General features: G+C 39.4%; 66 protein-coding genes and 1 pseudogene (1 of these 67 running past the window's edge). 59 read left to right on the top strand and 8 right to left on the bottom strand.

Going from position 1 to position 57,671, the window contains the following annotated elements:
* Window positions 1–27: 27 nt before the first annotated feature.
* Both P364_RS0132960 and P364_RS0132965 read right to left on the bottom strand, forming a co-directional pair.
* The gene (locus P364_RS0132960) at window positions 28–576 is read right to left on the bottom strand and encodes a membrane lipoprotein lipid attachment site-containing protein (RefSeq protein WP_024634231.1); all 549 of its coding nucleotides are present in this window, start codon (window positions 574–576) and stop codon (window positions 28–30) included.
* A 93-nt stretch (window positions 577–669) separates the two neighbouring features.
* Entirely contained in the window at window positions 670–1,242 is a 573-nt protein-coding gene (locus tag P364_RS0132965; RefSeq protein WP_024634232.1) for an N-acetylmuramoyl-L-alanine amidase, read from the bottom strand.
* Between the two features lie 410 nt (window positions 1,243–1,652).
* Here P364_RS0132965 and P364_RS0132970 point away from each other — a divergent pair, with 410 nt between their 5' ends.
* The 6 genes from P364_RS0132970 (at window position 1,653) to P364_RS0133000 (ending at window position 5,854) form a co-directional block, all read left to right on the top strand.
* Complete coding sequence (locus P364_RS0132970) at window positions 1,653–2,021, top strand: hypothetical protein (RefSeq protein WP_024634233.1); 369 nt, start codon at window positions 1,653–1,655, stop codon at window positions 2,019–2,021.
* A 482-nt stretch (window positions 2,022–2,503) separates the two neighbouring features.
* Window positions 2,504–4,030, top strand: a complete 1,527-nt coding sequence (locus tag P364_RS0132975) for a hypothetical protein (protein WP_024634234.1) — start codon at window positions 2,504–2,506, stop codon at window positions 4,028–4,030.
* The gene (locus P364_RS37695) at window positions 3,996–4,148 is read left to right on the top strand and encodes an LPD1 domain-containing protein (protein ID WP_161634270.1); all 153 of its coding nucleotides are present in this window, start codon (window positions 3,996–3,998) and stop codon (window positions 4,146–4,148) included. The genes P364_RS0132975 and P364_RS37695 overlap by 35 nt, the downstream gene beginning before the upstream one ends.
* A 108-nt stretch (window positions 4,149–4,256) precedes the next feature.
* Window positions 4,257–4,424 (top strand): aspartyl-phosphate phosphatase Spo0E family protein, encoded by a 168-nt coding sequence (locus P364_RS37120; protein ID WP_143812702.1) that lies wholly within the window; start codon window positions 4,257–4,259, stop codon window positions 4,422–4,424.
* A gap of 541 nt (window positions 4,425–4,965) precedes the next feature.
* On the top strand, window positions 4,966–5,322 hold the full coding sequence (locus tag P364_RS0132990) for a helix-turn-helix domain-containing protein (RefSeq protein ID WP_024634235.1): 357 nt from the start codon (window positions 4,966–4,968) through the stop codon (window positions 5,320–5,322).
* A gap of 193 nt (window positions 5,323–5,515) precedes the next feature.
* Window positions 5,516–5,854: a hypothetical protein gene (locus tag P364_RS0133000; protein WP_143812701.1), complete on the top strand. Its 339-nt coding sequence runs from the start codon at window positions 5,516–5,518 to the stop codon at window positions 5,852–5,854.
* Window positions 5,855–6,288: 434 nt separating this feature from the next.
* Here the strand turns inward: P364_RS0133000 and P364_RS0133010 are convergent, their stop codons facing one another.
* Complete coding sequence (locus tag P364_RS0133010; RefSeq protein ID WP_024634238.1) at window positions 6,289–7,272, bottom strand: helix-turn-helix domain-containing protein; 984 nt, start codon at window positions 7,270–7,272, stop codon at window positions 6,289–6,291.
* An 873-nt stretch (window positions 7,273–8,145) separates the two neighbouring features.
* On the opposite strand from P364_RS0133010, the gene P364_RS0133015 reads away from it, so the two are divergent.
* The 36 genes and pseudogenes from P364_RS0133015 to P364_RS0133185 all read left to right on the top strand — a co-directional run bounded on the left by P364_RS0133015 (window position 8,146) and on the right by P364_RS0133185 (window position 37,310).
* Window positions 8,146–9,402: a DUF3854 domain-containing protein gene (locus P364_RS0133015; protein ID WP_024634239.1), complete on the top strand. Its 1,257-nt coding sequence runs from the start codon at window positions 8,146–8,148 to the stop codon at window positions 9,400–9,402.
* A gap of 28 nt (window positions 9,403–9,430) precedes the next feature.
* Entirely contained in the window at window positions 9,431–9,907 is a 477-nt protein-coding gene (gene ssb / locus P364_RS0133020; RefSeq protein ID WP_024634240.1) for a single-stranded DNA-binding protein, read from the top strand.
* Window positions 9,908–10,050: 143 nt separating this feature from the next.
* The gene (locus P364_RS0133025; protein ID WP_024634241.1) at window positions 10,051–10,509 is read left to right on the top strand and encodes a hypothetical protein; all 459 of its coding nucleotides are present in this window, start codon (window positions 10,051–10,053) and stop codon (window positions 10,507–10,509) included.
* A 462-nt stretch (window positions 10,510–10,971) separates the two neighbouring features.
* Window positions 10,972–11,187, top strand: coding sequence for a hypothetical protein (locus P364_RS0133035; protein ID WP_024634243.1), 216 nt, complete (start codon window positions 10,972–10,974; stop codon window positions 11,185–11,187).
* A 70-nt stretch (window positions 11,188–11,257) separates the two neighbouring features.
* A complete protein-coding gene (locus P364_RS36470; protein ID WP_024634244.1) occupies window positions 11,258–12,400 on the top strand; it encodes a nucleoside 2-deoxyribosyltransferase domain-containing protein in 1,143 nt (380 codons plus the stop codon).
* 431 nt (window positions 12,401–12,831) lie between these two features.
* Entirely contained in the window at window positions 12,832–14,004 is a 1,173-nt protein-coding gene (dnaN, locus tag P364_RS0133045) for a DNA polymerase III subunit beta (RefSeq protein WP_024634245.1), read from the top strand.
* Between the two features lie 67 nt (window positions 14,005–14,071).
* Window positions 14,072–15,118 carry a DUF6094 domain-containing protein gene (locus tag P364_RS0133050; RefSeq protein WP_024634246.1) on the top strand — a complete coding sequence of 349 codons (1,047 nt, stop codon included), beginning with the start codon at window positions 14,072–14,074 and terminating at the stop codon, window positions 15,116–15,118.
* A 17-nt stretch (window positions 15,119–15,135) separates the two neighbouring features.
* Window positions 15,136–15,780 (top strand): hypothetical protein, encoded by a 645-nt coding sequence (locus P364_RS0133055; RefSeq protein WP_024634247.1) that lies wholly within the window; start codon window positions 15,136–15,138, stop codon window positions 15,778–15,780.
* The gene (locus P364_RS0133060) at window positions 15,780–18,572 is read left to right on the top strand and encodes a helicase-related protein (RefSeq protein WP_024634248.1); all 2,793 of its coding nucleotides are present in this window, start codon (window positions 15,780–15,782) and stop codon (window positions 18,570–18,572) included. The genes P364_RS0133055 and P364_RS0133060 overlap by 1 nt, the downstream gene beginning before the upstream one ends.
* Before the next feature lie 161 nt (window positions 18,573–18,733).
* Window positions 18,734–19,360: a YecA family protein gene (locus tag P364_RS0133065; RefSeq protein WP_024634249.1), complete on the top strand. Its 627-nt coding sequence runs from the start codon at window positions 18,734–18,736 to the stop codon at window positions 19,358–19,360.
* Window positions 19,361–19,530: 170 nt separating this feature from the next.
* On the top strand, window positions 19,531–19,875 hold the full coding sequence (locus P364_RS0133070; RefSeq protein ID WP_024634250.1) for a hypothetical protein: 345 nt from the start codon (window positions 19,531–19,533) through the stop codon (window positions 19,873–19,875).
* Between the two features lie 12 nt (window positions 19,876–19,887).
* Complete coding sequence (locus tag P364_RS0133075) at window positions 19,888–20,499, top strand: phospholipase D-like domain-containing protein (RefSeq protein WP_024634251.1); 612 nt, start codon at window positions 19,888–19,890, stop codon at window positions 20,497–20,499.
* A 36-nt stretch (window positions 20,500–20,535) separates the two neighbouring features.
* A complete protein-coding gene (locus P364_RS0133080) occupies window positions 20,536–20,934 on the top strand; it encodes a hypothetical protein (RefSeq protein WP_024634252.1) in 399 nt (132 codons plus the stop codon).
* An 893-nt stretch (window positions 20,935–21,827) separates the two neighbouring features.
* Entirely contained in the window at window positions 21,828–23,084 is a 1,257-nt protein-coding gene (locus tag P364_RS0133085; RefSeq protein ID WP_024634253.1) for a replication initiation protein, read from the top strand.
* 188 nt (window positions 23,085–23,272) lie between these two features.
* Window positions 23,273–23,365, top strand: a pseudogene (locus P364_RS37125) (IS200/IS605 family transposase); the annotation flags it as partial.
* A 127-nt stretch (window positions 23,366–23,492) separates the two neighbouring features.
* On the top strand, window positions 23,493–23,681 hold the full coding sequence (locus tag P364_RS0133090) for a hypothetical protein (RefSeq protein WP_024634254.1): 189 nt from the start codon (window positions 23,493–23,495) through the stop codon (window positions 23,679–23,681).
* A gap of 77 nt (window positions 23,682–23,758) precedes the next feature.
* Window positions 23,759–24,157, top strand: a complete 399-nt coding sequence (locus P364_RS0133095) for a hypothetical protein (RefSeq protein ID WP_024634255.1) — start codon at window positions 23,759–23,761, stop codon at window positions 24,155–24,157.
* The gene (locus P364_RS0133100) at window positions 24,154–24,468 is read left to right on the top strand and encodes a hypothetical protein (protein ID WP_024634256.1); all 315 of its coding nucleotides are present in this window, start codon (window positions 24,154–24,156) and stop codon (window positions 24,466–24,468) included. The genes P364_RS0133095 and P364_RS0133100 overlap by 4 nt, the downstream gene beginning before the upstream one ends.
* Window positions 24,469–25,114: 646 nt before the next feature.
* A complete protein-coding gene (locus tag P364_RS0133105; RefSeq protein WP_024634257.1) occupies window positions 25,115–25,672 on the top strand; it encodes an ATP-binding protein in 558 nt (185 codons plus the stop codon).
* Between the two features lie 33 nt (window positions 25,673–25,705).
* Window positions 25,706–26,224: a hypothetical protein gene (locus P364_RS0133110; protein WP_024634258.1), complete on the top strand. Its 519-nt coding sequence runs from the start codon at window positions 25,706–25,708 to the stop codon at window positions 26,222–26,224.
* A 20-nt stretch (window positions 26,225–26,244) separates the two neighbouring features.
* A complete protein-coding gene (locus P364_RS0133115; protein ID WP_024634259.1) occupies window positions 26,245–26,625 on the top strand; it encodes a PadR family transcriptional regulator in 381 nt (126 codons plus the stop codon).
* Window positions 26,626–26,639: 14 nt separating this feature from the next.
* Window positions 26,640–27,284, top strand: coding sequence for a hypothetical protein (locus tag P364_RS0133120; RefSeq protein ID WP_024634260.1), 645 nt, complete (start codon window positions 26,640–26,642; stop codon window positions 27,282–27,284).
* An 82-nt stretch (window positions 27,285–27,366) separates the two neighbouring features.
* Entirely contained in the window at window positions 27,367–29,322 is a 1,956-nt protein-coding gene (locus P364_RS0133125; RefSeq protein ID WP_024634261.1) for an ATP-dependent DNA helicase, read from the top strand.
* Between the two features lie 13 nt (window positions 29,323–29,335).
* Window positions 29,336–30,058, top strand: coding sequence for a metal-dependent hydrolase (locus P364_RS0133130; RefSeq protein WP_024634262.1), 723 nt, complete (start codon window positions 29,336–29,338; stop codon window positions 30,056–30,058).
* A 524-nt stretch (window positions 30,059–30,582) separates the two neighbouring features.
* The gene (locus P364_RS37930) at window positions 30,583–30,762 is read left to right on the top strand and encodes a hypothetical protein (RefSeq protein WP_024634264.1); all 180 of its coding nucleotides are present in this window, start codon (window positions 30,583–30,585) and stop codon (window positions 30,760–30,762) included.
* 20 nt (window positions 30,763–30,782) lie between these two features.
* A complete protein-coding gene (locus P364_RS38390; RefSeq protein ID WP_236642274.1) occupies window positions 30,783–30,965 on the top strand; it encodes a hypothetical protein in 183 nt (60 codons plus the stop codon).
* Window positions 30,966–31,017: 52 nt separating this feature from the next.
* Window positions 31,018–31,737: a hypothetical protein gene (locus P364_RS37135; protein WP_024634265.1), complete on the top strand. Its 720-nt coding sequence runs from the start codon at window positions 31,018–31,020 to the stop codon at window positions 31,735–31,737.
* Window positions 31,738–31,756: 19 nt separating this feature from the next.
* On the top strand, window positions 31,757–32,494 hold the full coding sequence (locus P364_RS36485; RefSeq protein WP_024634266.1) for a hypothetical protein: 738 nt from the start codon (window positions 31,757–31,759) through the stop codon (window positions 32,492–32,494).
* Window positions 32,495–32,550: 56 nt separating this feature from the next.
* Window positions 32,551–32,871: a hypothetical protein gene (locus P364_RS0133155; RefSeq protein WP_024634267.1), complete on the top strand. Its 321-nt coding sequence runs from the start codon at window positions 32,551–32,553 to the stop codon at window positions 32,869–32,871.
* Between the two features lie 84 nt (window positions 32,872–32,955).
* Window positions 32,956–33,432 carry a hypothetical protein gene (locus tag P364_RS0133160; protein ID WP_143812682.1) on the top strand — a complete coding sequence of 159 codons (477 nt, stop codon included), beginning with the start codon at window positions 32,956–32,958 and terminating at the stop codon, window positions 33,430–33,432.
* Window positions 33,433–33,654: 222 nt separating this feature from the next.
* The gene (locus P364_RS0133165; RefSeq protein WP_024634269.1) at window positions 33,655–33,996 is read left to right on the top strand and encodes a hypothetical protein; all 342 of its coding nucleotides are present in this window, start codon (window positions 33,655–33,657) and stop codon (window positions 33,994–33,996) included.
* A 113-nt stretch (window positions 33,997–34,109) separates the two neighbouring features.
* The gene (locus P364_RS0133170; RefSeq protein ID WP_024634270.1) at window positions 34,110–35,093 is read left to right on the top strand and encodes a hypothetical protein; all 984 of its coding nucleotides are present in this window, start codon (window positions 34,110–34,112) and stop codon (window positions 35,091–35,093) included.
* 51 nt (window positions 35,094–35,144) lie between these two features.
* Window positions 35,145–35,384 carry a hypothetical protein gene (locus P364_RS0133175; protein WP_024634271.1) on the top strand — a complete coding sequence of 80 codons (240 nt, stop codon included), beginning with the start codon at window positions 35,145–35,147 and terminating at the stop codon, window positions 35,382–35,384.
* A 127-nt stretch (window positions 35,385–35,511) separates the two neighbouring features.
* The gene (locus P364_RS0133180) at window positions 35,512–35,805 is read left to right on the top strand and encodes a hypothetical protein (RefSeq protein ID WP_024634272.1); all 294 of its coding nucleotides are present in this window, start codon (window positions 35,512–35,514) and stop codon (window positions 35,803–35,805) included.
* Window positions 35,806–36,120: 315 nt separating this feature from the next.
* Window positions 36,121–36,273, top strand: a complete 153-nt coding sequence (locus P364_RS38830) for a helix-turn-helix domain-containing protein (RefSeq protein WP_373456368.1) — start codon at window positions 36,121–36,123, stop codon at window positions 36,271–36,273.
* A 443-nt stretch (window positions 36,274–36,716) separates the two neighbouring features.
* Window positions 36,717–37,310: a hypothetical protein gene (locus tag P364_RS0133185; RefSeq protein ID WP_024634273.1), complete on the top strand. Its 594-nt coding sequence runs from the start codon at window positions 36,717–36,719 to the stop codon at window positions 37,308–37,310.
* Window positions 37,311–37,502: 192 nt separating this feature from the next.
* On the opposite strand, the gene P364_RS0133190 is transcribed toward P364_RS0133185, so the two are convergent.
* Window positions 37,503–37,955 (bottom strand): hypothetical protein, encoded by a 453-nt coding sequence (locus tag P364_RS0133190; protein WP_024634274.1) that lies wholly within the window; start codon window positions 37,953–37,955, stop codon window positions 37,503–37,505.
* Between the two features lie 379 nt (window positions 37,956–38,334).
* Here P364_RS0133190 and P364_RS0133195 point away from each other — a divergent pair, with 379 nt between their 5' ends.
* The 3 genes from P364_RS0133195 to P364_RS0133205 all read left to right on the top strand — a co-directional run bounded on the left by P364_RS0133195 (window position 38,335) and on the right by P364_RS0133205 (window position 40,660).
* The gene (locus P364_RS0133195) at window positions 38,335–38,895 is read left to right on the top strand and encodes a hypothetical protein (RefSeq protein ID WP_024634275.1); all 561 of its coding nucleotides are present in this window, start codon (window positions 38,335–38,337) and stop codon (window positions 38,893–38,895) included.
* Window positions 38,896–39,024: 129 nt separating this feature from the next.
* Window positions 39,025–39,912, top strand: coding sequence for an ATP-dependent DNA ligase (locus tag P364_RS0133200; RefSeq protein ID WP_024634276.1), 888 nt, complete (start codon window positions 39,025–39,027; stop codon window positions 39,910–39,912).
* A 79-nt stretch (window positions 39,913–39,991) separates the two neighbouring features.
* Window positions 39,992–40,660 carry an SOS response-associated peptidase gene (locus P364_RS0133205; protein WP_024634277.1) on the top strand — a complete coding sequence of 223 codons (669 nt, stop codon included), beginning with the start codon at window positions 39,992–39,994 and terminating at the stop codon, window positions 40,658–40,660.
* Window positions 40,661–41,311: 651 nt separating this feature from the next.
* Here P364_RS0133205 and P364_RS0133210 read toward each other — a convergent pair.
* Both P364_RS0133210 and P364_RS0133215 read right to left on the bottom strand, forming a co-directional pair.
* A complete protein-coding gene (locus P364_RS0133210; RefSeq protein WP_024634278.1) occupies window positions 41,312–41,845 on the bottom strand; it encodes a hypothetical protein in 534 nt (177 codons plus the stop codon).
* A 126-nt stretch (window positions 41,846–41,971) separates the two neighbouring features.
* Window positions 41,972–42,670, bottom strand: a complete 699-nt coding sequence (locus P364_RS0133215; RefSeq protein ID WP_024634279.1) for a phosphodiester glycosidase family protein — start codon at window positions 42,668–42,670, stop codon at window positions 41,972–41,974.
* Between the two features lie 238 nt (window positions 42,671–42,908).
* Between P364_RS0133215 and P364_RS0133220 the strand changes: the two genes are divergently transcribed.
* The 8 genes from P364_RS0133220 to P364_RS0133255 all read left to right on the top strand — a co-directional run bounded on the left by P364_RS0133220 (window position 42,909) and on the right by P364_RS0133255 (window position 49,556).
* On the top strand, window positions 42,909–43,121 hold the full coding sequence (locus P364_RS0133220) for a hypothetical protein (RefSeq protein WP_024634280.1): 213 nt from the start codon (window positions 42,909–42,911) through the stop codon (window positions 43,119–43,121).
* 763 nt (window positions 43,122–43,884) lie between these two features.
* A complete protein-coding gene (locus P364_RS0133225) occupies window positions 43,885–44,514 on the top strand; it encodes a PTS glucose transporter subunit IIA (protein WP_024634281.1) in 630 nt (209 codons plus the stop codon).
* 309 nt (window positions 44,515–44,823) lie between these two features.
* On the top strand, window positions 44,824–45,789 hold the full coding sequence (locus P364_RS0133230) for a zinc-binding dehydrogenase (RefSeq protein ID WP_024634282.1): 966 nt from the start codon (window positions 44,824–44,826) through the stop codon (window positions 45,787–45,789).
* 158 nt (window positions 45,790–45,947) lie between these two features.
* Window positions 45,948–46,544 carry a glycosyltransferase gene (locus P364_RS37145; protein WP_256984844.1) on the top strand — a complete coding sequence of 199 codons (597 nt, stop codon included), beginning with the start codon at window positions 45,948–45,950 and terminating at the stop codon, window positions 46,542–46,544.
* Between the two features lie 145 nt (window positions 46,545–46,689).
* Window positions 46,690–47,007 carry a thioredoxin gene (gene trxA, locus P364_RS0133240; protein WP_024634284.1) on the top strand — a complete coding sequence of 106 codons (318 nt, stop codon included), beginning with the start codon at window positions 46,690–46,692 and terminating at the stop codon, window positions 47,005–47,007.
* 196 nt (window positions 47,008–47,203) lie between these two features.
* Window positions 47,204–47,899, top strand: a complete 696-nt coding sequence (locus P364_RS0133245; protein ID WP_024634285.1) for an ArsR/SmtB family transcription factor — start codon at window positions 47,204–47,206, stop codon at window positions 47,897–47,899.
* A 117-nt stretch (window positions 47,900–48,016) separates the two neighbouring features.
* The gene (locus P364_RS35850; protein WP_024634286.1) at window positions 48,017–48,406 is read left to right on the top strand and encodes a rhodanese-like domain-containing protein; all 390 of its coding nucleotides are present in this window, start codon (window positions 48,017–48,019) and stop codon (window positions 48,404–48,406) included.
* Window positions 48,407–48,458: 52 nt separating this feature from the next.
* Window positions 48,459–49,556, top strand: coding sequence for a flavin monoamine oxidase family protein (locus P364_RS0133255; protein ID WP_024634287.1), 1,098 nt, complete (start codon window positions 48,459–48,461; stop codon window positions 49,554–49,556).
* 66 nt (window positions 49,557–49,622) lie between these two features.
* Here the strand turns inward: P364_RS0133255 and P364_RS0133260 are convergent, their stop codons facing one another.
* A complete protein-coding gene (locus tag P364_RS0133260; protein WP_024634288.1) occupies window positions 49,623–50,591 on the bottom strand; it encodes a LacI family DNA-binding transcriptional regulator in 969 nt (322 codons plus the stop codon).
* A 163-nt stretch (window positions 50,592–50,754) separates the two neighbouring features.
* On the opposite strand from P364_RS0133260, the gene P364_RS0133265 reads away from it, so the two are divergent.
* Window positions 50,755–52,077, top strand: coding sequence for a 6-phospho-beta-glucosidase (locus tag P364_RS0133265; RefSeq protein WP_024634289.1), 1,323 nt, complete (start codon window positions 50,755–50,757; stop codon window positions 52,075–52,077).
* 101 nt (window positions 52,078–52,178) lie between these two features.
* On the opposite strand, the gene P364_RS0133270 is transcribed toward P364_RS0133265, so the two are convergent.
* Complete coding sequence (locus tag P364_RS0133270; protein WP_024634290.1) at window positions 52,179–52,847, bottom strand: ArsR/SmtB family transcription factor; 669 nt, start codon at window positions 52,845–52,847, stop codon at window positions 52,179–52,181.
* Window positions 52,848–53,095: 248 nt separating this feature from the next.
* Between P364_RS0133270 and P364_RS0133275 the strand changes: the two genes are divergently transcribed.
* From P364_RS0133275 to P364_RS35855, 5 genes are all read left to right on the top strand, one after another.
* The gene (locus P364_RS0133275; protein WP_024634291.1) at window positions 53,096–53,383 is read left to right on the top strand and encodes a hypothetical protein; all 288 of its coding nucleotides are present in this window, start codon (window positions 53,096–53,098) and stop codon (window positions 53,381–53,383) included.
* A 158-nt stretch (window positions 53,384–53,541) separates the two neighbouring features.
* Complete coding sequence (locus P364_RS0133280) at window positions 53,542–53,985, top strand: OsmC family protein (protein WP_024634292.1); 444 nt, start codon at window positions 53,542–53,544, stop codon at window positions 53,983–53,985.
* Between the two features lie 116 nt (window positions 53,986–54,101).
* The gene (locus P364_RS0133285; RefSeq protein ID WP_024634293.1) at window positions 54,102–55,397 is read left to right on the top strand and encodes an MFS transporter; all 1,296 of its coding nucleotides are present in this window, start codon (window positions 54,102–54,104) and stop codon (window positions 55,395–55,397) included.
* 355 nt (window positions 55,398–55,752) lie between these two features.
* A complete protein-coding gene (locus tag P364_RS0133295) occupies window positions 55,753–56,412 on the top strand; it encodes a hypothetical protein (protein WP_139237064.1) in 660 nt (219 codons plus the stop codon).
* A protein-coding gene (locus P364_RS35855; RefSeq protein ID WP_052016877.1) for a hypothetical protein crosses the window boundary here: on the top strand, window positions 56,405–57,671 show its 5' portion. Its footprint extends 275 nt past the window's final position; only the first 1,267 of its 1,542 coding nucleotides appear in the window; it begins with the start codon at window positions 56,405–56,407; the stop codon falls past the right edge of the window. The genes P364_RS0133295 and P364_RS35855 overlap by 8 nt, the downstream gene beginning before the upstream one ends.

Here is a 57,671-nt window from a genome sequence, read left to right on the forward strand (position 1 = left end):
TTTATGTTCTTCTTTTTATTTTGCGAATTAATTTGTTGTAAAACCATTAAAGAGCCAACCATCAGTATCCGAGCGAACAAAGTCAAAATTCAACTCAATGTTACCTTCGGAACCTTTAGTCGTGATGACTTTAGCTAATGCTAGCATAAAGTGATCTTTATCTTTTTGGTTGTATCCTCTAAATTCAAGTTCTTCCAAACTTATTTCGTTAAGAAAAGCAACTTCTGAGGGAGATTCTGCGTTCTTTAAAAGAATGGAATTGTTTTGTTGTGATACTTCAACGTCTGAGGAAGATACGGATTCAATATACGCGTAGTCCTTAGTTTCCATAGCAGAAATTATTTTAAAAGTAAGATTGAGTGTCTCCCTTAAACTATTGATGAGATCTGCCTCATCCGTCGAACCTTTGCTGTTTTCTAATTGTTCTTTAAGTGAATTGTTCTCATTCTGAAGTTCCTCAATTTTAGAAGCATCTGTATTTCCTGGTTCCTGGGTTGATGAGTTTGCGGAATTTTCTCCGTTACTGCAGGCTGATAATACCACCACTAAAAATAACATAAAAAGAATTTTTTTCATTATATACCTCCTTTTTCTAAAAATATAATAACACACTTAAACAAAAAAGGGATTAAGAACTTGTAAGTTCTTAATCCCTTTTTTTGTTTTTAATTAAATAGGAGGGAGAGTCATGGCAAAGCTGTTAATACCGTTAGCGATCGCTCGGGCGCACGTTTGTTTATTGGCAACCAACGTATTGCGGTCCGATGCGGTATCGATAAACAGCATTTCAGGGAGAATGGCCCATGCTTTAGTATTTTTAGGATCAATGACGTGGATATTCGTCCCGCCGCGTTGACTCGGTGCTTTCTTCACCCCGCGATTGGTCTTGCCCAGTGCAGCAACCAGTGAGTTGTTGACAGCGTTAGCCAATGAAGTGGTATAGCTGCTTGCATTATCGTGGATCCATGTTTCGATACCTGTACCCCCGCCAGCATTAATGTGGAGACTCACATAAATATCGGCCCCAAAATTATTGGACGCTATAGAGCGATCCGGGTTTTCTGGATAGGTATCGGTAGAACGGCTCATCTGAACCGTAGCTCCCAATTTTTCCAGTTCGGTCTTCAGAAATTTACCAATGTCCAGTACAATTGCTGCCTCTGTGTACCCGCCACCTACAGCCCCTGGGTCTTTACCACCATGTCCGGGGTCAACAAAAACCTTGTAACCATTAAGTGCCATAAATAATACATCCTCTCTGTTGATCATTATTTTGAAGTGGATTATTTCCTCTTCACTATGTAGGAAAAAATAAGGAAATCTATACAACCCTAATTTAAAAATTTACTGTCCATACAATGACCTAGTAAAAAGGAAAGATTGCTAGATTGACGACAAAATCATTAAGTCATTAAAACAAGTATTTCATTGAAGCAATAAAAATATAAATTACTGATTCTAAAAGATTAGAAGATTTATTGTCATCAATTTAAATTCTAAATCGCTCAGCTAAAAAAACATTTTCGATTTTTGACAACACATGTAAAATATTTAATTTAATGTGATAGATATCATGTGAAAATAAGTAATTATATGGTAATATAATTATGGAGTAAGAATTAATTTTTACATACTATTAAGGAGGATATTTAATGATGAAAAAAAGTTGGTTTTCTTTTCTGATGGTATTTGTTCTGATGGGCGCATTTGCAAGTCAGGTGTTAGCTGCGAATGAAGGTACGGGGAATGTTGTTACAGGTGGTAGTAAAGTGAGCAGTCCCATCATGGGTCAGCATCAATACGGGGAACTGGAAGCTCATCTTGGTAGCGGGAACTATAATGTGAATGTAACAATACAGGAATATAAATCAGGCAGTTGGGTAAGTATGTATACATTAGTTGCAACTCCTTCAAACCCTACTGTTAAAACACACTATTATTTAGAGGGTGGTAAGCAGTATAGATTACTAATCGAGACTTTAAGTAGCGGTTGGGGTCACCTCTATAATTATATACCTTAATTAACTTTAGTCCGGGCAGTCGAGTAATTTCTCGACTGCCTTTTTAAGTGCCTCTACGAAATTACGTTTGATCTGCATCCTAATTAACGTTATCTAGAGTTGGATCAGCATTCAATGACTCACACTTAATCAACTAAAGTTTCTTTCTATAATTTTACAACTGACTTATCCTACTGTATACTATATCTATTAAAAGCTTCATTAATTTTCTTTGTCATATTAAATGAGACAAAGAGGGAGTATGCTAAGTTACTAGCCTATAAATTAAGGACTTGTATTAGGAGACTTAACACGGAACGCACGTGTATTTAAGTCTCCTTTTTTGCGTCCAAAAACAGGAGGATTGTCTTTGCAACATGCAATCACGATCAAAAGAAATTAGGTTTCATTTGTAACCTAGGTAAGAACCACATGCAATCCCAGCCGGCTGGCGGAGTAAAAAAACCTCCCGCCTACCGCGGGAGAGTATGGAGGTTATAAATATGAATCAACTTTCACTTTTTGACTATTTTCCAAATCAAAATGCAGTCTTATCTGCAAATGCTCTTGTACCTGCGGAAACAAAGGGTAGGGCTCATAGGAATTCGAAGAATTCCTATGTTTATGATGTCGGGGAAGAATTACATGGTGCAAAAAAACACTTGAGTCAACAATCCGGAGTTGATTGGTCCAAGATTGAAGAGAACCCTTCGGTGGCATACCAAATGGTCTGCAAGAATGAATTACTAAAGGATTTTGATCTGAGAAGTCTCCAGGCTGAAGGATTTACTTCGGAAGCAGCCTTCGCGATTAAATTGATATGGGCACGAGTGTGCCAGCATCCGGAGGATACACCACAAAAGCGGGCCGACTATATTCAGGGCATAGGAGCACTACAGTCCATCTTATCCGGAGCCAAAGATGAGGATCGCATAAAGAAAGCTTTTCAGATGCTTAAAGAAGCTTTGTATCAGGCTCGACTTTCAACCTATTCCCATAGAATTGATGAGCAACCTGAATTGGCTCGTTCTCAATTTTGGCTCGCACTGGGAGATCGATTTCAATCACTGTTCTATGGTACCCGGCGCGGCCGTCCTGGCTTGTATAACTTGATTCAGAAAGCATTCTATTCTGAACAGGGTAAGGACTGGAATTGGCTGAACACAAGTGGAATGAAAAAGACATCCATTAAAGAGAATAAAGAAAAATGGGAACGCCTCGTTCCTGAAGAGGTAGTCCGAAAATCCAATGAAGCATCGGGAGTTAATACACCGGATGACCTAATCGATATCTTTGGGATTAGAGGAGTTCAGTTTGGTAATTGGGTTCAGGATGTCGCCGGACGGTATCATGTTTTAAGTTGTGGCCACGCTCTAAACGATCTGGTGGGCCTGTTAGACATTCCAAACATGGCAGCATCTTTCTATGGCTTGTTAGGATTAGCCTTTGGTGCAAGAGGATCTGGGTCAGCCTCAGCTCATTACGAGCCGGGCAGCAATATCATGAACATTACTAAACTCAGAGGTGGGGGATCCCTTTGCGATGAGTGGGCACATGCATTGGACTTTAATTTATACTCGTTCTCTCATCAATTCTCCAATGGCAAACATCTCTCACTGACTGGACATAAGCCTGGGAACTATTTACCCCGTAATGTGGGTATCGCCTTTACTGAACTCATGAAAATTATAAAGGAGGGAGATGGTGTGAAGCGCGTGATCGTTCCGGATCCGCTACCATCTGAGGAGTACCAATATCGGGCTCGTGTTGTTGATCTACTCGAAATGAATAATTATGACATCGATGCTGCAATGCTGGTTCTTAAAAACGGTAATTTTAATGTAAAACCGCGAATGTGGAATGATATCGGGTTACTCTACTGTAACATTCTACAGCGTAAAGGATTAGAGGTTCCGGCTTCATTCGGTGTTCCCACGGATGAAAGTAACTTCCTACTTGATGCCAGATCTCGCGGACCATACTGGAAAAGAGACCATGAACTATTTGCAAGAGCACGAGTCATGGATTGAAGATGAACTTCATACAGCGCAGCTGGACAATTCATATTTAGTCACCGGCACCAAATTGGGTGGGCCCTATCCATTACATGAAGAACGTGAAGACATTAACGATGCTTTCCGCAATTGATGGCAGACATTAAACGATTCAGGCATTCTTCATGATGACCAAAATTGGAATAGATAAATGCTGAGACTGGGAAAACCACTATCACATATTCTATCTGGAGGTTATACAATGGATAAACCAACCGATATCTGCGAGGAAATAGAACTTAAGCGATTAGAGATGCATGAAGCTGGAACACTTCACGGGTTAATGTCGCCAGAGGTATTAAGAGTATCTCAGGAGTTAGATTTGCTCCTTAATGATTTTAATAAAAGATTAAACAGAGAATGCGGCTAATCAGCCGCGTTCTTTTTTTATGATGAAAACTATTCTTCAGTTCTAATTCTTTTTAGAGCTTATTTCTAAGGATTAAAGATTGTTATTATTTATTCTCAATATTTGAGAGGGGGTCCATCAATATCTGAGATAGGATATCTCGAATTCTGAGATACCTTCTCTCAAATTTTAAAGGGGGGACTATCAAATATTGAGAAGCTAAACCGATTGTACAATTTTGAGATGCAGCATCTCAAATTCTGAGAAGCAAAAATATCGGTAAACTTTCGCTTCTCAAATTCTGAGATACATCGCTTCTCAAATTTTGAGATGCAGACTTTCAACCATTGATACACAGCTTCTCAAAATTATATAGACTGCCTCTCAATTTTTGAGAGGCGTAATTTGAGGATCGAGTTCACCAATATCAGCGAGAAAAAGTTAGTTTATGGTGCTACTCAATTAACCAACTTAATACTCCTTCAGAACTTAAAAACTTGAGTAATTACTCAAGTTTTGTTATTATTTAAGTATGGTATAATCAGGTTTTGTGGGGGTTATTATGTTTGAAGAATTCATTAAACAAGCTCGTAATAAACTTCGGATGACCCAAGAAGAAGTTGCAGATAAAGCTAATGTAAAAGCTACATATCTGAGCAAGATGGAAAGAGGTCAGCTTAGAACGCCTCCATCCGAGCAAGTACTTATCAGATTAGCATTAGCGCTTCAACTTGAACCACATGAAGTAGTAATTAAAGCGGGGCGTATACCTATAGAATTCCAAACATTGATTCTTAAGGATGAAAGTGTAGTGAGATATCTAAAAGGTAAATTAGAGGAGAATTTGGAGCAGGAGGAGAGATTAACGGAGGATGCTAAATATGATTCTTCTGATCACTTCCGCGATAAAATCAATTGAACAATCTAAACTAACTAGGAGAGTGAATGTCACACATGATGGATCAAAACAATGATTATCAATACTGGGTTGTTCAATTAGGGCAGCTTTATTACGCAGGTGGGCTTGGCAGGACGAGCCAGATAAGTAGATACATTTAGCTATGAGTTTGTAAGTCATGAATCACTGGTTTCTGGAAATTGGGGGTAGAATTGTGAGAACGATGACATGGTTTGCAGACAATCAAATTTATCTACTAGCTGCAGCGGGTATATTAATTTGTTTGCTAGCTCTTCCGCTTATTGTTAATTATCTAATAGATTCCTATGATGCTGTAAAAGCAAGAAACAATAAAGAGATCGGATATATATACCCTGATAAAGAGAATCATTTTCTGGTATACACCGAAAAACGGTTAGAATACTCCTCAACTGATATCTTACAAATTGAAATTTGGAATGGACTTGACTATATAAGTACTTCTAAAGATGAAATTATCGTTCCTGAAATGTCTGGAACTCGTGCAAGAATTAAGGTGAATAGAACCAGTTAAAACTTTGGCTGAGAGTCAAGTGAACTTTACTTAACCACTTAGAATTGGAGGGGTTTGTTGTGCTAAATAAACTAACATTTGATAACTCTATAGTAGAAGAAACGTTCATAACCACATTAAAAACAATAATAAACGGGATACACCCAGGTTTTTATGTTGTGTTTTTGATAATGGCCATACTAGCATGGGGGACTTATTACCTCGAACATAAGCAATTTAGAAAAACATTTGCTTTTTTACCAAGATACCTCTGGCCCACTAAACAATATTGGCGAGATAATAAACAAAAATTCATGAAATATTGAATTACATAAATCTTTGGTCCGATTTTATATTTTTGATAATGACGAACTCAACTAAAAGCAAGCTATAAAAAAAACCGCAGTACTCACTTAGCTTGAGGACTGCGGTTTTTTTTATAGTTTCTTCATGAATTACTGGTATAAATAATCATACTTAAGATCCTCTATACTTTGATCAACCTGCAGCAATGCCTCACGTATCAAAATATCCATTCGGGCACTTAACCATTCTGAAGCGAATTGAGTAGGTGAATAGACAGTCACAATGCGATCACGTTTAATACAGAATGAATCTTTAAGCCAGGTATCAAAAGACGGCTTCGTCATTTTTGCTTGTAGAATGTTGAGAGTATCAATCCATAAGTTTCTGTCCTGGTCCGATCGTTCCATTTCGAGTGACTTAACTTTGGTTTGATTTTCCCTCTCCAATTTTTGACCTGTTTTTTGTTTTCTAACTACCGTACCTTTCTGGATTACGTTGTCATATACTTCCGTAAAATCAACTGAAGGGTCCAGATGAATGACATCATCCATGTCCTCCACGATCCGCTGCATGTACTTATCGTGATCTAACCTTAATTCCGTGGGCAGCCGCTCATACAATTCAACCGGTAGAAAAGGGACCTTCTTACGCACTTTATAAAGTGGGCTTTCCTCCAGATTGTTCTTGTCAGCATTTTGGACATTGAAGACGACAACAAATCCATACTTCTCTAAAATGCCGAGTATCCTTTTCACTGTATTGCGGCTTTTGTTCATTTTTTGTGATATCAGCTTGAGGTCAGGCCAACAGTAGTCCTTATCACCGTAACAGAAACGCTTAAGATGGCCATACAAAGCAACCCCTTCAGCGCTAAAAAAGTGCCCCCAGTAATCCCATATGTAGTTACTTATAATCGTCATGTGACCATCGACGTGCGGTATGGGTTGCCCATGTTTATCTAAGCTGAACCGTCTTATTTCTTCTTCAGGTATATAGATTTTTTCGATTTCTTTTTTGGTATAAGCCTGTTCTTCTTCGTTTACGACCCGGATCTTCGATTCCTCCGTACCCGTGGGTCTATAACGATAGTACAGTAACTTATGAGGGGAACCTTTCAGGTTTTTTTCATACATAAAAACTCTCCTTTAATTGACACCCATTTAGGCAACATTGAAGAAGAGTAGGGACTTCACTTTTAAAAAACTCTGTGATAAGATGGTTTCACAAATGTTTGTAAGTAGAGTCCCTAATCTTCTAGCAATTCATGTCGTACGCTTGGCGGCCGAAGACACGATTTGCTCTCGCGATAGGGGCTTTTTTCTTTTACGGTAGCTATTTAATATAGTAATTAATTAGTAATGAGAGATAAAAAAAACACACAATTTTGAATTTGTGTGCGACTAAACAGAGGTCCGTTTCTTCGTTACGAAGAGACTTCACCCATTGCTTTGCACGCACTTCGACTATAGCATATTAATATATTAGGGTAAAGATAATTTTGGCAGTTTCTATCAAACTATGTCGTTGTCATAATTTATGACGTGTGATAAACTTATATCAACTTAATAACGCACGTAAAGGGGCAATGATACGGCATATAAGCTGTTTATCATTGCCCCTTTCATTTCTTAACTTTACCCACCAAATGACAAATGGTATAATCACTTTAATACGAAAACGAATTGATTTTCTTCGCATCTAAAGATGGTGAAGAGTGAGATATGCTATTAAGCATCGATTTAAGATAAAGTAACAGTTGCTATAAAGGACGCCCACTATACGTGCGTCCTTTTTTTGCTATCTGTTTACGCCAGGAAGGCACATTCACTCAATGAAAGTGCCTTTTTTTGTATAAGAATCGTTTGCAGCTGCAGATCTGGAAGAAGATTGAATGCTGGTGTACAGATGACTTTTCTTGGCGGGAAAATCGAATTAACAACACTAAGTCTGTACTGAATATCCAGTAGTTCAATTAAACGTCAATCAATAAGGGAGGAAATATGCTCATGAAGCTACGTAGATTAAGAAATCAGCCAGGATGGTATGAGATCATGTCCCGTTGTCCGATTTGTGGTCACAAAGGATGGTGTGCAATTGATAGTGATCAGTCCGTTGTCAATTGCATGAGAATTGCATCAGACGATTACTTCGATTCCACCATGGGCAGGCAGTATAAACATTATCTTGATCCGGATAAGAGGCCTACTACTAAAGTGGAAATCATGCAGGTAGACTCTGTTGACAAAAAATCTAATCGTCACCTTAATCGTGTCTATCGAGTAATGACGCAAGAACTTCCGTTATCCGTTTTCCACGAAAATCATTTACGTGATGTTCGAAAAATGGAGGAACCGGTTATTAGAACCAGGGAATACCGGACAATGCCTGTTGGTGATCGATACAAGGTTGCCAAAAAAATCATTCATCGGTTAAGTGATGAATCTGATTTGTTGGGCGTACCAGGTTTCTTTGTAAATGAGGGACAATATGGTCCGTACTGGACGATGGCCGGATACTCTGGCCTTATGGTGCCATTCCGCTCCATCTACAATGAAATCACTGGTTGGCAGATCCGTGTAGACAATCCTCCACTGGAAATAGACATGAAGGGAGCAATCAAAGGAGTCATTAAGAAGGAGATAGAAAAAAATGAGCTGGGTAAACGTCGTGCACATTGCGAAATAGAAGTTCAAGGGAAAACAATGATTGTTCAACTGACAGAGAAAGAGAAGAAAGTGTGTACCTCTAAAAGCGGTCAGTTCGTTTTCAGCATTGAACTTAAACAAACCCAAAGATACTGGTGGTGGAGCAGTGGATCCAAAACAAACGGTTCTTCAATCGGTGGGCCCATTCCTTATCACTTCGCTTTACCGGCACCATGCATGCCCTATTGGCAGCTTGGAGAGAGTCCGGAAGAATTAATCGATTGTTCCGAGGTATGGGTTACTGAAGGTGCCTTAAAGGCAGATAAAGCCGCGGATGGTTTATTAAAGCCATTTTTTGGACTGCCTGGTGTTGGATCATATCCCCTTATTTTAGAGCCGCTTAAACAATTAGGCTGTAAGCATGTTGTTCTTGCTTTTGATGCAGATGCGGTGTCCACTCCTGAGGTGCAACAGGCCTTGGAATTATGCGCTGCTTTCTTCGCAGAAAATACAGATATGAAACTTAGCTTGGCTCTGTGGGATATGTCACAAGGTAAGGGCATCGACGATTTATTGGACCAAGGCTTCACCCCCCAGGTTTCACTCATGGTAGAGTAAATAAAAAAAATTAGGGAGAGTGTTACATATGTTGAACAGAGTGATATTGATTGGTCGGTTAACTCGTGACCCTGAATTACGCTATACTCCGAGCGGAACTGCCGTAACTCAGTTTACTTTGGCAGTGGATAGACCTTTTACAAGTCAAGGGGGAGAAAAGGAAGCAGATTTCATCCCGGTCGTCACTTGGCGTCAATTAGCAGAAACCTGTGCCAATTATTTGCGTAAAGGCCGCTTAGCAGCAGTCGAAGGTCGAATTCAGGTACGTAATTATGAGAATAACGAGGGAAAACGCGTTTATGTCACAGAAGTTATTGCTGACAATGTTCGTTTTTTAGAATCGGCCAATAGGGATAACCGAGGTAGTAATAGTCAAAACAGATCTGATGACCCGTCCGGTGGAGGGAGAAACCAGTCTAACTATAATTCTCGTTCCAGTAATCAGGATCCTTTCTCTGAAGATGGAAAGCCGATTGACATCTCAGATGATGACTTGCCTTTCTGAGGTAGGAGCACATAAAAACGTTGTTTCCAATTTCATGTGGGATCTCATGGTTTGACTTCTAAATCATCAATCCTTTTAAGCCCCTGCCGCGGGGAAGTTTCTGAACCCCGCGGCGAAAGGGGTTCACATGGAGGAATATATATATGGAACTGACAGTGGGAGTTACTATTTATATCTTGCATCTTGTAGACGGGGGAATCGTGAGAAGAACATGTGCTAGATATGAACTCTCTGAGTTACTACCTTTAGTTGAACAAGAGTGCTTTAATTTCCTAATGGATAATGGTTTCACTGCAAGCGACACAGTTTTATCATTGGACGACGGATATGCCGAAATTATTCGCGTTAATATGTATCCTTCCAATGATGAAGAAAAAATTTGGACCTATCATTTTGACGGTACCGAAAGGTTAGATGAGTCATTGAAACAGGTCAAATATCCGGTTGAAGCAGCTAATCCAACAATTCTTACGGAAGAAAAGATGCGTACGCTTATCAATGTATCTCTAGGTAGAAGTGTACCACTTATGGGGGATATCATTGTCGATATGATGAGAGGAATGTTCTCTCCTCAATCTAATGGCATTGATTATGAGAACTGATATGACAGATAAAACGGGGAATTTGGTGCAAAAATTAGGTGTAATTGAAAAGAACTATGAACTTGGGGCAGTGAGTATACTTGAGTGTGACTGTTGCAATGGCATCTCATATCAACACAGTAAAATCAAGGTATGCTCTTTTTACCCAATTGGAGATCCGTACACAAATTTATGTGTACATGAGGTAAAAGGAAAGCTGCAGTTAACCATACGATCATATCATGTGGGACTAAGTATTTCTTTTCCAGCTATGGACAAAGAAGAGCTGCTTGATTGCTGGTTTTTGGATTGCATATGGTTGCCAGACATTGCAAAGAACCTGTTTAACACAGCAATTTTACGTCTCATTCCAAGTTTCATCACACGAAATGAATTGTATCTACACCGTAATTCCATGAGAGTAAGGCAGCCGAGCATACCGGCATGCCTTCTATAGAGATCACCTAAGGAGAGTGTTTCATTATGTTAACAGATAAAAACTTTAAGTTTTTTGCACAAGGGGCTTATACCCATGAAGACGAGGATGTACTGGATGCTGCTTTTCGTGAGTTATTAAAAGCACTGGGTGGTGACGTAACAATACGTAATAGAAATACAATTGTCCTTCGTTACCCGCAGGTTGCAGCTGAAGAAGTTGCACTTCCAATCGTAAAAAAACACGGATTAATAAGAGCATAGGAAAAGAGGAGGAGAGGGGGTAAATAGCTACTCCTCTCTTTTTTATCATATAAAAAAGGATGGATGAGATATGCAATGTATTTTCGCTTGTGAAGAATTTCCTAAAAAAGTTTGCAAGACGATTTTTCTAGCCGGGCCTACGCCAAGAAACATGACAACTCAATCTTGGCGACCAAAAGTACTCGAAATATTAAAAGCCAACAATTATGATGGTTCTGTATTTATCCCTGAACCCAGAAATGGACTTTTTACCGAGGATTATACAGAACAAATCAACTGGGAACTTGAAGGATTAAAGAGAGCAGACATAATTATTTTTTGGATACCTCGAAGTATTGCCGAACTCCCTGGATTCACAACCAATGTGGAGTTTGGTTACTGGATACAAACTGGGAAATGTATTTTGGGATATCCATCCAGTGCGGAAAAAATGAGATATCTGGATCAGTTAGCAACAAAACATGATGTTCCAATACACAAGGACTTAAAAGGAATAGTAAATCATGCAATTGATCAACTTGGTCAAGGTTCAATCCGTTTTGAAGGAGAATGCAATATTCCACTTCATGTCTGGAACACTATATCTTTTCAAAATTGGTGGCAATCACAAAAAAATGTCGGTAACAAGCTGATAGATGCAAACATTCGTTTTGTAAACTTCGTCAAAAAAAATGTGTTGTTCGCATGGATTGCTGATGTTTCCATTTATAATGCTAGTGAAGAGAGAATCAAGTCAAATGAATTTGTGTTCTCTCGATCTGACTTATTTAGTTGTCTATTGTACTTTCCAGAAAGTGACTTAATGAACACCAAAATTGTGTTGGTAAAGGAGTTCCGCAGTTCATCACAATCGAAAGACAGTTACACGTGGGAACTTGTCGGTGGATCATCGATTTCGAAGAGTGATCCTGTTCAAATCATATCTTCGGAAGTTGAAGAAGAAATAGGGTTAAAGTTGAATTTAGATAGACTAAAATACGTTGATTCTAGGCAAATGGCGGGAACCTTTGCTGCACACAAGAATCATCTATACTCTTACCAGCTAACTCATGAGGAACTAGACATTATCGAATCCTCAATTAACGAAGTATTTGGAGTCATAGAAGACTCGGAACTCACCTACATTGTGATAAAATCCTTCCATGATATTTTAAATGACAACTTAATGGACTGGAGCAATATTGGTATGATAAGCAAGGGTTTATCTATTTAAGTTGATAAATAAAAGTTTGGAACCATTCCTGTTAGGATGATAAAAATGATCTTATACTCAGAAAAACGATTATTAATTTAACTTAATCGGTGACTATTCCTTTGATTTAGGGGAGTAGTCATTTTTTGTTATCAGGATTCTAACCTTACCATACCTTTCTCATTTTATTGCCAAAAGGTATAGCTTATTTTTAATGATTGAGCCTGTGATACCTTTTGGTTGAAAATTACATAGCAATGTTGTATTATCAGCTTATTACGATTGAATTATTTATTTTCACTGCTGTTCAATACAGCTGGTGAGGGAGCCGTTCAAAGAGAACACATAAAAATTGGCATCGTTTAGCCATGGAGTATTAAAGGAACATACCACAGGTATGTCTTTTTTTATTTCCATGGCTTTTTTGCGTGCCCACATCAGGAGGAATTTCAATGGTTAAGCTATTAGACCTGCAAGAACAAGAGATTTCGGAGAACGTAGTTGTCAATGATCTGCAATTTGAAATTGAGCATGAACAGATTCTTGACGTACTCACTGTATGTGCAAAAATCGTTCCTAAGTCAGGGTCAATTCCTATTTTGCAAAATCTGAAATTTGACATTAAAGGCGAGACGTTATTTATTACGGCGATGGACACGGAGCAATCTTTACTTCAGATGATACCCATTACCAACACAGGTGGTTCTACCGGTAGTTTTCTGTTTCCGGCTAGAGAAGGTATTGATTTGCTGAAACGATTGCCACATGGGAATTTAACCTTTGTGAAAGAGGGATGGACCATTCATATATCGTATGGGAAGAGGGGAAAAGCGAATCTGAAGATCTTATCTTCCGAGGAGTATCCGAATTTACCTCAACCTGTCACAGATGAATTTCTACAAATCCCGTCTCAAGTTCTTAGAAAGGCAGCTAACGCTGCAAGGTTTGCTTTAGGTGATGATAAGACACCGGCATTAACAGGAGTTCATTTATATAATCATGAGGGGAAGCTAGGTTTCGTGGCCACTGATCGGCACCGGGTCTTTCGATATGTCACTGATGTAGACATTCTAGACCCAGATCAATTCGTATCAGCCCTTATACCAGCAATTGCTTTTAAGCATATTGTAGATTCCTTTCATGGTGAACAGGTCGATCTCAGTATCACAAAACATTATTTGATCCTGAGAGAAAAGAATTCGATATATTTTGGGAGACAACTCGATCTCACCTTCCCACTAGATTCACTAAACGTGATCTTCAGGGGTGAGAATAATGGCATGCAGCTATCCATTAATCAGAGTGAATTAAATGATACTTTGAATCGAGCACTGTCTTTGGATGCAACGAACAACCGGGTGACCTTAGAAGTCGATGAGTATGGTGTATTTGTGGTTCATACGGAATCTGAAAACAGTGAGGTCTGTGATCCCTTTGAAGACGTCGCTGTAGGAGAAGATTTTCCTGTAATGAAATTCAACGGAAGATACCTGAAAGATGCAATCACGATTTGTGACAAGGGCATTCAAAATATTCATCTTCGGGTGAGTGGGAGTAGTCTACCTGGATTTGTTTCCTTTGAAGGAGATCCTTCTATCATGGTCGTCATCAATCCGGTTAGATAAGAGTGAATTAAAACAATGAGGAGCTGGCTGAGCTTGTGCCGGCTTCTTTATTTTTGAGGAGGATAATATGAGCAATCACAATTTAAAGGGTATGTTCGATCGAATCCAGAGAAATAAGGTCCGGATGGGGAATTACGAAACAACTGAAAAGGACATGCATTGTTTACGTAGTCTGCTTCAGTATCCCAATGAAGCTTTTTCAGTAGCCGACTTTTGTGCAGGCAGCGGGAAAGCTCTAGAGACTCTCAGCGACGATTCTCAGGCTGTTACCTTTGGGATTGAACCCAACGAGAACAAATATATGGAGTTACGTCAGAGAGCGAATTTCGCTTTATTTGGGGGATATGAGGAGTGCCGTATCAGTAGGGATACCTTTAGGTTGATGTATCTTAATCCACCTTACGATTCTGATAGTGAGACTGCAAGTTCGAAATTGGAGAGGAAAGAGAAACGATTTCTCCGGCAGCTCCTTCAGTATGTTTCTGCAGACGGGATTTTGATTTATAACATTCCCCGCGGCCGTATGACGAAAGATGTGGTCACGATGCTTGTGGCCAATCTGGATGATATTCGAATTTATCAGTCACATGATGATACATATCACCAGGTATATACGATTGGTCGAAAACGTGCGGAGAAGATGATAAATCGTAATGAAGTCCAACGTATCTTGGATCTTCTACATGAGGACAATGAACTGGAACGAATTCCTTTTTTAGAGCAACCGCTTTACAAAGTGAAAGCAGGTAATGTTACTTTAAAGCTATTTCGCTCGAGTCACATGGATGTGGAGCAGATCGTGAAGGTTTCTTTGGCATCGTCATTAACGAAGAAAACAATGGACTGGACGACACCCAAGAAACCATCAGAGAAGCTGCAGCCACTCTTACCAGATAAAGAGATGCATCGGGTCATGAGGATGGCTTCAGGTAAATTGAACGGGAAAGTCGGTTCAGGTGAGCTCCTGCATGTACTAAAGGGGATTGTGAAGAAGGCTATAATCCAATCCGTTGAAGAAACTGCTACTGAGCAAATCATTACGGACAAAGAGGTATATAAAATTACGTTTAAAACTGTAGATCGCTACGGCACCATTCGTACAATCGAAGGTTAATTCAGGAGGTCATATAAATGAAATTTATGGAGTTCAGGCATAAGGATATCTATGTAAAAGTACACACATCACTCATTGTAACTCGTGAAGTCTTTGAAAAAGAGAAGAAACTTCGGGATGAACTAGTGTATGCCAATGTCATTGATATTGATTCCAGGGTACAGGCTGTATTTGCCCAGTTTCATTCCGCGAGAAAAGCAAGTGACGTGTACTTTATGTTGATGCATGCACCAGGAATCGGAGAAAAGAATTATGATAAATCATCGTTTTCTGTCCGGCCTGCAGGAAAGTATAAACATCAGTCACAGCGTGAAGATGAGACCTTAGTATCAGGGGTTGTTGTTAGTGAAAACGCCCTACAGCGACAACAAGATGGATATATCATCTTTGCATGGGACGGGAATATAGAAGAGAAGTTGTTTTGGGCGATGGATAGCTACTATGAGACTCCGCTGCTGAGAGAATGGACAGCGTATCTCATGGACATGTTGATCGAGGACAAACGTTTTGTTCCGCTCATGGTGTATGATTTTGATGGGAATTATTCCGAATTGGTAGTGTACGATCTAATCGCTAACGAGGATGTATTAGATGAATATGTTACCCGCGGATTACAGAACGGAAAGATCACATTGACGGAGATTGAACAGGAGGCCATATAATGCAGACAGAAAATCAGATTGCAGTCCTAGAAGATCGTCCACTTGAGAGCTTAGGTGACATTCAGAGTATAAGTGACTATTTGCACATGTTTGGTCCTGATTTGATCAAGCGCCTAAATAGTGAGTATATCCCTGTTCATCATCCTGGTACAGATAGTCCCTTAGAGGTCCTCGAAGAGATTAAACGACCTTTATTTAATGCTCAAGCCCATGTGGTCACAGCTTTAATTAAAGGGTTCCAGAAGCACAAAAGGCTCTTTTTAATAGGAGGCATGGGTACCGGCAAAACTGCTATATCCATTTCTACTTTTTTTTCACTTATACGCGAGATGTTGAAGGGGACAGGTAGAGTCATTTACATGGTTCCAAATCATCTGCTAAAGAAAACGAAGCGAGAAATCTCTATTTTATTGGATAAGGATTTGTATGAAGCTCGTTATCTAAAGAGTTATCAGGATGTGATTCAACTGCGGGACAGCGGGATCATGAATTCGCCCCCAACCAAAATAGAAGTTTATATCATTGCCAGAGATACGTGCAAACTCGGTTACATGTATGAACCTGTAGCGAAGTGGGTTGACCGTACATATGAGAAACATGTTGGTCATGGTGAGCAAAAGGAATCTTTCATGAAGACCAGTTTCAAAGGATGGGTTTGTCCTGATTGTGGCGGGCAATTGATGAAAAAGGAAGAGGGGGATGCCGTCCCTCTGGAGTACGATGATTTTTATAATAAACATGGTAAACCTGCACGTCGGAAGTATAATCTCTCATGTTCAAATCAGCTTAGATTATACAAGAATGCAGATCCAGATAAAGATGAGTACCGCGAGTGTGGTGCACGTCTGTGGTCGGCAAAGAATAAAAACAAAATGAACATTGCTGGAGAACGCGTTAAAGTGTCTGGGGCAGCACCCCGAAAAGTTTCACCTGCAGATCTGTTCAAGCGCTATTTCAAACGTAAATTTGATTTAACAATCGGAGATGAGTGCCACGAACTCACTGGTGGGAGTGCTCAAGCCCATGCATTTCATGTGCTTATGGGTTGTGCCAAAAATACAGTCGCTATGACCGGTACTTTGATGAATGGTTACGCGAGTAACTTGTTCGAACTGATCTTCCGAATGTATCCTAACCGGATGAAGCATATGGGCTTTATGTGGGGTGACGTCGGTAAGTGGATTGATCTTTATGGTGTTAGGGAAAAAACGATGAAGATCAAGAAAAATGTAGAGTTGAATAGTTCAAGTAATGGCTCATCGGTGAAGGTGAGCACGAAAGAACTGCCTGCAGCAGCTCCTCAGCTCTATACAGATATCTTAAGTGATGTATCATGCTTTATTCAGATGTCTGATATGTTTGAGGTTCTGCCTACACTTGATCAGGGGCCTATGTTTGTGGACATGGAAGGTGAAAGACGTTTTGTAAATAACGTCACTAAGATTCATAAAAGACCAGGTAGCAGACGACGTCTAAAAAAAGGGATGCGGCTAGTGGCTCCGTCCTGGTATCTCCAGAATAACCTTGATATAATCTCGAACAAACTAAGACGCGCAGTTGAGAAGGAACTGGCGGTTGGACAATCAGTATTGTTAGGGAGTTTGGTGAATACATTACTGTCTTATCCCGATGTTCCTTTTAACTTCAAAGGTGTTTATCATCCGGACACAGGTGAAGAGATCGTTTCACCACTGTATCGTTTAAGTGACCGGGTAATCTATCCAAAAGAGCAGCAATTGCTTAAATTTGTGAAGTCACGGATTAGAGCGGGCCGTAAGGTAGGTATCTATGCAACGTATACCGGAAAATTAGGTACTCTACAGCGATTACAGTTGCTGCTGGAGGAGCAAAACATTAAGACAGCAGTTCTTGAGTCTAATGTTGAGGGTCCGGAGCGAGAAGAATGGATTGCACAAAAGGAAAGGGAAGGGATACAAGTCTTGTTGACGAACCCGATCCTTGTGAGTACGGGTCTGGATCTACTTGGCTTCCCTTCACTGTTTTTCTATCAGACTGGTCATCGTTTGACGATTGTACGTCAAGCAAGTGGAAGACATTGGCGTATTGGTCAGAAAAACGCTTGTGAGACTGTCTACAGTGGGTACAAAGGCTCTATGCAGGAACTTGCCATTAATCTAATGGCAACTAAAATGAACGCAGCCTTAGCCCTTGAAGGACAGTTTAGTGAGGATGGGCTATCCGCATTGACGGATAGTTCTGGTGGTGGTAGTTTGGCTAATGAGTTGGCCAAACGTTTCATTGGAAATAAAATAGATGGTGTAGAGAGTGCAGAATCGATCTGGGGTAAGATGACCATAGATGCTACTCAATTTGCTACTCAAATAGAGTCGGCCACTGTCGGTGTAGTTGAAGTAGTAGTGGAAGAAAACTTTAACAGCGAATTGCTTCCTGTCAGCAATCGCTATCACGGAAAAACGCTTGAGGATGCTATCTTGAGCTGGGCTAATGACCATATTCCAAGTGATCTTGTTCCTCGTTTCACGAAACAAATTGAATTTGTTTCACAGCATGTTTTATGTGGAGTAGAGGGGCTGTCGTACTCAAGAGCTTCACTCGTTGGTGAAATGGAACTTGTATGGGATCCATCTGCCATAAGAGGGGATGATACAGCATTCCGTAGATGGGCGTTTAATCTGACGAATATGCCTGTACAGGTGAGAGGCGGTACAGATGAATGGACTCCGTCCGTTGTTATCGAAGGAAAGAAAGGGAAGACGAAAAGAAAGAAAATCTATAACGTATCTGAAGGTCAAATCGCTTTTATTTTGTAAGCATTAGTGGTTGCTCAGATCCCCCTCCCATTTTCTAATAGGGTGGGGGATCTTTCATTTCAATTCATTAATTAGAGCTGTTTACAAATTGTTATATGAAGTATTGTTTGTAGAAAGTATAATATATTTGTTCGTATTTTATTCTGAAGGAGAGATTCTAAATGCTAGGGAGAAATGATATTTGTTTATGTTCAAGTGGAAAGAAGTATAAGAAGTGCCACGGCAATGATGAGGTATATAACAAAGAAATTTTAAATATTCCATTTGAACATCCTCAGAAAAAAGTAATCAGTGATACATATGTAGCAATAAATGAGGATTTTAGACGTAACCCTAATCCTGGATCTTGCCATATCACATCGAGCCTGATGTATGTACTACTGAAAGAGCAAAACGTTGAATGTGAAGTATGTATTGGAGAAGTTGAGGTGCCTGGCTTAGGATATTTTGATCATTCTTGGATTGAGATAGATGGTGCACCTTTTGATATTGCTATTCAATTGACGTTGGATGAGAAGCGACATTCACGAGTGTATGCTGGACATGATTTAAATGAATGTTCAATTGATCCATCTATGGTGAATTATCGATTTAGTAAAGATGGTTTAGATAATAGAGTTGCTGGAGAAATCTATAGAACACCATTAACAAACTATCTCGATAATGCACCGGATCAGCGGGGATGGGAAACAATTGAAAGAATTGCATCAAAATTGGGAATTGATATTAGTCGTAATGTTTTAAGAGAAAAATATAAACAGACTGGACGTAAATTGATAGAGGTATAGATTTAAAGTAGAAGACGAACAATCCTTGAGGTTGTTGGTCTTCTACTTTTTCCATATACGATGTAATTGGATTTCAATACATATTAATTAGTTAATTAATTAATTGTTTGGAGAAAATGAGAAACCGTTATATGATAAAAATATAACTTGAATTAGGGGGAACGAGAATTATGAGTACAAAACAGAAAATTTATCCAACTTGCAATCTATGCGACAAATTAAATGCAGATATGACCCACTGTGCAATTTATGGACCGGTATCATTAGCAGAAACAAACAACACAGCCATAGGAGCTGCATGTACTAAATCTGGTGATTATGTGCGTTTATTGCATGCTGTACCTAATGATTTTAACTATGGCTTCACAGCTAATGGTAAAAGTATAGACGAAGCTGCTGAAGAGGAATTGTTGGTCTATGATGCCGGCAAAGAACTTGATGGTTTTAAGTTGAAGCACGGACTTACTCTTCAAGAATGGGCAGATCAAGCATTTTCAGAGAGAGAAAGAGATTAGGGGATGTCGAATATGTATATCCGTTCAAAAGGTGTTCTTGTTTTAGGATTATTATTTTTTCTAAGTGCAGGTTGCTCCTCAACTGATTCATTTGACCGAGTAAGTACAATTTTTACTTCTTCTTTTTCAGATCGAGAGCAATCTGTCAGTATTCAGTCCTCTGACATTGAATATGCTTTCACTCAGAAAGATCAGCATCCGGAAAAACTTCTTATCCAGGTGATTGATGATGCACAAGATACCTTAGATATCTCAATCTATAGTCTGACTGAAAGAAATATTACGAATTCTATAATTAATGCTCAGCAGCGTGGCGTAAAGGTTCGAGTTATTACAGATCGTTCTCAATCAGAAGGTGAATCGCAAGCTGAAAGAATACATCAACTTTTAGATAAAGGTATAGAGGTAAAGGAAAATACACATAGTGGTTTGATGCATCATAAAACAACGATCGCTGATCGTTCGGTTGTAACTACGGGTTCGTTTAATTATTCAACAGCTGCCACAAAATATAATGATGAGGTCCTGGTTGTGATTCATGATAATGCTATTGCTGAATATTGGTCAGACGTTTTTCAAGAGATGTGGTTGGATCAAGAAAGGTATGCTGCAGTATCTTTGTAGCTATGACTCCAAAATTAATTCCTGAAGGAGAATGGTATGAATATTACTGCTATTAATGAGTTAGTCTCACATGGGTGGACGTTAGAGGTATGGGAAGCTCGATATGGGGGAGACGTATGGGCGATGGTTGGTCCAGCAGCATATGTTGATCAATTGCGTGATATTACAGGTGGTGGAGATATTGAAGCAGTTGAGCTTGAATGGTATTTAAATAATAAAGGATCATGGATTCCAGTAGCACAAGCTAAAAATATTGGTGAAGCGCTTAATAAACTTGAAAATAAGATAGAGTTACTTGTTAGTAATAATGAATGGAAAGAAGCTGTTCATTCTGTATACCTTAGAATTATTGAGGTAAGTGATGGATCGTATGGTTTAAAAACAGCTACAGATGACCTGAATGAGATAATTTTTAGTCGGCCACAAGGTATCTAATTTTGACTAGGAAGTGGGGAGAATTGATTCTAAACCAACGTAATAAGGCATAACCTACTAAAGGATGTAGCTGTATTTCATGAGGTGAGATTGATATATTGTATGAAAGGCCACATGAAAAGGGTGACTTAAGACTTTATCGGAATCTATTCTTCTTTAGATATATATTTTTATTATTTTAGTTTTTATTTTTAATGTTTTGCTTGTTTAAGAGATTGATAGAGTAAGGACAGGACTAGCTTGGAGGACCTTTAGTGCCACATCTAAGGGAGTAAAGGGCCACAGATATAGGAGTTAAAGGCCACACATACAATTCCTAAGAAGCCACACATAAGGGAGTCAAAGGCCACACGTAAGGGATTAGCAAGGCCACACTAAAGGGAGTAGGGTAGTGAACGATTAGCAAATGTTGGGGATAAAGCGACTCGTTACTCCTCTTTGTGTGGCACTATGGCTAAAAAAATCGCTTTATAAGGTAATTTATTCAGCTTTGATACATACTTCACTCCTTTTGGTGTGGCAGTTTGTTGCTATAAAGATGATAACAGCAAGGTAGTTTCCTTAGCATAAGAGATACAGCAAGATGTGTGGATATTATCTAATTTAACTCCTTTATATGTGGCCTTAGGAGAAATGTAGTGCAAAAGGCCACATACAAAGGAGTATCATCACGAGTTATCCACAATTCAAACGAAAATAACTCCCTTTAGTGTGGTCTTTGTTCAAAATCGGTGTTGTTTTGGTCTTTTCTTCAAGGACAAGCTCCTTTTTGTGTGGCATTTCAAGTATATTCCCCTCTTTTATGAGTACAGAAAGGCCACAAGAAAAGGAGTGGCTAATACATTGATACTACCATACAATCAAATTATCAAAGATATAGTGAGGATAATAACATGGGTGAGGATAACCAGTTAGAATTTGAATTTGAACTTGATACGATCTCAGACCACTACATTGTCTCCGAGTCCAATGCATTGATAGAGGCACGGACAAATTTGACTTTACATGAAGAACGATTGATATATATTCTAGCCTCACGGATTCATCCTGAAGATACGAGTTTCAAGACCCACCACTTCCGAGTGAAGGACATTGCTGAGAAGCTGGGCTTAACCGAGAAAAACTTCTACAAACGGGTACGGGAGATTATCGATAGTCTCCAGGACAAGAAAGTAATTATTGAAGAGAAGAGCATGAATTCAACATTATCAGCTCACTGGTTGGCAGCAGCCCGCTACTATCACGGCAAAGGTATGATTGAATTGGAGTTTTCTGAGATGCTGCGGCCTTATTTACTGCAACTCCATCAGAACTTCACTAAATTTAAGTTATGGAATGTACTTTATTTGAAGAGTTTTTACTCCTCCAAATTGTACAAGCTTCTCAAACAGTACTTGCCTCTTCAGAAGCGTAAATTCACGATGGAGCAGTTGCGGGATAAACTCGAGCTGGAAGAAGGCAAGTATGTAAAGTATAGCCATCTTAAAAACCGGATACTTCTTTCATCTCAGGTGGAACTCGAAGCCAAAACAGATATCAGATTTACTTTTGAAGAGATTAAGAGCGGTGCAAAGGTGGTAGGTATCATATTCCATATCTTCCCTAACCATAAAGGAGAACGGGCTAGCCTTAATGATGATGAATACATTGATCAGGAAGATACGCTTGAGCTTTTAGCCCGGTTTGAAATCAAAAAGAAACTAGCGAAAGAATTGCTTTCTAAGCATGGCGAAGAACACATTCGGGCTAACATCAAATATGTGTACGAAAAGAAGCGTAACATGGAAGTGAGCAATATATCTGGATACATCATTCGGGCTATTGAAGAAAATTATGCTGACGCCCAAAGATTGTTTGATCCGGAAGATGATGATGACATACAAACCTCCATCCGAATGTTAAATGACCGCATTGGAAGATATATTGTTTTCCACGATCAGTGTATCAAAGAAGGAATGGAAACCGAGCAAGATGGAATTCGCGGAATGCTTACCAAGATAATGCAAGAGATTAATAAGGCTTCAGAGCAACGGCTACTTCATAATAAGAGACCTCTGGTAATTGAAGACTTTTACCACCACCGGGCCAAAGAAGCATTTACATTTCTTTCTGTTCAAAACAATTCCCAGCTACAATTAGAACTAAGCTGATTAAATAAATGATGGAGACCCTAAGTGGTTTCCATCATTTTTATTATGGCTTTAGCTAGTTGAGTGCGTGAAACGCGCGAAACAAAAAACCACCCGCTATGCGGGTGGAGGGATCAAGGGTTTGACCACCAAGACCATTCCAATAAAATTGAGATGTTCAGGCTCAAAAGAAAGGAATGGTGTCATCGATGGAAAACAAGAGCTACAGCCTAGCTCACACCAAGTGGATGTGTAAATACCACATAGTGTTTACCCCGAAGTATAGACGGAAAGAAATCTATAATGATTGCTATCCATAAAATAACTTACAATCGACCAATTCCAATATATTAATTAATATATTGGAATTGGTTCCTTTTCGTTATATTATTAATCTGTCTGATCTATTCGCACAAGGGAGGCCAGCAATTGAACGAGTTTACTGCCATGGTATGGCTGTTTACACTGTTAGCATTCTATATAGTAATTAAATACGGAATTCCGATCGCGTTAATCATAGTCGGTTATTTTATTTTAAAAGGTTACAAGAAGCGCAAGATCGTGGCCATGAGTGACAAGCCAACGTTTGTAAATAAGCAAGGGAACATTAAACCATGAAACGTGATCCTTGTTCTTGTACGGAAATATTGAGGTATGGACTGATGAAATACTCTATGGAGAGGTGAAGATTAAAAATGACTATTGAACCCTGTGATTTATGTGGCTCATCCATGCGTGAAGGTCAGTATGGAGAAGCAAGATGGATTTGTACGAATGAAGAGTGTGATAAATTTGATTCTTCCTGGCCGGTTAAACAATTAGAAAAAGTGCTCAAGCCGCTGAATGATGAGATTGCTACAGTGTCCTTATTTACTAATGGAACAATTGAAATGTATACTGCCCGATGGGTGGGTGATGGATCATTCACAGTAAGATTTGAAGACGGCAGCGAAATTGATTGTTATTTGGACGGCGACAAAATTTTCCCTGATGTACCCGAGATAAATAAGGAGATTAGAGATAAAATGCTTCTTCTAATAGGATTACGAAATAAGATAAGTGATGTGATCAACGAGAAAAGAGGAACAAGATGAGCTTGGATATTCGGTTAACCGTTGAAGATGGAAAGAATGTGGGTGATAAGCACACCAGGCATAATCTAAATCGAATGTGGAAAGAAGCCGGTGTATATGAGGTTCTTTATGAATCGGATGGGAAAATCTCAATAGAGGTGCTGCCAACACTTAAACTCGGATTAAAGAAGCTGCTTGCTGAATCTCAACAATATCGGAAGTTCAATCTCTTAAGTACAGCGAAGACTTATCGGATCGCTGTACTGTGGCTATCGGTACTCATAGAAGAATTTAATAGGTATCCGAATGGAGTCATCACAATAGACCAATAAAAGACTTCCATTTTTCCATGTGCAACAGAAGAGGGACATACTTACGTGTTTTCAACTTACGTGTTAACACGCATTAAGATTTTTCAAATGTGCCTCTTCGGCTGTATGATAGCGAGGTTCCTGCTACGTCATTTGAATCACCATATGTTTACGTACGTTCGTTGCTGCACCTTGGTTCGTTCATTTCAGATTCACTCCACTAGTACATTGTCTCTTCATACGGGGACCATTTGCGCGGATTTAGTTTCTTTTAAGGCAGATCATCTGTATGACGTACGAAGTTACAGTATTTACCAGATCATTTCTCCTTTGTGACCCGGTTTTCGCGATCCATCCGCGCCCCCATTCAATCGAAAGAATGTTACTTTGTTCGTATATAGAATCAGAATTTTTGTTTTGATATAGATACGTACTTAGCAAAAGAATAGATACGTATAAAGTAACTAGTATTGCTGTTCTGTTTCTGAGTACGAATCTAGATACAGAGAACAGTTGGGTTTAAAAGGGGATGGGAGATACGAAGAGAGAGGGGAATGATGCAAAGGCGGAATCAACATACGTGTTAACACGTATGTTGAAAACACGTATGTTTATGGTATACTTGAGTTACCCAATTCTTCAAACAACTTTATAAGGGGTGTACATATTGAAAATTGAACCGGTTTCTAACCTTGCACGTCTTGCCCAGTGGAACTTTGAGTCAGCCTCATTAGCATTAATTGTAGAACACATTGAAGAACATAAGAATATTCTCCTTACCGGACCAGTGGGCAGCGGAAAGACCTCCCTACTAAAGGATTTGATATCACTGACTGATCCGGAACACCATTTTGGTTACCTTTATCGAAATGGGATGAATACAACATATAATGAGAGAAATATCCACCCTTGGGATGTTCATCGGGTTGCAGGAGCAATTAATGTTGATTTCGATCATGCAGCGAATGATGAATTAAAAATAGGTAACGTCAAAGCTCCAGACTTTTTTATAGTTGATGATGTAGGTGTAGAATTCGATCGAATCACGGAGATGCTTACTGCTATGAGTTGCACTGGTACCCTAGCGACAAATCATGTGATCTACAGAGATACATTTGGTCCAAGCTTTTTTAGAAGGCAAAAGTACTATGATATGGTCATTAAATTGGAGAAGTATCATCAGAGTGGCGCAGTGTATACTGCCAAGTATCCTCAGTTACGTTAATGCTCATAACTCAAACCGGAAGGAGACCTGAATGTGTCTCTCAAACTCAGAACATATCTTGAATTTTTAGAACGGAAGCCAGGTAAGGCTGAACTCACTAAGTACATGAGTGGTCTGACAGATTCGAACCAAATTGAATTTAAGAACCTGGTCTTGTTTAGCTACTACGGCACGGAACAACTGGCCAAGACAGAAAAACTGCATAAGATCACGGACTTTTACATCACAACTGCTACCATCGTTGCAACCATTGGATCTTTAGTTTGTACTGCAGTTCTAAATAATTTATTTTTGGAATTTGGTTCAGCTCGTTTCATAGCGATATTTGCTTTGCTTAATCTAATTAGCTTAATGTTTATTTTGCACTACCAAAAAAAACCGATTTATGTGGCTCAGAACACGATCTGGCAGATTACCATCAAACAGTATCTACACTGGCTTGCACGAGATTCTGAAGACTTTACTACTATTCTTAAAGAATTCATTGACCAGTTTCCTGAAAAGAAATCAGATAAGTTCATGAAGTTGATCTTCAAAAAACTCGTTCAATAAAACAAAGGAGGCAAAACTGCATGCGCAAAGATACAACCAAAATTGATAAACAGTCATCCTTAGGGCATGTGGTCAAAGTACAGCAAGTTATCGACTTTTTAGTTCTGGCCGAGTTACAGTCCGGACGACGATTCGGTAAAGAACTCGATCAAGTCATTACCAAAACATTGAAGGGAGTAGGAGTCAACGACTCCTACCTCACCCAAAGGCTTAAGAAGCTTGCTGAAAAAGGCCATGCTCATAGTTATTGGGAAAGCGAGAATCGTTATTACCGCTATTACGAAATCACGGAGTCTGGTATTGAATATTTCAAGCAGCTTCAGCGAGATCTTCCAGACCGGGTCTCATTGGCATTACGTGTTTATAAGGCGTTTGAGTCCACATTGAAAAAATATGAGTGAAAGGACGAATACCATTGGAAAGAGAATACAAAGAAATAGTAGCCGAGCTGAAACGTACTTTTGCCAATGGTACAGTTCAGTTTCGCAGTGATAACAATAGACCTTATATCCCGAACCAGGTATACACCGATCGAGTGGAATCAGCAACCGAAAGCCGGTGGAACCTGGAGATTAAAGAACTAGAAATCAATGTACCCCATCGATATGTAAAATCCATCGTCCGAGTGGAAATTGACGTTCACTTCCGAGATGGATATGGTTTTGCTATCATCCCAGGTGATCCTGCTACTGAACCAAAGAATATCACTACAGCTGTTGACCAAGCTGTGAACGAAGCATATCTTACGGCATTGGATACTTATCAAATGGGTTGGCGCGATCTGGCTCCATACAAAAAGAACGATTGGGCTGGTAATCCTGCTCTGCAGCATCTATTGGAACATATGAACCCCGGGAATCAAACCACAGTCGTACATTCCAAAGAAGCAGTTAATCGTACATGCCTAGTATGTAATAAAGTGCTCACTGCAGATGAATGGGAACTACTACGTCAGGTCCCCAACTTAAATCGTGAGAAAATGACCTATTGCTTTGGGCATCTACCAAACCACCTGAAGCGTAAGATTGATAAGGATACCTTGAAAAAATTTGAAACATAAACAGCAACAATTCTAGTGGAAAGGATTACTTTCCACTTTTAATTTGTTAATATATTAGTATATTAATATAGGATGATGCAAAATGGACGATTTCATTCAACGCGCATTTGGGGCAGATGGCCATCTGTCTAAAATGATAAATGGTTATACGCCCAGAGCTCCGCAAATCATGATCTCAACGAAAGTAGGACATGCGCTTGAGAAAAATGAACATTTGCTTTGTGAAGCAGGAACCGGAACCGGTAAATCATTGGGTTATTTAACACCCGCTGCACGCTGGGCCATACAAAACAAAAAAACAGTCATCGTTTGTACCCACACAATTCCCCTCATGACACAGATCGTTAATGTTGAACTCCCCCGAGTAGCAAGCATCTTAGAAATGGAAGACATGAAACTCAAGTATCAATTGGTTAAAGGCAAGGATCACTACCTCTGTCATACAAAGGTAGAAAAACTGTGGCAAGAAAAACTTTTAAGTGCGGATGAGGATGCAAAAGTCATCCAAAAAATACATTCCCGTATGAGTCGGGATGGGATTGGAGAACGTACCGAGCTTGGGTTTGATGTTGAAGACAAACTTTGGCGGCAAATTAGTGCATCCAGGTGTCCTGCCACCTCCAAACCAGACAATTGCATGCTTGAAGTACTCAAAGGACAGATGCAAAAAGCTCATATCATCGTAACCAATTTTGCATACTTCTTTAATGATCTGAAAATGAGAAAGAAAACTGGCGGGAATGGCTCTTTACCGCCCTATGATGCAGTCATCTTTGATGAAGCTCATGAAATTGAGGATGTATGCTGCAAAGTTTTCGAGAAAGAAGTGAGTGTAGAACACTTCGAAAACTTATTTGAAAATCTATATAAACGCAACTCAGTAAATTCACTCGGATTGGATCAACAGATGGAACTGAATGAGCTGCGGCAAACTTTTCAAAAACAGATTGATGATGTGTACCAAGATGTACGCGATCACATGAAGAACGAGGATGGCAAACAGATCGCATTTAAGCTCATGAACCAGGGCATTGAAGTATCAGAAGTCGTTAGCACACTCGGTGCTTTTATCGAGAAGGTAAAATCCTATCGCTTAAAAGGCGTTTCAGACGTACTAGAGCGCATGTTTGAATCAAACGATGACTTAGACTTCATTAGCTCAAATGAAAGGAAATCATGGGCGTACTGGGCCACAATTGAAAGTAGAGGCCAGCTTATACTCCATGCAGCTCCGCTCTACCCAAAAGCTGTCTTGTCTAAAGGCTTATTCGATAAAGTGACTGTTGTTCTTGCCAGTGCCACGATGTCTACGATCACAGCCAATGGTAAAACATTCGCATTCTACGCTGGTCGTGTTGGGGCTAAAGATTATGACTACAGCAGCATTATCGTTGACAGCCCTTTCGACTATAAGAACAAAACGATGATTATCTGTCCGGACGACGCTCCAGATGCGAGCAGCTCTAACTACAACACGTACCTGGGTGAAAAGTTAGAAGAGATCCTGATGTATACCGGTGGCCGCATGCTTGTATTGTTCACAAGTTTTGAAACCATGAATCAAGTCGCGAAATCCATAGAAAGTTTCTGTGTTGAGAGTGGATTGAATCTGTTAATTCAGTATCCCGGGTGCGATCGAGAGTTCATTATTAAGCAGCTGAAGACGGAACCTCGGACAGTGGTGCTAGGATGTTCAAGCTTTTGGACAGGCGTAGACGTACCGGGAGATGCTTTGACGACTGTTGTCATTGTAAAGCTACCTTTTCCAATGCCCAATGAACCGTTAATCCAAGCTCAACTTGCAGTGATAGAAAAAGCAGAGCGTAGCAGTTTCTTTGATTATATGTTTCCCAAGATGATGGTCAAACTTCAGCAAGGATTCGGACGTTTGAATCGATCCATGCAGTGTCAAGGCGCTGTCATCATCCTGGATAATCGTATGTACACCAAAAGGTACGGAAAGATGATTATTAAGACTTTGCCAACATGCAAGTATTCGCGCAACGTGTCCGATTTGGTACATATTCTACCTTGTTAAGGGGGTAACTCAAATGATGGGACGATCCCATTTTGTCATTAGCACAGGACTAACACTGTCAGCACTAGCTATCCTCAATCAGCCTATTACTATTTCAGCCATACTCATAACGGGGATAAGTGCTCTATTACCGGATATTGATGAACCCAACTCTTTAATAGTTTCAAGAACACTGCCCAGGGGGCTCATACGTCTTCTGCAGCTCTTGCTCATTGCAACCGGTGCGGTCGTCTTCTTTTCCGGTGTCATGCCTTGGCCGTGGAATATAGGAATAGCGATCGCAATTGGACTGTTCTCCTTTCTCCCCCTCCGCACACTCCGGAACATGTGTATGGTGGGGATCGGTACAAGTTTGATCTTAGTTGGCCAAGGTATTGCCCCTTGGAATTACATTATTGGTGCTTTACTTGTGGTTTGTGTCTTTCTTCCACACCGGGGACTCACCCACACCATCTATGGACTTGGCATCTGGGCAGCCATCTTATACTTTGCTTCACATGAAATAAGCAGTGCGATATGGATTGGGGGCAGTTTATCCTATGCTCTGCATCTGTTAGCAGATTCCCTTACGAACCGGGGGATACGCCCACTTCCACCATTCAAGTATCGTTTAAAGTTTAACCTCATGAGTACCGGTTCACGCTGGGGAGGGGTTGTGGAAGGAGCATGTATCGGTCTTACAATAATCATTCTAGTTATTACATTCTACACCGGGAGATTCCAAATTTATTTGTAAAGGATTCCCGCCGAATATCTCCAGTTTTTTAGCCGGAAGGCGCTGTACGCAAACCCTAGGATGAAGCATCAAAACCCTGTATTGAATCGTCTTACTCGGATTGCTTTCGGCAGTTGCACCATTAACGAAATTTATGAGGTGAAAGAAATGTGGTTTTGGAATAAGAAGCGCAGAAAAGCTATGTTGGAAAAGGCACCTATTATCCAAGCACTCAATACTCCTAAGGTTTATAGTGAGCCTCCCCCTCCCCGTAAAATGGTCACAGATTGTTCTTGCAGTGACAAACAGCAAGAGTGGACTTTTGATCAATCATTAGGCTGTTGGTACGTGGAACGGGAATGTGAACGGTGTGAGTATTACTGGGAAGGCCCTGTGTACCTATACGATGATCCTAATAAACTGGGAAACACGTTGGAATAGGGGGTCAGGAATTAGACCGGATGCAGATCCGGAAAACAGCAAAGACCATGGGGAAGCAACTGTAACTGTAATGAGTCAATAATTTATAAAGGAGTAACGCTCATATGGGACAACAAGTATATCTATCGACAAAAGAAGCAAAACGTGGTCCAAGAAACTATAACGGGCTTTCCGGATTTCTCGCACCAGATGGTGTATTTCATGAGTGTGCTTATCAGGAGCACAAAGACCTGGCTGTGAGACTTGTGGAGAAGGTGACACTAACAAGGTACCAAATTTCATAAAGTTTGGATGCCTACCATGGGTGGACAAACAGGGAAATTCAGGATGTCATGTACTCGGTCAGAATAAACCAACAGATGAACAAGTGACATGGCTACTTACTAAATTGGATCGAATGACAGACGTACAGCAGCGACTCATTCTTGGAGAATTGCATCACTGGGACATCGATATATCTGACACCTTAACCGTAAACAAATTGTAAACTAGCACGACTTAAGCACAACAATAAAAATTCAAGGAAGAGGGTTTTGAAGATGAGTGTGAATCAAGATAACCAGAGTTATAAAGTGTTCGACTTAATTGACAATGGGCAGTTACTCTGGACGGCAGGCGATCAATTACTGTTTAACTATCCAGGGCGGGCTGAAGACACGAGTACTGCAATTACAATCTGTCCAAGTAGCGGTATTGAGAATATGCTAGTTCGTCCAAATAGCGGATTAGAGAAAATACTCCTAACCTTGGAACAAGTCATTGTTGAGAATAAGAAATTAACTGAGAATCCATCAAACTGCTCCCAAGTATCAATTCATGGACATACGGATCTGTCCAATGCAGAAAAGGATAGAGACAAAGCAATTCAAGAACTGAGAGATTATAAATCTAAACGTGGTGAAAATCTGAGTGAAATGCTTGATGCACAAGCAGAAGCTAATCGACTCAGATTGGAACTTGAAGAAGCAAAGAAAGCTCTTTTACGAAAATCAACGATAGAACTGGAACGGACGCTTCTGGAGATCTGGTTAGCGGCAGGTGTTGAGGAAATCTACAAATACAAAAATAATATAAAGGCCTACCGGCGAGACGGACTTACGAGATATGACCTTATTAATGACCTTACATATCAGTTATTCCCTGAAGTTGAAGATACCGCTAATCATCACGATGCTGCTGCAGAAGACTTCAAGATGAGGGTAGATGAACTCTTGGCCGCGAGAGAATTAATTCCTTCAATGAAAACACAGTCCTTATAACAGGAAGGAGTGGTGGAGAATGAAAGAGACTGAACTGTTCTTGCCAGTGAAATCCTGGCTTGAATATGGAGGGAATTCTGTTTTCTCAGAGGTTCAGCCAAAGAGGGGAACGCTCCGCAGGGCCGACTTGCTTGGGCTACATGGTCCAGTTGATACGGTAGTTGAACTTAAAACATCGCTTTCTCTCGTCTTACTGGACCAGTGTGTAGGTTGGAGGGAACACGCCAACCTTGTTTACGCTGCTGTCCCTGCTCCGGTAAGATACGTGCACGGTCAGCTCATAAGTAACTTTGTGCCAGAGCTTGCGCTTGAGATTATGAAAATGTATGGGATAGGTCTTTTATATGTATCAGAGGAAAAGGTACACAACGTCATTAGAGCAAAGCTAAACCGTAAAATAAAGCCAATTCTACGCGAAGCTCTAACGGAGTACCACTTGACCCACTCACCGGATGCAGGAAGCAACAAAGGCGGTCACGTTACGGCATACCGCACTACCATGCTCAGGGTCAGGGAATTTCTTGAACGGAAGCATGACCGCTATGATCATGAACGTGCAAACTTAAGATGCCAGGATGGATGGGTGTCACTGCCGGATCTACTGGAGAGGTGCAGTACGCATTATTCATCGCCAAAAAACAGTCTTGCTGCTGCGCTATCAAATTATGAATCGGAATGGTGCGAATGTATGTTAATCGGGGGGAAGAGGCACTACAGACTTAAGCCAGATTTGTTGTCGAAACGATCGATGAGTTAATTGGACATGCACCCGCACAGCTCAAATTTACAAGGTTTAGGAGAGGAAGAATTAAAATGAATATAAAGGACATGACGGATAAACAGCTCAACGCGGCGCTTGCTGATTTGACTTCATTTGAAGGTATGGATGAATATGATGAACCCTGCTACACCTATGAGTGTTCCGCTTCACTGAGAATTCAAAGTAAGGCCCTTCAAGTAAACGCTGAGAGTTATGTAACAAATTTATCCAACGTGATGGAGGCGAACATATTCTACAGTGTGGAAGGTCATATGGCGCCGGAAGGTATCGCTTGGTTGTTAGACGCAGCACCTTTACAGCGGGCTACGGCTGCTTATATGACACTAATGGAGGCATCACATCCTCAAAATTGAGAGAGAGAATTTAAGCCAGTACAGTTGACTAGGAATACATTTGATTTATGGATGGTGTGGGACAACCAGGAAGGCCTAATGTGTGTGGCGGAATACAACAAGGCTTCTGAAGAATATGAGGGGCAAGTTGAGGCAGTGAAGAACGAGTTTTCTTCTCATGGATCTGAAGGCGAGGGACGCATAGTACTTGCCAGGATTGAAAAGCAATCTTTTGTGAGTACCGAGAACGAGCCCGAGAATTCGCACCATGTGATTGTTTGGAACGAGTATGAGCGGGGGAAGAATTCACCAGATGTTGGGATCAGTCAGCCGCACATGAAGATTGAAGAGAGAACTATGTCCAAATTCCCACGTCAATCAGATCAAGATGGTCGATGGGTTATCAATTTTAAGTATTTTGATGGAATAGTGAAGGAACTCCATGAAAAAACTGAGCAAATTTTGCTGAAGGTCAAATCAATGACTGCAGGCGGTGAAATGGATGTGGGTGGAGAAAACAATTGTACAACAGAGGGAAAGAACATAACTAAAATTATGCCCCTGGATATGCATAAGTTATAACAATAAGTGGGTAGACAGCCTCCTCATCTGCTGGGAAAACTGTCCGGAGTGTGGCGGTGAATCTCAACATGAATCGGTTAGAGAGTTACGAAAAGATGATGAATGGTACACAGAGGACTGATTAGCCTCTATCTTATCAGTATCTGGTCACTATTGCCCTGCAATATTTAAACAATATGAAGCCTGTCATTTGTTTGACTGGTACATCAAGGAGGATAATATATGAATGATTTAAATTCAGACAAGCCATTTGGTAGCTACGCAGCTCATCAACCAAACTATGAAGATTTCCAGCAACTCGGTAAGCAGGATGACTATATTTTTCAATCGTTAGTGCATCTCGGAAATGCTTCTCATCACGTATCTTGGGGATTAACGGTCCTGGAATATACGGATGTACCTGTGGAACTGAAAGAAGAAATACGTCAGCTTCAGCGGGCTGTTAAAAACGTACAAGAACAACTCAGAGCACATGAAGATCGAGGGGATGGCCAAAACCCAGTAAATACGAATTCAGAAATTATCCTCAATGCTCGGCCCTTTATTGTAATACCTGAGAAGTAATTAAATCTTCATCGTTGGAAATCAACATCTGCATACAGGCATGTATGGTGTTGTTGCCAGGTATGACTATGAACGTCAAACTTAATTGTTCCATATAACAAAGGAGAGTTCGCATGGAATACGCAGTAATGGATCGTGATGGCAGCAAGCACTTGGTGCATGTTTCCGAAATTGAATACCTTCAACGTTCCAATAGTTTGATTGAGATCGCTCCTCATAAAAAGGACGAGTTTCACATTGTTTTCGGTTTATATAAACCCCAGTCTGGAATTACTTTATCCGGTGAATTAGTTAGTATTCAATCCATTTTCCAACAAATTATCGGAGAGAGATTGGTCTATCTTCAGGGTCCATACTGTATCCAACTACAAATGGTGGACATTCAAGTTTATCCTGCTTTGCAAAGCGGCGTTCCTTTTGCAGCTTTAGTTGAAGGAGAAATTAAGCTAAATAGAAACACCCTTGCCTCGTTTAAACACGACGAAAATGTATCTCTCCAAGATAATATCTTGAAAAGAGAAGGTATTTTCTCACTTGAACGAACGGTAATAGGACGAAATTTCACTCTTGAAGATTGGAAAGCAGTGGCGGCACTAAATGAACACTCTCAACGTTCGGATCAGTCAGAACAAGATGAGAGACGTATAGATACCAGAGAAAATAGATTACAAGAAGTGTTGCAGAAGAAGAAACTTAACTCACACACCCTTTATGCATATATATTGACACACACCTACGGTATTGAAGACACCATATGCATAATGAATTCATCTATTGAACCACAGGTCATGGAAATTTTAATTGCTTACATTCAGTTGCAAGCTTCTGACATTGACCCGCATTACGGAATGTCGGAAGACGAGGTTATGGACATAGTTCTCATGTTGTATGATAACCCCTTAGAGATTACTGAATATGATCCAGATATATGTGAAATCGATCTTTTTATCAATTGGGAAACATGGTGTGGATATGATAAAGAGATTATGGATATGGAACTTTTCAGACAAGATGAACTTCAATCCGTGCTACGAAATATCGTACTCACGAATGATACCAAGATTACGCAGATACATGAAAATTCAACTAAAAAATAAAAATATGCTCTGTAAGTGAAAATCTAAAATTATGACGGGAGAAATTTTCAGATGACCCTTATCAATAAGATTCCTTTTCTAGCATTTGCTTTGTATTACTTAGTTCTATCTTTATGGGGCATTGCAGGTCTTATTTTATTTCCAGAAAGAACTGAACATTTGATTCTTATATTTGCTGGTTGTGTTGCGTTTTTCAGGATTCTGAAGTTTAAAGAAAACCTTAATCGACGAAAAGCTTTTCTAGGCTGTTGTCTGCTGGGCTTGATTACTTTATTCATCCTTATTTCTTAGATAGTATAGTGTTGCAAACATTGGAGGTTAGATTTTATTACCTATCACTTGAGATAGAATCGGTCTTATAAATACCTAAGTAAACATGAAAAATGATGCCTATATTTACTTACTGGGGGATAGTTGGATGGACAAAGAAGGACTTTGGTTAGTTTACGACAACGAAATGGGTTTAATTTGTATTGGAGATTACGATTTATGTAATTCTGAATACAAAAGGTATGTAATTGAAGCAAAAGACTTTGTCGGAGCATTGGATCAGGGGATATTTATTGATACCACGGTCGAGGGGATTCACCTGGCAAGGGTGGAGAAGAAGTCACATATAGTTGAAATGGACAAGTGGGTATATGAATGGAAAGAAGAAAATTATGATTCTACTCCCAAATTAGATAATAATAAGCTGCGGCAGATCCCTTGATCTAAAAAATCTTTCGTATGGTTTCATCAGTGAGTTACCCAGTTATTTACATGCTAACCCAGAGACTCTCCAGAGGAGACTGAATTAATCAGTCTCTTTTTTGTTGACTTATAATCCGAACGCTATTACATTGAAATTTAATTACGTGATAATCAAGGAGGGCTTCTAGTTTGGACACAATTGGTGATCGAGTTCGCATGCTCTGCAGCAGCCAAAAGCTAAACATGGACGGTTTAGCTAAAGTTATGCGTATACCCCATTCGAGAGCAGGGTAGCAAAGTCATAACAGAATATAAAAGCACCACGAGCGCCTCAATCTCCAATATAGAGAAAGATCGACATAGACCATCCCTTGATATTTCTATCGCTTTATGTGAGCATTTCAATGTTACTCTGGATTGGCTTATTTTAGGTAAGGGCGAGTCACTGTGTACACTCCTCCTGAACCAGAAGTCACTAATGATTTGATAGAATTAAAGGCACTTATACGTTCAACTGTGATTACTGAAGTACATAAACAGCTACAGGAACGTAGAGATACCATAAAGGAACTATATTAATGAGTGGTCACGGTTGGGGTAGCTAGATAATCTAGTTTTTTTGTTTTTAGAAGATAGCAACAACTGAAGTCGCTTAAATTTAGCGGTTTTTTTATTCTAGTAGCGAAGGTCCACAACGGCCTAGGAATTTCAAATTATGAATTATGATATGACAGCAGCCAGTATGACGTAATCCCTTGAAAACAGAGATACAGCGCAAACAGACTCAAAATCAGACCATGTATTCCTAAATCTTATATTCTTTCAACGAAGCCAGATGTTGACTCAAACAGTATAGAACCATTTTTGGCCCATCTCAATTTTTAAAAATTCTATAATGAATCTATATATTATAGAAGAGGAGAAGTTATTATGATCAAATTAGTTTTATTTAAGTTATGCAGTGATACTATTAGATTTGCTATTAAAGCAAAGTATGTCTGGGCTTTATGGATCACATTATGTTTATGTAGCTTTATTGTTCTTCTGCGATTTAATGTTAATGCTGCTGCTGATCTAGTGATACTTTCATTCTTATTTTTCGTTGTAAGCGTAGCCGATCGACTTGTCTATAAGAAAATCACCACCTATGTGATAATGAACCGATTTATGAGAACTCTTCACATGAATCTCCCGGAAGGTACAGTAGATCGTCACGAACTTAAATCAATTGTTTTAGAACTTATAGAAGCACTCGAAAAGGGATCTCGAAAAACAAAAAAAACGTACCGCATGAAGACTCACCAACGAATCTTAGATCAGCTATTAGATGATAAGTTTCAAGAGATAGTCTCAGTAAATTATGAACAGTCCGGAACCGGAATAATTTATGAAAAAGTTGTGATGGTATCATATTCAAGAATATGGAAAAAGAAATACAAGAAAATAAGGACTCTCTTCTTATTAGCTCCGGAAAATAAATTCGAGGTGCAGTTGCAATTCAAAAATAGTCTATTGGTTGATTGAACTTCAATGTTTCTCTCATAATGCAACCGGCTGGCCAAACCATAGGCCAGCTTGTTTTGTCGAATTTGGAAGAACAATTTTTCCACATGGCTAAATTAAGGGTTAATTCTCATCAAGAAGACTCCCAATAATTATCTTGGAAGTCTTCTTTTTTGAGACGTAACCCTTACTAAATGGATTAATTATGGAACTTTAGCCGAATGGCACGTCAGACGCACGTACTTCAATGCTTCCACTTACTGTACCATCAGCAGTATTATAATCTACGTTAAAAGTTTGTCCACTTGCGTTAGTAACAAGAATAGTCTTAGAGCTATTCGCACTAACTGTCCCAGTCCAGATATTTTGTTTTTTCCCATTTAAATTGTATGAGATATAGACATTTAGAGTTTGGGATTGTGTATTGGAAATATACACTCTGGCATAATCGTATCCAGCCTTCTGAGACCAAGAATTTCCTGAACTAGTGAGTTTACCATCAGTTATAGGTAAGTACTCGGTAAATGGTGTGATTTCAGGAAGAGATGAGTCCACGATAATTGCAGGTCGTGATGGAGATTCAGCTGCAAAGGCTGAAACGGACGACAGCGACGTTAATGCGGCTACTACAGAAAAAATTAATAAACTCTTTTTGAATCTTTTCAATTTTATTCCCTCCAATTTTAGATTTGTTCACCTATTCCTTGTTAGCAGATGTTGGTGATGGAAATAATTTACCATATATTTAAAAATATTTCCATATTTATTTTAAGAGTCTATATATCTAGCAAGTCAAAAGGAGCTATTGAAGAAGATATAGAGCAGGTTTTTTTAGACTGTGTTTTGTATGCATTTATTTAAACTTATGGATTAAAACATCTTCTTTGACATCCATAATGTGGTATGACATGATATTCAGTAAATCAAAGATAGTCAAAGGCTAATATGTGGGGAATAACGTTGCTAGGAAGCCTATCATCATGATGACTTTAATTTCCCTCTCAGAAGCATGTAAAAAACAAGATAACGAGAGGATGATTATTACATGGAAATCGTCTATCATGCATCACCGCAAACGGATCTGAAGGTTATTAATCCCGGGCACAACAATGAAGGCAGAGTATTTGCAGCAGTCGATTTTGACATGGCTCACGCCTTTTTAGGTCGCGAAGGGCGAGGGTGGGTAATGGGGCAACATAGGGAGAATGGCATTCCCATTTTTACTGAAAGAGTCTTTGGAGCGTTTGAATTCCGGTATCGTGATGTACCAGGAGCGATATATAAGTTAGATGCCGGTCCATTTTTCACAGAACCTGAACGTTGGAATGAGGAAGTTATCACGGATACCGCCGTCACCCCAATTGCACCACCTATAGTCTATACCGATGTCCGGAATAAATTGCGTGAGATGGACAAAGCCGGGCAAATCAAGATCGAATGGTGGAGTGGCCAGAAAGATGATCAAGCGATTCTCGACTATTGGCTCAGGTCAGCAACTGATTCAAGTTATCATAGCTTTGTGCTTCAAACTGCACGTGCCTTTTTGGAATATAACCGACCATACCTTCGACAAGAATTCGAACAACGATTACACCGGCCAAGGTAATTGGATCAACTAAAACATCCCCGGAATAGATAATAACATTTGACTGTACATAATTCTCATTCATCCCAACAATCTCATATAGAATCACTTATACTCCGCATGCTAAAGTTAGGGCGGAGGTTTTTACTTATGCTAAATAAACCATTAAAACCAATGTTATTACAGCCATTAGTACCTGGTGAAATTAAAAAAGACTGGAAGTCCAGCATTAAGTGGGACGGATTTAGAATCTTAATTCATTACGATAATGGTAGTGTACGTGCATATACAAGACATGGAACTGAAGTAACTGGACGCTTTCCGGAGCTTCAAAAAATAAAGTTATCCGTTAAAACGGCTATCCTGGATGGAGAATGCATCGCTTTTGATGTTACTCAGCCTACAGATCAACCACCGAAGATCTGGTGGGACGATGCAATGACCCGTTTTCACACGAAAAAGTCTACCGCCGTCAAATCAATCTGTAAAACATTAAAAGCTCACTTTCCGATATGGGACGTTTTGTGGGTCGATGGCCAGTCTGTAACGACGATGACATTTGATGAGAGGCGTGAACTTCTTCAGATGTTATTACCACCATCTGAGATCATCTCCATAACACCTTTATATGATGATGGTTTGCAGCTCTTCTTAGGAGTAGAACAACAAGGATTAGAAGGAATAGTTCAATACAACAGTGACGCACCTTATTATTTAAATTCACGACCCAAAAATGTAATTACAAAAATAAAGGCGTATCAATATGTCACATGCCAGATCTCTGCAATTAGAAAAGGGGTATTTGGTTGGGGATTACAACTGGATGAAAAATACGTCGGGTTACTTGAATTTCCACCACATAAAGACATCTTGTCTAAGTTTCATTCTACAGCAAAGAAACTTGTAAGAACTGAAAATATGGATTGGATCTATATTGAACCAGTTTTAAGTTGCGAAGTGCGATTTCAGTGCTTTACCAAAGATGGTAAACTAAGATCACCAATAATAGAGGAACTAGTTGATTTTACTGTAGCTTAACGGGGTGTGGAGCCTTTGTTACTAACTAACACTTCTCCATCATAGATCAATGACGAATAATATAGTGAGGTGCATTCGTATGTGCGGCAGATTTACAATTGTAGATCCTCTTGAAAGCATAATGGAACGATACCTAGCTTTCGATGCTAACGGTTTTGACTATCGACCAAATTATAACGTTGCCCCTATGCAGTTTATACCGTCAATTATTGCAACCAGTAATGGTAATCGTTTAGGTTCACTTCGTTGGGGTCTTGTACCTTCATGGGCTAAAGATGACAAAATCGGATCTAAAATGATAAATGCACGTGCTGAGACCCTAACTGAAAAACCTGCATTTAAGCGGTTGATCAGTTCCAAGAGATGTATCGTTCCTTGTTCAGGTTTTTATGAGTGGAAGAAGGATGTATCCGGAAAGCAGCCAATGCGAATCTTGATGAGAGACAACTCTATTTTCTCGCTTGCGGGCCTGTATGACACTTGGTTAGATCCGGACGGAAACAAATTATCAACGTGTACTATTATAACCACCGAGCCTAATATTTTTATGGCTGAAATCCACAACCGTATGCCGGCCATTATTAGACCGCAAGATGAAGAAGAGTGGTTAAATAGAGAAACAGACAAAAAAAGCGTTATAGGACTTCTTAGACCGTTTGCAGCCGAAGAAATGCGTGCATACAAGGTGGACTCTTCAGTAGGTAATGTGAAGAACAATAATAAAGAGTTAATCCGAGAAGTTTCATAAAGAAATAGTAAAACTTTAGGACGGCTATCGCCGTCCTATTTGTCTGTCTCCAGAAGTATGAGCCCCCTTGGCACGTACCACGGATCGTCACCGAGTAAGTAAGGGGAGAGACTTATGTCACGCTGCTTTCATCCGTTCTCGCTTTGGCTCTTTTAACTTTAAGTAGTGAAGCTCTTCATTAACATAAAGCAACAAGGGCTTGAAGGCATCATTCAATACAACAGTTATGCACCAGACAATGTCATTACAAAGGTCAAGGCATATCAATATGCAATCTGTAAAATTGTCTCTATTCGAAAAGAAAAGTTTGGTTTAGGCTTACAATTGAATGATAAGTATGTTGGTCTTCTTGAATATCCCCCACAAAAAAACCTGATACAGCAGTTTCATCCAATTAAATAATTGGATTTATTTAGAGCCTATGATAAGCTGCAAAATCAAATTTCAGTGTTTTACAAAGTATGGTAATCTAAGATCACCGATACTTGTTGAATTCCTTCCTACTTGCTGATTTTGTATCAACCTGTAGCTTGTAATCAGATGAGAATATAAAATGGATCTACAGTAAATTTACTCTAGATCCATTCTTTAATGTTCGTTAATTTAAATTTGTTGCCACAGCTACATTTAGTGAAATTCAGCAATCACGTATCAATCAATTGTGTAGATGGACCACATACCTTCATTATTCATCCGGACCGCGTACATCATTTTAACTTCTTCAATCGTGTCTGTACTGGAATCTAAACGTTCCCCGAGGACAGTAACATGCACTTGGTTTTTGATTGATTCATTATTTTCAATGCTTTCAATTGTTGAAAAATTATATTGGAATTCCTCACTATAATACCCATCCATGGAATCGGCCAGTTTTTCGGTGACAAATCCGGAACGGTACAGATTGTGATCATGCTCAACAAGGCCTTTTAAGTTTAATTTAAGTACATCTAGAAGAGGGGATTCTTCTTCCGTAAGGGAGGATTCAGCCTCTTTAAAATCAATATCAATACCAGGTTTAAATTTGGTTGAAGGGTCCGCTTCAGGGCTCGGAGATGTCTCAGGTGATGAATTCTGAGATGTATTTGTCGTGTTATTTGGTTCATCATTTGGTGAGGTTGTATCACCACACGCCGTAAGAAGAATAAATGAAGTTAACAACACTGTTAATGCAAATGATTTTATCATTATATCCCACCTTTATAAGATTCATGTAGATAAAGACGCTATAATGATGGGAAAAGTTACATTTTTTTAAAAAGAGAAATAGGAAAAGGGAAATCATATTGCGATTTCCCTTTAAAAACCGAAGGATTAGGACCAAGTTGCCCCGTTCACGGTGATGATACTGTATACAAGGCGTGGCCCACCAGAGGTGTAGTTTGTACCATCTGGCTTTTTGGCACGTATTTGTGCCGCCGTACTGCCATCTAGCATAATAGCATCTGTACATCCGAGAGACTTCATGATGCCTCTTGCTTCTAATGGCGTACAATCGTTTGCTTTACTCATTACAGCCAGGACAATTTTATCACCTTTATAGCCGATCGCAGCACGTTTGTTGTCTCCGAAATCAACATTGCCTTTTTCATCTTTCAGCAGGTTGTTGAATGCCGTTTCGCTAGTAACAGTTTCTTGAAGTTTGAGGCTAATGCCTCCAATAGCCCATTCAATCCAACTAGTAGGGGCAGACAGATCAGCTAATTTGTTAATGACGAACACATTCGCTACTTGGGGAATGCCAGCATTTGGCCTCATACAAACCATTGTGCCACGTTTATAGGAAGCATTTGTAGAAGCATAATTCCTGACCGGGTTACCTGCTTTAGTAACTGCAATACCATGGACGAAACCAGTGCTGTCATCAAAGAAGGTTCCGTTTATGCCATATTTGGTGGATGCTGTAAGGTTTTTACCGCCTAAATCCTCAATTTGGATCGTAGAAATGTCCGCTTCGATGTAGTCCACCGTAATTCCATTCCATGTTGTTTGTTTATATTTTGCTACTGCCATTTTCATCATCCTTTTCCCTATATTTTAGTGAGCTGAAATCGCGGGAATCAACTGGAGGATTGTCATTCCCCGACAATCTCTGTTGCCGATTTCCTTCTCACTTAGATAGGTAAAATGGAAAGACATCATACAACCGTTAAAACAATAAATCGAGCTGAATAAAATCACTTCCGAAACTGTACTCAGTTATCACATGTGACATTGGCTTTACTTTTCCAACAGTCTGAAATAATTATTTATGAAAGAACAGAAGGAGGGTAAATGGCTGATAAGGGTAGTTGAACATTCACAAGAAGAAATACCTATTATGTTATCAGAAGTAAAAAGACAAATGGATGAGTACATTCAAGGTGTTGAGGTCATTATCCCTACGGAAGAGTTGGAACTTAAAGTACAAACGAATAGCCAGGAATGTAGAGGGACAAGAACTTGTAATCGATTGCCGATTTGATTGGAGAGTAGTAGTTGAAGATACTATAGTTCAATAAAACGCATGGAGGCAGCCGATCAACACGATCGGCTGCCTTCAACTAACGAGCATTATATTTTATGTCTTCCTGTGAAAACTCATTGTAGAATGACATAAAATTACCAACCAAGAAATCCCTTATAAAATACGGAGGTTTTTAATTTTTAGTAGGGAACTTTGTGTCAATTTTTAGTGACATAAAGTTCCCTACCGGGCTAGAATTTGACATAAAGTTCCCTACTGCCTTGGAGAAGAAAAGTTAAATCCTTTTTTATTGTTTATCTGATACGAAGACTAATCTAAATTTGGTAAAGTTTCTTGTTCCAGATGCACACCGGGGAGAAAATTAGTGTGAAATGTGTACAAGTTTTATAATTCTCTCTTGACCACGTTTGTATTTCCAATCCCCCAAAAATTAACACAATGTTATGGGAGAATGGCTCTGTACTCTATCGCAATGCAAGAACAGACACTTCAACTTAGGAAGCGTCTGTTTTTGCTTGCTATCAAAACAAATTACGATAGCATAACAATACCAAGATATGCAGCCGATCCATTGTGATTGGCTGCTTTTGTCTAACTAAGACAAATCAGATTCATAATGCGCATCGGAATTGGGAGAACACCTTCATTTATCTCAATTAGAATTCCCGGTTTATATAATTTACTGAAAATAGTATTTAAATCTTGACATGTAATGCATTACATAAAATATTCTTTACGCTAAAGAAGGGAGCTGCATATCATGAGTAAAGATGAGAAAGAAATTTCAAGAGTCTTAGTCCAATATTTTGGAGGACTAGAAAATTTGAAATCGCTCTCGTGTTGTACAACTAGACTAAAGGTTCAACCTCAAGATGTTTGGATGGTGCAAAAACATGAAATTGAAAAGTTGCCTGAAGTGCTTGGGTGCTGGGAAAAGAATGATGAAATTCAGGTTTTCATGGGTGTTTATGTTTGCCAGATACATGAATGTATCGTGAAGTTAATAGAACAGAAATCAGATCATTCAGGCATGAACAATGAGAAAAGTAAATCTTCAATGACACCGCTGTTAAGAAATGAACATATTGGCTCTCCTTTAAAAGGAAGCATTGTACAACTTGAAAATTGCTCTAAATCGATGATTGAAACAAAAAAGACCGATTCTCAAGTCACGATTGTTTCCTCAGAAGTCACTCTAGTATCACCGGTAACTGGCGTAATAACAATGATTTATTACTCCGAATATGCAATTGAACTCCGTACAGAATCAGGTATTAAAGTATGTCTCCATATTTCTTCAGACCTTTACGAGGGCTTTGAATTATTCTCAAAACTCCAAATTCAAATAGGACACCGAGTAACACAAGGACAGATTTTGTTACATAGATGAAAAGCACACTCATCCCAAGTTAATTTCCGCCACGGTAACCGTCCATGATGTTAACCAACATTTAGATGTCATTCAAACGAACAAACATGATCTTGACGCTGGTGAAATTCTTTTCGTTATAATCGACAATTATATTTAAAAAAATTATCTATTGTGATGGCCCAGTGTCAGTGGATTACAAACATTAATTTCAATCGAAGAGAGAATACTCAATTGACATTGCCTAAAATCAATTATTCAATTGAATAAAATACCATGCTGATTTATAATAACATAAATTCATAAAATAAATATAAAGGAGGGAACAAAATGAATTATATGAAAGCAATTCAAGTTCATGCTAAAGGTGAAACAATGCAATTAGTGGAAATTCCCGTACCTATTCCAGATAAAGGACAAGTTCTTCTTAGAGTTGAAGCTTGTGGAATATGTAATGGAGATTCTGGCACGATTAAGGGTGGTGCCCCTGAATACCCAAGAATTCCAGGACATGAAGTAATCGGATTGGTAGAACAACTAGGTGAGGGATCAACCAAATGGAAAGTGGGTCAACGAGTTGGATTGGGTTATCATAGCGGACATAATCATGTAACAGGGCTAACTATGGATGGGGGTTACGCTGAATATATGGTTGCTTATGAAAATGCACTAATTCTTATTCCTGAGGAAATTACTTCTGAAGAAGCAGCTCCTCTAATGTGTGCTGGCGAAACGACATTTAGTGCATTACGAAATAGTTCGGCACGTCCAGGTGATTTGGTCGCTATTTTAGGCATTGGCGGGTTAGGCCATTTGGCTGTTCAATATGCAAAGAAAGCTGGATATCAAACAGTGGCAATATCCCGAGGAGGGGATAAAGAAAGCCTAGCAAGAGAACTCGGGGCACATATTTACATTGATTCAGAAAAAGAAGATCCCGCCACGGCTCTGAAAGCACTCGGTGGAGCTAGAGTTATTCTTGCTACGGCTCCAAACGCTAGCATGATATCTTCTCTAGTTCATGGCCTAGATACTGGCGGCGAACTCATTATTGTAGCTGGATCTAGAGATCGTTTAGAGTTATCCGCTATGGACTTCTTACGGGGTACTCATACCGTGAAGGGGGCATTTACTGGTCAAGCTAAGGAAATTGAAGCTGCAGTACGGTTTAGCATATTAACAGATGTTCGTCCAATGATTGAAGTTTTTCCTCTAGAACGGGCAAGCGAGGCATATGAAAAAATGATGTTAGCAAAAACAAGGTTTCGAGCAGTCTTGAGTATGGCTGAAAAATAAAGAGAATATATATTCGTGTCATTTTGGCGATATATTTTCTCAATATGCTTAGTGGGCCTCAAGTCAAAATTAGCTTAGAGGTCTTTCGGTTGCAGTTTTTTTGAGTAGCTGGTCAATCAGGGAGGGAATAAACCATCAGAAAATATATAAACATTGGTATTGTCTATGATTCAGCTCATGAACGCACAGGAGAACATGCAACCCAATTAGGATATCTACTAGCCCAAAAAGGGCATAAGATCCATATGATAAGTTTGGGACATCCACTCCAATCATACCCAGCACCTCATAATTTGTTCTATCATGAGGCGAAAGTAAATAATTATTACGTATTTGGCTCTCCCCCATATGAGTTGGCTTTATCAGGGAAGATTATACAAGTGTCTAGAGATCTTCAACTTGACCTGATTCATGTACATTTTGCGGCACCTCATGTGATTAGCGCTTATTTGGCCAAACAAATCATAGGAGTGAATTTTCACGTGGTGACTACTCTCAAAGCTGAAGACATTGACATCCTCGCCACAAGTGGTATAAACAAGGATTTAATCCGTTTAGCTTTAACTGCTTCTGATGTATTAACCGCGGAGTCCAATCATTTAATAAGTGAAACGACCCAATTACTCCAAATTCCTTGTGATAATATCCATTTAATTCCGGGCTTCGTGCATCTACCGGTTAGTTTTTTTAATGAGCGAATTTTGGAAAAATATGAGGATATTTATTACAGAATTTTAGATAGGACAGGTCCATGACCTTTATTATGTATGACATACATGAGACTCCTAAAGAAGTATACATGAGTATACTTGACAGTGCCATTAAGTCGATTTATAATTCAACTAATCAATTGAACATTAAAAAATCGATTGAATATAACAACTAGGAGGTTTATCCTTTATGAGCGCAACTGCTTTAACCAATGAGACGTTTAACAATCAAATTCAGTCTGGAATTACCTTGGTAGATTTTTGGGCACCTTGGTGTGGTCCTTGTCAAGTTCAACTGCCAATCGTGCACGAATTGGCCGATACGATGAAAGGAAAAGCGACCATCGCAACAGTAAATGTAGACGAACAACAGGAATTGGCCGCACGTTTTGGAATTCGAAGCATCCCAGCACTACTTTTGTTCAAAGATGGTAAGCAAATCGATGCGATGGTAGGTATTAATCCACGTGATGTTCTTGAAGCGAAAATCCTTAAACTTACAAACTAAATAATCAATAACTTATTTATCCATAAAACTTAAAAACATAAACTCCAATCGAATGATTGGGGTTCTTCGCCCTTTAATTCAATTAATCAATGGAATTATTGATTTTGTGATATAATGCAGATATTGAACATTATAGATTAGATCTTCATTGTCTAATTGATCTTATTAATGAGTACATTGAAGGGAGCATATAGCATTGGAAGTTGAGAATTTACAAACTCATTTTAAAGAACGCTTGTATCACCAATTTTCGAGGATCGGTAAATGTTTATCGAGTGATAAGCGCCTTGAAATCATGGATGTACTATCGAATGGGCCCAAATCCGTAGAAGGATTAGCGAATCAAACCGGGATGAGTATAGCAAACGTATCAAGACATTTACAAATTTTGTTGGAAACAAGGCTGGTTAAATGTCACAGGAAGGGTAACTACGTAATTTATAGCCTTTGTGATCCTACTGTTTCTCAATTCTTATCTTCATTATGGGAATTAAGTGAAGACAGGCTTTCTGACGTGAAACAGATGAAAGAAGAATTGAAAAAGCAATTTCCTGATGTGAGAAGTATTACCAAAAAGGAATTGTTACTCAAAATGAAGGAAGAAAACATCATTCTTATAGATGTCCGGCCGGCGGATGAATACCAATCGTCACATATTCCAAATGCAGTCTCCGTACCTTTTGAACAACTGGGGCATTATCTAAAAACATTAAACAAGTCCGAAGTGAAAATTGTAGCATACTGCAGAGGGAAATACTGCTCTATTACGTCCAAGGCTGTTGATTATATTCAAAAGCAAGGTTTTACCGCTTACCGGATCGAAGAAGGAATCCGCGATTGGAACCATTGTGATGAAGACATACATCTTGACATTAAACCAGATTCAATCTAGAATTCAATCATTCAATTGAATGATATCAAAAGGTGAGTGGTGATCAACGATGTGTCCATATTTGATGTACGGATCAAATGTTAAAGGTGCCAAGTATACGTTATTAAGGAAAGTTACATGCTGACTATAGGGGTACTGCTCTTCATCATCTTAATCGGGCTTCTTCAGCATTTGCGCTTGCATTTCCGTTACATGCGTAAGGTAAAACTCTTGTCCGCAAAGCAGCGCCAATTTCATGTATTTCCTCATGCCAAATTACTTGATATCAGAGACGCTTCCGATTTTATGAAGTCATCTGTGCCTACATCCATTAACATTCCTGTAGGTCGATTAGCCTTCGTTTGGGAGAAGGAGCTCACCACAGAAGATTACGTTGTGATTTTGAGCGATACGTCTTTCAAGGGCCGTAAAGCAGCACGAATATTATTTAAAAAAGGGTTTCGGCATCTTTACCTCATGGTTGATACGGTATCTGCACAGTGTGAATGGTTTCGTATTCAAGTGTAGTATCACAAAATCAAAAATAATAGGTTTGTCTTGTATATTAAGGAGAGCAGAAATGAATAATCCAGTAATCATTGTAGGCGCAGGTTTAGCTGGGCTTCGTGCAGCGACGTTGCTTCAAGCAGAAGGTATCGATTATCGAATTTTAGAAGCAAGGAACAGAGTGGGGGGACGAATATTAACAAATGTAAGCTCGTATGTGCCCGAATCAGGAAAATTTGACCTAGGGCCTACTTGGTTTTGGCCACGTTACGAAAAATCCATTTCTAAACTTGTCCAGGAATTACAGCTGGAAACGTTCGCACAATATACTCAAGGTGCTATGCTGTTTGAGCGTTATGAAGGGAGATCACCTGAACGACATGTGTTACCCGAAAACGCGATAGAAAGATCCCTACGTTTTACCGACGGAGCGCAAGCTTTAATTAACGCTTTAGTTGATCAGTTACCATTGGATAAAATTGAACTAGGAGTTCATGTAAAAGCTATGGATCTAAGCCGAGAGTCAATCTCGATAAGAGCCGAAGATGTAGAAGGGAATACAAAGGAATACACAGCAAACCATGTGATCTTTGCTTTACCGCCAAGACTCATTGCAAAACATATTCATTTTTCTCCTGTGTTGTCTGAGCAGACATTAAGGGATTTAATGAACAAACCTACTTGGATGGCATCACAAGCCAAAGCCGTAGCTGTGTATGATCGACCATTTTGGCGAGAAACTGGACACTCGGGCATGGCTTCGAGTTGGATCGGCCCATTACAAGAAATTCATGATGCATCTCCTGAAACAGGTACAGGTGCTTTATTCGGTTTTTTTGGAATGCCTGCTAAAACTCGTCAAGAATTAGGTGAAACGCAAATTTCCAAGTTAGTCATCGATCAATTGGTTAGACTTTTTGGGCCTGAGGCAAGAGAAGTACAAACCATCCTACTGCAGGATTGGTCAACTGAGCCAGATACAACGGTTCAAGATGATCTTACCCCTCTACAAAGTTATCCGGATTATGGGGAAATATCAATAGACGGCAATTGGAAACACAAGATCATTTTTGCTGGAACTGAGACAAGTTTGAACTACGGCGGACATTTGGAAGGAGCACTACTTTCAGCGGAAAGAGCGGTTAACATGATTATTAAATTCGTTAAATAGACGATGTTGAAGCTTCATGGAACAGAAACCACTTAATCATTAAGGATGACTAAATGGTTTCTGTTTTTATGTTGAAGCTCGTTCGATTATGCGGTAGCTGAGAGAATGGAGATCATTTTTCGCCTGTGTAAGCTGGTTATGCAAAATAACAAAAGCATTCTCAGCTTGCTGATCGATAGGATAATGAATCGTTGTTATATCGAGTAAATGGGACAACATGGAATTGTCAAACCCCATAACACCAAGGTCTCCTGGTATCGAGAATCCGGATCGACGTAGCACCGTTATTAGCCCCGCAGCCACATCATCATTGGAACAAAAAATAGCATCAGGACGATCTCGCTGCTTTATCCACCATTCCGCAATTTCTTCGCCATCATGAACAGACATCTTGTCTTCAAAACAAGGAAAAGAAGATTCAGCGAGATGATATCTCTCCAGAAATTCAGTATGAGCACGGTGTCGTTCTTTGGTATTTAATCCTTTTGACATGGGATATACGCACAGAATCTTACGGTAACCTTTACGATACAGATATTCAAGCCCATCGCAATAAACCTGGTATTGATCCATAAACACCGAAGGGACTTTCTCATGATCGAGTCTCTGCCAGGTGACAATCGGGCCGTATTGAACGTAGGATTCAATAACACTCCACTCATTTGATCGAATTAAGCAAACAAGACCATCCAGTTGCTTTCGTCTTAACATTTCAAGGGCAATTCGTTCTTTCTCAGGATCGCCATTCGTAATGAAAAGACTTATATTAAAGCCATTCTTCTCGGCAATTAACGTAAACGCACGAACAAAGTTAACAATAATCGGGCTGAAACCAACAGCTATAATTCCAATAAGATGCGTTTCACCTTTTTTTAGAGAAATTGCATTCGCATTCGGCACATAGTCCAGTTGTTTCATAATTTCTAGAATTTTACTTCTGGTGGTATCGTTTACATACTTTTTGTTATTGATTACACGCGAAACCGTTGCAGTAGACACACCCGCTAAACGGGCGATTTCTTGAATATTAGCCACCTATAACCACCTCAAAGGCCAGCATATCACATTTTATTGCTAGGAACAAAGCGACATAGAAGCAATAAAAAAAATTGAAAACGAAAGCTTGACATGTAATGCATTACATCATTTACAGTTCAATTGTAAGCAATCCAATACAGCTTTTTAGGAGGTCATCAACATGAAAAAAGGTCTGAAAGTGGTCACTATTGGTGGAGGTTCCAGTTACACCCCAGAATTAGTTGAAGGTTTCATTAAACGTTATCACGAATTACCCATTAAAGAATTATGGCTGGTTGATATCGAGGCAGGTAAAGAAAAACTCGAAATCGTTGGCGCGATGGCTAAACGAATGGTTAAGGCAGCAGGCATTGATTGCGAGATCCATTTGACACTGGACCGCAGACTGGCGTTGCATGATGCTGACTTTGTAACCACTCAACTTCGGGTCGGATTGATGGAAGCACGGATTAAAGACGAAACCATTCCAAATAAGTACGGCCTTATTGGTCAGGAGACGAATGGAGCAGGAGGCATGTTAAAAGCGTTCCGAACGATTCCTGTCATTCTAAGTATCGTTGAAGACATGAAAGATCTTTGTCCAGATGCATGGCTGATAAACTTCACCAATCCCGCAGGTATGGTTACCGAAGCTGTTCTGCGATACGGGCAATGGGAAAAGGTTATTGGTCTATGCAATGTGCCGATCATGGCTGTCAAGAATGAGGCTGCTGCTCTTGATAAACAAGAAGAAGAACTTTTCTTCAAATTTGCGGGAATCAATCATTTGCATTGGCACAAAATATACAGAAAAGACGGAAAAGAACTCACCCGTGAAGCGATTGAAAAAGTATATGGGCCGAATGCCAAACCTGAGAAAATGGTTCAGAACATCAAGAATATGCGTTTCCTGTATGAACAGATCCTTCAATTGGACATGTTGCCTTGTCCTTACCATCGTTACTACTATATGACTGATGCCATGATCAAAGAGGAGTTAGAAGAGGCTCAAGGAGAAGGAACCCGAGGCCAAGTTGTAAAGCGACTAGAAGAAAGTCTGTTTGAGTTGTATAAAAATCCGAATTTGGATCATAAACCTGAGGAACTGGAGAAACGGGGCGGTGCTTACTACAGTGATGCGGCTTGTGAGATCATCAACTCCATTTACAATAATAAAGGGAAGCAAATGGTTGTGAGCACACGGAACAATGGGGCTATTAACGATCTGCCAAATGAAAATGCCATTGAAATCACAAGCATCATTACTGCTCATGGTGCAGAGCCTATCCATTTCGGATCCTTCCCGCCGGCCCAAAGAGGATTGCTGCAAGTCATGAAATCCATGGAAGAACTCACAATTGAAGCAGCGGTAACAGGAGATTATGCTACAGCTCTTCAAGCTTTCACGTCCAACCCACTTGTGCCAAGCGGGGACACTGCAAAAGCATTACTGGACGAATTGCTTGAAGCACATAAAGAGTTTTTGCCGCAATTCCACAAGTAAAAGGGATGTACACAACGAACACGATTTGAATTCGTTAAACTACAAAAGACCTCTAGCCAGATACTGGTTTGAGATCTTTTGTGTTAGAACAAATGGAAGGATTACTGGATTAGAAAATGGCCCTGCCACTCATTGATGCCTTCGTCCATGCGATAAGCTTTAAAACCTTCTTGTTTCAATTTTTGAACAGCTAGTGCCGAGTATGCGCAAACCGGACCCTGACAGTAAGCAATGACTTCAGCATCCTTGGGAAGTTCACGCATCATGGCATCGAGTTTATCCATGGGCATGGAAATGGCTCCAGGGATATGTCCGATTTCAAATTCGTCTTTAGACCGAAGATCCACCAACACGATGGATTCATTATTGACTTTCTCCATAACTTCATCCATGGTCAGTGTTTGAATCCCATCAAGATTGTTGATAAAGTCATCTTTTAATTTTGAAATGTCAGGAAGTTGTTTCTCACTAATACGCCACAGGGAGGACATAAAGTCGATAATTTCCGGATCTGCAACGGAGTAAATGACATACGTTCCTTTTTTGGTGAACTTCACAAGCTTTGCATCGAGCAAAATTTGCAGATGACGCGACACGTTAGCCACATTCATACCTGTACACTCTGCCAATTTCTCCACAGACTTAGAGCTCTGAGCCAATACATTCAATATTTCAAGCCGTTTATCACTCGATAAACTTTTTCCGATTCGTGCAAGCTGTTTATATAGTTCTTCCTTTAATAGTTTTGCTGAACCCAGTGTATCTTCCATCATGATCAACCTCTATTCTAAGTCGTTATTTTTCATCTTAAGTTGCTACTTAATTTCAATCATTAGCTTTACTGTTTGAATTGATTCAATTGATTAATCAAATTGTATCATGTTCTACCGTGTAATCAAGGACCTGCTTTAGATTATTACTTGACGAAAGAATCACTCTGAACTATAATTCAATTGATTGATTGAACATTTGATTTTCTTGGGCGATCGATACATTAATTCATGGAGGTTTCGAAATTATGGCAAAGGCATATCTTCAAATCACACTCAAAATTAATGCAACTGAACGTGAGGCAGCTGTAAAGGTTTATACCACGTATAAAGAGCCGTTTCTCTCAGGTATTGCTGGTGCCGTATCAAAGGAATTGTTAGTTCGTGATGAAGATGTTCAAGTACTGCACGGCTTTAACAGTGAAGATGAAGCTAAAAACTATCTAGAAAGTGATCTTTTCACAAATGATGTTGTCGTTGGATTGAAAGATTTACTTCAAGCTGATCCGGAAGTCCGTATCTACACTACGTTCTAGTGTAGAAGATATGTACTGCTCTCAAGGAGACAACGCTAATACTACAAAGTTCTCTTCATAAACCGACATTGCCAGTTCCGCTATGTCGGTTTTATTTTTTAACGTCACAGCAAATGCATTAATGAAGGAATTTCATTCCTATTAGAAGAGAGGTCAATATGGCAAATGAAAAAATCACATTGAACACTGTTTGGGTTGGTAATGCAAAAGGAAACGGGACGATTAAAAGTGATAATCTCCAAACTCAAATTGCAATTCCCAGTTCAAAAGGAGGGAGTGGGCAAGGCGTAGAACCTAAGCAACTTCTGATGTCTTCAGCAGCATCTTGCTATCTTATGACATTGGTATTCATGTTGGATCAAAGTCGAATTTCGGTAGAAGAATTGTCTATGGAAACAGAAGGAACTGCGACTTCAGATGGGCAAATAAGCATCATTCATCGTCCGCATATTATCTTGAAGAAATCTGAATCCACGAGTCAAGACAAAACCATGGCGGAATCACTACTTCATAAAGCAGAAGAAAACTGTCACATTGGTCAGCTTCTAATGAAAGCAGATGTTCAGATTACATTGGAAGGCAACGTATCCCTAGAAGTCTAGGGTAGAATCAACGGAGCTGTCTGATTTCTCTGAGACGGCTCCGTTGATTCTATGAATCTTTTTGCAGCATTTTGAGTAATACAAGAAGTAGCTCATTGAAGTGAAGGAGAATATTAATGGTAGAAACAGCCTTTGAAAAAAATCAAACCTCTTTACAGGTTCCACCATCAATTATGGAGTATGTAGAGTCTTCTGAGAAGCAACGCCAGTTACATTCTAGAACGATGAAAGTGGTTATTGCTTCTCAAATCTGTGGTGGAGCTGGCTTAGCAGCAGGGATCACCGTAGGTGCGTTAATTGCGCAAGACATGTTAGGCACGGATAGTTTTGCCGGTGTTCCTACGGGCCTTTTCACATTAGGTTCTGCTGGTGCAGCGCTTATGGTAGGAAGACTTTCTCAACGATTGGGGAGGCGGACTGGACTTGCCACAGGATTCTTGGCAGGAGGTATCGGAGCTATTGGTGTTGTCCTTGCGGCATTGTTCAATAGCATTCCTTTGCTCTTTATTTCGATGTTAGTCTATGGGGCAGGTACCGCTACTAATCTGCAAGCACGTTATGCAGGCACAGATCTTGCTTTGCCAGCGCAGCGCGCGAAAACCATTAGTATGGCCATGGTATTCACCACATTTGGTGCGGTTGCTGGCCCCAATCTTGTGAATGTGACTGGTAAATTTGCAACTTCGCTTGGTGCTCCTGCGTTAACGGGACCTTTCATGCTTGCTGCTGTGGCCTACACTTTGGCTGGCCTTATTCTCCTCATTTTCTTGAGACCGGATCCTTTTATTGTAGCTAAAGCTATTGCTGAGGTAGAACTCCAAGGAAAAACTGGAGAAAAGAATCATGTAACAGAAGTTAAAATCAATAAAAAAGGCATTATCATCGGAGCATCCGTTATGGTGTTAACACAAATTGTGATGATCGCCATTATGACAATGACTCCTGTTCATATGCAGCACCATGGACATGATTTAAGTAAAGTAGGACTCGTTATCGGGATCCATGTGGCTTCGATGTATTTACCATCTGTAATCACAGGAGTCCTAGTTGACCGGTTTGGCTATATTAGAATGGCTTATGCCTCAGGTTTTACTTTACTGTTGTCAGGTCTGTTGGCTGCTTTTGCACCTGGTGATTCCATGGCATTACTCACTCTTGCTTTAGCTCTTCTGGGCTTAGGCTGGAACTTTGGATTGATTAGCGGGACTGCCGCAATTGTCGATGCAGCTCCGTCCAATGTCCGTGCGAAGACTCAAGGAACCGTCGATGTTTTGATTGCATTATCAGGAGCATCTGGTGGAGCACTATCAGGTATGGTCGTGGCACACTCGAGTTTTACCATCCTTTCTCTGATTGGCGCCTTTTTGTCACTGCTACTCATTCCTGTCGTTGTTTGGTTCCGGAATAAATAAACAATCAAATTCATTTACAATCAAAAACCGTTTTTCTAGTTTATTGTGTGCAACAATAAATTAGAAGAACGGTTTCTTGCAAATAAAGAGTTTAGACGTTTGATAAATAGAACAAATTACGTATAGCTCAAGTTCTGTGTAATTTCACTGATGAAGTAACAGCAGTGAGATTTGTATGTATTGATGAAAGAAGTTGAGAAATCAAATGATTATCTCATTATTTTTTTATGCGAAAACAATGCTAAATTCATTTATAGTTCGACAAAACAAGTGTTTTTTAGACAAAGGAATACAGTATATGAGGTTGAATATAAAATATTGTGGCAAAAATACATTTTTTGGGAGGATTTTGCACTTGTATTCACCAATCAAGAAGGTAAAAAATGAAATGGGTAGGAATAGATTTTTTGTATTTAGTAGAAGGTTAAATAGAGAGGTTAGACTATACAATTCACTTCAATATGATCATTGGGTTCTGACAGAATCGGATATTTCAGTAATGAGTTACTGTGAAAGACCGTTGAAAATAAATATACCTATTGCAGGTAAAGTTGTCGAAACAGTTTTTGATATGTGGATTAAATCAGAAAGTGAAGAAAAGTTTGTGTTTATACGTTACTCCTATGAAATTGATCCGGATAACAAACGTTCAAGCGAACAAGCGATTGAGGAAATGTATGCACAAAAAATATGGTGCGCAGAGAATAATAAGACACATTGTGTCCTGACCGAAGAAAATATACGATACAATCCCACTATTATTGCAAATAAAAAAACGTTGATTCCTTTTTTTACTCCACTTTCTGATATAAAACCAGAAGTGTATGAGCTGATTTATAGATCAGCTTTAAATGGTCCTATGACAGTCCGTGATTTAGAAAAATCCATTCAATCTAAAAATCATCCTGTCATAATTCGGAATTCTATATTCGCACTAATCCTTCATGGGATACTTACTTTTAATCAAGATCAAGACTTACTTTGTGGATTGACGGAGGTAAAGTTGAATGTCTAGAAGACGTATCTTAGATAATATAAATATTGATCCGAAACATAAAGACCTCTCAAATTGGCCAATTGTTAATATCATGCAACTTCAACCTGAAGATAGAGAGATATTCAAAAAACGAGAAGCTGCAGTGAAGCTATATATGCTTCATGAAGAAGTAACATTAGAAATAATAACTGAACAAACAGGCGTAAGTAAAAAGGAATTAATCATATTTATAAAAAAATGTTTAGAATTCGATCCAATAACTGAAGCAATCTGGGGATTTAGAGCATTAATCCCTCATAAGAGAACCAAAAAGTATGATAGAAGTGCAACCACAACCTTTTTACCACAACAGCAAAGGCCAAGATTCAGTGGAGCCTTCAATCAACTCCTTGAACAATATCCAGAAATTAGAGAGAAGATCACTTCAGCATATTTAAGACGAAAAGGAAAAAATTCTACGATGCCCACAATCTCAACTGATGGGATCCATAGATTATTCCTAAGTTTGTGCAAAAAGAATGGTATAGGAATACATGACTATCCGTTTAATACAAATGATAAAGGATATCGATCATTATATCGTTTCTTTAAAAAAATTGAGAATAATCATTTTTCAGAAGGTGCAAAGCGTTACGGAAAAGAAGCAGCCAGGCAATCACGGATGGGAACAATGCTAAAACATGAATTGATATTACAAAAGCCTTTTCAACGCGTTCAGTTTGATGGGCATAAGATTGATGCGATGTTTACTATCACATTTAAAACCCCTGAAGGAGACTTATTTACAGAAGTTGTGGAGCGGGTATGGCTTCTTGTAATAGTTGATGTAGCAACTCGAGCAATATTAGGTCATCACCTCTGTGTAAATAAAGAATATAACAAAGACGATGTTTTGCATTGTATTCGCAACACAGTAACCCCTTATGAAAAACGAAAATTTTCGATACCTGGTATTGATTATGATCCTAAAGGTGGTATACCTTCGGCTGAAATTCCAGAAACGGCATGGGCTCTGTGGGATGAATTCAGCTATGACAATGGTAAAGCAAATTTATCAAATATCGTAACCGATCGTCTTTATGAAGTAGTTCGTTGTACTATAAATCCTGGTCCGGTTGACGCTCCAGAAGTAAGAGGCATTATTGAACGGTTATTTCGTTCCCTTGAAGTGCTTGGATACCATAAATTAGTGAGTACTACTGGAAGCAATCCTTCTGATCCTCTTCGTAAAAATCCAGAACAACAAGCAAAAAAGTTTGATATTTCTTTATCGGATC

It is taken from the genome of Paenibacillus sp. MAEPY2, from assembly GCF_000499205.1.
Classification (GTDB): Bacteria; Bacillota; Bacilli; order Paenibacillales; family Paenibacillaceae; genus Paenibacillus; species Paenibacillus vandeheii.

What these genes read in the sequence shown, in the direction of transcription:
- P364_RS0132960 (WP_024634231.1), bottom strand. Translation starts at nt 576, where the DNA reads ATGAAAAAAATTCTTTTTATGTTATTTTTAGTGGTGGTATTATCAGCC.
- P364_RS0132965 (WP_024634232.1), bottom strand. Translation starts at nt 1,242, where the DNA reads ATGGCACTTAATGGTTACAAGGTTTTTGTTGACCCCGGACATGGTGGT.
- P364_RS0132970 (WP_024634233.1), top strand. Translation starts at nt 1,653, where the DNA reads ATGATGAAAAAAAGTTGGTTTTCTTTTCTGATGGTATTTGTTCTGATG.
- P364_RS0132975 (WP_024634234.1), top strand. Translation starts at nt 2,504, where the DNA reads ATGAATCAACTTTCACTTTTTGACTATTTTCCAAATCAAAATGCAGTC.
- P364_RS37695 (WP_161634270.1), top strand. Translation starts at nt 3,996, where the DNA reads ATGAACTATTTGCAAGAGCACGAGTCATGGATTGAAGATGAACTTCAT.
- P364_RS37120 (WP_143812702.1), top strand. Translation starts at nt 4,257, where the DNA reads ATGGATAAACCAACCGATATCTGCGAGGAAATAGAACTTAAGCGATTA.
- P364_RS0132990 (WP_024634235.1), top strand. Translation starts at nt 4,966, where the DNA reads ATGTTTGAAGAATTCATTAAACAAGCTCGTAATAAACTTCGGATGACC.
- P364_RS0133010 (WP_024634238.1), bottom strand. Translation starts at nt 7,272, where the DNA reads ATGTATGAAAAAAACCTGAAAGGTTCCCCTCATAAGTTACTGTACTAT.
- P364_RS0133015 (WP_024634239.1), top strand. Translation starts at nt 8,146, where the DNA reads ATGAAGCTACGTAGATTAAGAAATCAGCCAGGATGGTATGAGATCATG.
- ssb (WP_024634240.1), top strand. Translation starts at nt 9,431, where the DNA reads ATGTTGAACAGAGTGATATTGATTGGTCGGTTAACTCGTGACCCTGAA.
- P364_RS0133025 (WP_024634241.1), top strand. Translation starts at nt 10,051, where the DNA reads ATGGAACTGACAGTGGGAGTTACTATTTATATCTTGCATCTTGTAGAC.
- P364_RS0133035 (WP_024634243.1), top strand. Translation starts at nt 10,972, where the DNA reads ATGTTAACAGATAAAAACTTTAAGTTTTTTGCACAAGGGGCTTATACC.
- P364_RS36470 (WP_024634244.1), top strand. Translation starts at nt 11,258, where the DNA reads ATGCAATGTATTTTCGCTTGTGAAGAATTTCCTAAAAAAGTTTGCAAG.
- dnaN (WP_024634245.1), top strand. Translation starts at nt 12,832, where the DNA reads ATGGTTAAGCTATTAGACCTGCAAGAACAAGAGATTTCGGAGAACGTA.
- P364_RS0133050 (WP_024634246.1), top strand. Translation starts at nt 14,072, where the DNA reads ATGAGCAATCACAATTTAAAGGGTATGTTCGATCGAATCCAGAGAAAT.
- P364_RS0133055 (WP_024634247.1), top strand. Translation starts at nt 15,136, where the DNA reads ATGAAATTTATGGAGTTCAGGCATAAGGATATCTATGTAAAAGTACAC.
- P364_RS0133060 (WP_024634248.1), top strand. Translation starts at nt 15,780, where the DNA reads ATGCAGACAGAAAATCAGATTGCAGTCCTAGAAGATCGTCCACTTGAG.
- P364_RS0133065 (WP_024634249.1), top strand. Translation starts at nt 18,734, where the DNA reads ATGCTAGGGAGAAATGATATTTGTTTATGTTCAAGTGGAAAGAAGTAT.
- P364_RS0133070 (WP_024634250.1), top strand. Translation starts at nt 19,531, where the DNA reads ATGAGTACAAAACAGAAAATTTATCCAACTTGCAATCTATGCGACAAA.
- P364_RS0133075 (WP_024634251.1), top strand. Translation starts at nt 19,888, where the DNA reads ATGTATATCCGTTCAAAAGGTGTTCTTGTTTTAGGATTATTATTTTTT.
- P364_RS0133080 (WP_024634252.1), top strand. Translation starts at nt 20,536, where the DNA reads ATGAATATTACTGCTATTAATGAGTTAGTCTCACATGGGTGGACGTTA.
- P364_RS0133085 (WP_024634253.1), top strand. Translation starts at nt 21,828, where the DNA reads ATGGGTGAGGATAACCAGTTAGAATTTGAATTTGAACTTGATACGATC.
- P364_RS0133095 (WP_024634255.1), top strand. Translation starts at nt 23,759, where the DNA reads ATGACTATTGAACCCTGTGATTTATGTGGCTCATCCATGCGTGAAGGT.
- P364_RS0133100 (WP_024634256.1), top strand. Translation starts at nt 24,154, where the DNA reads ATGAGCTTGGATATTCGGTTAACCGTTGAAGATGGAAAGAATGTGGGT.
- P364_RS0133115 (WP_024634259.1), top strand. Translation starts at nt 26,245, where the DNA reads ATGCGCAAAGATACAACCAAAATTGATAAACAGTCATCCTTAGGGCAT.
- P364_RS0133125 (WP_024634261.1), top strand. Translation starts at nt 27,367, where the DNA reads ATGGACGATTTCATTCAACGCGCATTTGGGGCAGATGGCCATCTGTCT.
- P364_RS0133130 (WP_024634262.1), top strand. Translation starts at nt 29,336, where the DNA reads ATGATGGGACGATCCCATTTTGTCATTAGCACAGGACTAACACTGTCA.
- P364_RS37930 (WP_024634264.1), top strand. Translation starts at nt 30,583, where the DNA reads ATGGGACAACAAGTATATCTATCGACAAAAGAAGCAAAACGTGGTCCA.
- P364_RS37135 (WP_024634265.1), top strand. Translation starts at nt 31,018, where the DNA reads ATGAGTGTGAATCAAGATAACCAGAGTTATAAAGTGTTCGACTTAATT.
- P364_RS36485 (WP_024634266.1), top strand. Translation starts at nt 31,757, where the DNA reads ATGAAAGAGACTGAACTGTTCTTGCCAGTGAAATCCTGGCTTGAATAT.
- P364_RS0133155 (WP_024634267.1), top strand. Translation starts at nt 32,551, where the DNA reads ATGAATATAAAGGACATGACGGATAAACAGCTCAACGCGGCGCTTGCT.
- P364_RS0133165 (WP_024634269.1), top strand. Translation starts at nt 33,655, where the DNA reads ATGAATGATTTAAATTCAGACAAGCCATTTGGTAGCTACGCAGCTCAT.
- P364_RS0133170 (WP_024634270.1), top strand. Translation starts at nt 34,110, where the DNA reads ATGGAATACGCAGTAATGGATCGTGATGGCAGCAAGCACTTGGTGCAT.
- P364_RS0133175 (WP_024634271.1), top strand. Translation starts at nt 35,145, where the DNA reads ATGACCCTTATCAATAAGATTCCTTTTCTAGCATTTGCTTTGTATTAC.
- P364_RS0133180 (WP_024634272.1), top strand. Translation starts at nt 35,512, where the DNA reads ATGGACAAAGAAGGACTTTGGTTAGTTTACGACAACGAAATGGGTTTA.
- P364_RS0133185 (WP_024634273.1), top strand. Translation starts at nt 36,717, where the DNA reads ATGATCAAATTAGTTTTATTTAAGTTATGCAGTGATACTATTAGATTT.
- P364_RS0133195 (WP_024634275.1), top strand. Translation starts at nt 38,335, where the DNA reads ATGGAAATCGTCTATCATGCATCACCGCAAACGGATCTGAAGGTTATT.
- P364_RS0133200 (WP_024634276.1), top strand. Translation starts at nt 39,025, where the DNA reads ATGCTAAATAAACCATTAAAACCAATGTTATTACAGCCATTAGTACCT.
- P364_RS0133205 (WP_024634277.1), top strand. Translation starts at nt 39,992, where the DNA reads ATGTGCGGCAGATTTACAATTGTAGATCCTCTTGAAAGCATAATGGAA.
- P364_RS0133210 (WP_024634278.1), bottom strand. Translation starts at nt 41,845, where the DNA reads ATGATAAAATCATTTGCATTAACAGTGTTGTTAACTTCATTTATTCTT.
- P364_RS0133215 (WP_024634279.1), bottom strand. Translation starts at nt 42,670, where the DNA reads ATGGCAGTAGCAAAATATAAACAAACAACATGGAATGGAATTACGGTG.
- P364_RS0133220 (WP_024634280.1), top strand. Translation starts at nt 42,909, where the DNA reads ATGAAAGAACAGAAGGAGGGTAAATGGCTGATAAGGGTAGTTGAACAT.
- P364_RS0133225 (WP_024634281.1), top strand. Translation starts at nt 43,885, where the DNA reads ATGAGTAAAGATGAGAAAGAAATTTCAAGAGTCTTAGTCCAATATTTT.
- P364_RS0133230 (WP_024634282.1), top strand. Translation starts at nt 44,824, where the DNA reads ATGAATTATATGAAAGCAATTCAAGTTCATGCTAAAGGTGAAACAATG.
- trxA (WP_024634284.1), top strand. Translation starts at nt 46,690, where the DNA reads ATGAGCGCAACTGCTTTAACCAATGAGACGTTTAACAATCAAATTCAG.
- P364_RS35850 (WP_024634286.1), top strand. Translation starts at nt 48,017, where the DNA reads ATGCTGACTATAGGGGTACTGCTCTTCATCATCTTAATCGGGCTTCTT.
- P364_RS0133255 (WP_024634287.1), top strand. Translation starts at nt 48,459, where the DNA reads ATGAATAATCCAGTAATCATTGTAGGCGCAGGTTTAGCTGGGCTTCGT.
- P364_RS0133265 (WP_024634289.1), top strand. Translation starts at nt 50,755, where the DNA reads ATGAAAAAAGGTCTGAAAGTGGTCACTATTGGTGGAGGTTCCAGTTAC.
- P364_RS0133270 (WP_024634290.1), bottom strand. Translation starts at nt 52,847, where the DNA reads ATGGAAGATACACTGGGTTCAGCAAAACTATTAAAGGAAGAACTATAT.
- P364_RS0133275 (WP_024634291.1), top strand. Translation starts at nt 53,096, where the DNA reads ATGGCAAAGGCATATCTTCAAATCACACTCAAAATTAATGCAACTGAA.
- P364_RS0133280 (WP_024634292.1), top strand. Translation starts at nt 53,542, where the DNA reads ATGGCAAATGAAAAAATCACATTGAACACTGTTTGGGTTGGTAATGCA.
- P364_RS0133285 (WP_024634293.1), top strand. Translation starts at nt 54,102, where the DNA reads ATGGTAGAAACAGCCTTTGAAAAAAATCAAACCTCTTTACAGGTTCCA.